General features: G+C 63.7%; 26 protein-coding genes and 1 pseudogene (2 of these 27 cut by a window edge). 13 read left to right on the plus strand and 14 right to left on the minus strand.

The features are described from left to right. Both AX676_RS17715 and AX676_RS18520 read right to left on the minus strand, forming a co-directional pair. Nucleotides 1-26,895: the 5' portion of an SDR family NAD(P)-dependent oxidoreductase gene (locus tag AX676_RS17715; RefSeq protein WP_156437665.1), read on the minus strand. The gene continues 6,360 nt to the left of window position 1, outside the view; 26,895 of the gene's 33,255 nt are visible here — the first part of the coding sequence; its start codon is at nucleotides 26,893-26,895; its stop codon lies beyond the left edge, outside the window. Between the two features lie 559 nt (nucleotides 26,896-27,454). Then, a pseudogene (locus tag AX676_RS18520) lies at nucleotides 27,455-27,571 on the minus strand (transposase); the annotation flags it as partial. Between AX676_RS18520 and AX676_RS18445 the strand changes: the two are divergent. Next, the gene (locus AX676_RS18445; protein WP_269450160.1) at nucleotides 27,527-27,658 is read left to right on the plus strand and encodes a hypothetical protein; all 132 of its coding nucleotides are present in this window, start codon (nucleotides 27,527-27,529) and stop codon (nucleotides 27,656-27,658) included. The pseudogene AX676_RS18520 and the gene AX676_RS18445 overlap by 45 nt on opposite strands. Here the strand turns inward: AX676_RS18445 and AX676_RS17205 are convergent. The 4 genes from AX676_RS17205 to AX676_RS07175 all read right to left on the minus strand — a co-directional run bounded on the left by AX676_RS17205 (nucleotide 27,628) and on the right by AX676_RS07175 (nucleotide 33,704). Beyond that, on the minus strand, nucleotides 27,628-28,326 hold the full coding sequence (locus AX676_RS17205; protein WP_082731101.1) for a class I SAM-dependent DNA methyltransferase: 699 nt from the start codon (nucleotides 28,324-28,326) through the stop codon (nucleotides 27,628-27,630). The genes AX676_RS18445 and AX676_RS17205 overlap by 31 nt on opposite strands. Nucleotides 28,327-28,871: 545 nt before the next feature. After that, a complete protein-coding gene (locus tag AX676_RS17210) occupies nucleotides 28,872-30,374 on the minus strand; it encodes a condensation domain-containing protein (RefSeq protein WP_082731102.1) in 1,503 nt (500 codons plus the stop codon). A 460-nt stretch (nucleotides 30,375-30,834) separates the two neighbouring features. After that, nucleotides 30,835-31,854 (minus strand): UDP-glucuronic acid decarboxylase family protein, encoded by a 1,020-nt coding sequence (locus tag AX676_RS07170; RefSeq protein ID WP_331709241.1) that lies wholly within the window; start codon nucleotides 31,852-31,854, stop codon nucleotides 30,835-30,837. Nucleotides 31,855-32,258: 404 nt separating this feature from the next. Further along, complete coding sequence (locus AX676_RS07175) at nucleotides 32,259-33,704, minus strand: glycogen synthase (protein ID WP_082731103.1); 1,446 nt, start codon at nucleotides 33,702-33,704, stop codon at nucleotides 32,259-32,261. Nucleotides 33,705-33,938: 234 nt separating this feature from the next. Here AX676_RS07175 and AX676_RS18525 point away from each other — a divergent pair, with 234 nt between their 5' ends. From AX676_RS18525 to AX676_RS07190, 3 genes are all read left to right on the plus strand, one after another. Next, entirely contained in the window at nucleotides 33,939-34,373 is a 435-nt protein-coding gene (locus AX676_RS18525; RefSeq protein ID WP_082731104.1) for a transposase, read from the plus strand. A gap of 566 nt (nucleotides 34,374-34,939) precedes the next feature. Beyond that, entirely contained in the window at nucleotides 34,940-36,106 is a 1,167-nt protein-coding gene (locus tag AX676_RS07185) for an NUDIX domain-containing protein (RefSeq protein WP_066477864.1), read from the plus strand. 13 nt (nucleotides 36,107-36,119) lie between these two features. Further along, nucleotides 36,120-36,800 (plus strand): hypothetical protein, encoded by a 681-nt coding sequence (locus AX676_RS07190; protein ID WP_156437666.1) that lies wholly within the window; start codon nucleotides 36,120-36,122, stop codon nucleotides 36,798-36,800. 320 nt (nucleotides 36,801-37,120) lie between these two features. Here the strand turns inward: AX676_RS07190 and AX676_RS07195 are convergent, their stop codons facing one another. From AX676_RS07195 to AX676_RS07220, 6 genes are all read right to left on the minus strand, one after another. Then, complete coding sequence (locus tag AX676_RS07195; RefSeq protein WP_156437667.1) at nucleotides 37,121-37,408, minus strand: hypothetical protein; 288 nt, start codon at nucleotides 37,406-37,408, stop codon at nucleotides 37,121-37,123. A gap of 9 nt (nucleotides 37,409-37,417) precedes the next feature. After that, nucleotides 37,418-37,807 carry a Fic family protein gene (locus tag AX676_RS07200; RefSeq protein WP_066477877.1) on the minus strand — a complete coding sequence of 130 codons (390 nt, stop codon included), beginning with the start codon at nucleotides 37,805-37,807 and terminating at the stop codon, nucleotides 37,418-37,420. Then, entirely contained in the window at nucleotides 37,807-38,088 is a 282-nt protein-coding gene (locus AX676_RS07205; protein ID WP_066477880.1) for a hypothetical protein, read from the minus strand. The genes AX676_RS07200 and AX676_RS07205 overlap by 1 nt, the downstream gene beginning before the upstream one ends. A 90-nt stretch (nucleotides 38,089-38,178) precedes the next feature. Beyond that, nucleotides 38,179-38,970, minus strand: a complete 792-nt coding sequence (locus AX676_RS07210) for a hypothetical protein (RefSeq protein ID WP_066477883.1) — start codon at nucleotides 38,968-38,970, stop codon at nucleotides 38,179-38,181. 10 nt (nucleotides 38,971-38,980) lie between these two features. Then, entirely contained in the window at nucleotides 38,981-39,832 is an 852-nt protein-coding gene (locus AX676_RS07215) for a GIY-YIG nuclease family protein (protein WP_231726021.1), read from the minus strand. Further along, entirely contained in the window at nucleotides 39,829-43,911 is a 4,083-nt protein-coding gene (locus AX676_RS07220; RefSeq protein ID WP_066477886.1) for an Eco57I restriction-modification methylase domain-containing protein, read from the minus strand. Before AX676_RS07220 ends, AX676_RS07215 begins: the two co-directional genes overlap by 4 nt. A gap of 286 nt (nucleotides 43,912-44,197) precedes the next feature. Between AX676_RS07220 and AX676_RS17725 the strand changes: the two genes are divergently transcribed. From AX676_RS17725 to AX676_RS07255, 8 genes are all read left to right on the plus strand, one after another. Continuing rightward, nucleotides 44,198-44,431 carry a hypothetical protein gene (locus AX676_RS17725; protein ID WP_156441219.1) on the plus strand — a complete coding sequence of 78 codons (234 nt, stop codon included), beginning with the start codon at nucleotides 44,198-44,200 and terminating at the stop codon, nucleotides 44,429-44,431. A 172-nt stretch (nucleotides 44,432-44,603) separates the two neighbouring features. Next, nucleotides 44,604-45,140: a DUF6653 family protein gene (locus AX676_RS07225; protein ID WP_066477888.1), complete on the plus strand. Its 537-nt coding sequence runs from the start codon at nucleotides 44,604-44,606 to the stop codon at nucleotides 45,138-45,140. A gap of 508 nt (nucleotides 45,141-45,648) precedes the next feature. After that, entirely contained in the window at nucleotides 45,649-46,227 is a 579-nt protein-coding gene (locus tag AX676_RS07230; RefSeq protein WP_066477890.1) for a TetR/AcrR family transcriptional regulator, read from the plus strand. 61 nt (nucleotides 46,228-46,288) lie between these two features. Continuing rightward, nucleotides 46,289-47,026, plus strand: coding sequence for an SDR family oxidoreductase (locus tag AX676_RS07235; protein ID WP_197417063.1), 738 nt, complete (start codon nucleotides 46,289-46,291; stop codon nucleotides 47,024-47,026). Nucleotides 47,027-47,059: 33 nt separating this feature from the next. Continuing rightward, a complete protein-coding gene (locus AX676_RS07240) occupies nucleotides 47,060-48,112 on the plus strand; it encodes an aldo/keto reductase (RefSeq protein ID WP_066478014.1) in 1,053 nt (350 codons plus the stop codon). An 88-nt stretch (nucleotides 48,113-48,200) separates the two neighbouring features. Continuing rightward, the gene (locus AX676_RS07245) at nucleotides 48,201-48,620 is read left to right on the plus strand and encodes an Ohr family peroxiredoxin (protein WP_066477895.1); all 420 of its coding nucleotides are present in this window, start codon (nucleotides 48,201-48,203) and stop codon (nucleotides 48,618-48,620) included. Nucleotides 48,621-48,724: 104 nt separating this feature from the next. Further along, nucleotides 48,725-50,128, plus strand: a complete 1,404-nt coding sequence (locus tag AX676_RS07250) for a DUF4932 domain-containing protein (protein ID WP_082731105.1) — start codon at nucleotides 48,725-48,727, stop codon at nucleotides 50,126-50,128. Nucleotides 50,129-50,492: 364 nt separating this feature from the next. Then, the gene (locus tag AX676_RS07255) at nucleotides 50,493-51,530 is read left to right on the plus strand and encodes a LacI family DNA-binding transcriptional regulator (protein ID WP_156437669.1); all 1,038 of its coding nucleotides are present in this window, start codon (nucleotides 50,493-50,495) and stop codon (nucleotides 51,528-51,530) included. On the opposite strand, the gene AX676_RS07260 is transcribed toward AX676_RS07255, so the two are convergent. Next, nucleotides 51,527-53,092, minus strand: a complete 1,566-nt coding sequence (locus tag AX676_RS07260) for a tryptophan halogenase family protein (RefSeq protein WP_082731107.1) — start codon at nucleotides 53,090-53,092, stop codon at nucleotides 51,527-51,529. The two genes, AX676_RS07255 and AX676_RS07260, sit on opposite strands and share 4 nt — an antisense overlap. Before the next feature lie 74 nt (nucleotides 53,093-53,166). After that, complete coding sequence (locus tag AX676_RS07265) at nucleotides 53,167-56,172, minus strand: TonB-dependent receptor (protein ID WP_066477901.1); 3,006 nt, start codon at nucleotides 56,170-56,172, stop codon at nucleotides 53,167-53,169. Nucleotides 56,173-56,316: 144 nt separating this feature from the next. Here AX676_RS07265 and AX676_RS07270 point away from each other — a divergent pair, with 144 nt between their 5' ends. Next, on the plus strand, nucleotides 56,317-57,671 hold the 5' portion of the coding sequence (locus tag AX676_RS07270; protein WP_066477902.1) for a glycoside hydrolase family 3 protein. Its footprint extends 1,135 nt past the window's final position; 1,355 of the gene's 2,490 nt are visible here — the first part of the coding sequence; the start codon lies at nucleotides 56,317-56,319; its stop codon lies off the right edge, out of view.

The raw sequence follows: 57,671 nt of genomic DNA on the forward strand, positions 1-57,671 counted from the left end.
GTCCTTCTCGCTAAGGCTCGCGGCGAAGCCGTCCGGCATCGGCGATCCGTCAAGCCAGACCTGCAGCGCCGCGCGCAGTTCGGCGGCCGTTTCGACGACGAAAGCGAGCCGATGGCCGAAATGATGCCGGCCGATGGCCAGCGTATAGCCGATATCCGCAATCTCCGACGAGGTGCCGGCGACATGGTCGCGCAAGCGGATTGCCGCCTCGCGCAGCTCACCGGCGCCCTTGGCCGATAACGCGATCAGCCAGGGCCGCGGCGATGTCGCACGGGGCGGCACCGGCGGCGCCTCGCCGATCAGCATGTGGCAATTGGTCCCGCTGAAGCCAAAGGAACTTACGGCGGCAAGCCTCACGCGGTCATGCAAGCGAGGCCAGGGTTGCGCATACCGGGGCACGAAGAACGGACTGTTCGCGATGTCGATTCGGTCGTTCTGCTGATCGAAATGCACGGACGGCGGAATTTGTTCGTTGCGGAGCGCCAGCAGCACCTTGATCGCGCCCGCGACTCCGGCGGCAGCCAGCGTATGTCCGAGGTTCGACTTGATCGAGCCGAGTGCGCAGAAGCCGGTCTCGCCGGTGCTCTCGCCGAACACCGATGCCAATGCCCCGAATTCGATGGGGTCGCCCAGCGTGGTGCCGGTGCCGTGCGCCTCGACCAGCTGAACGTCGCGCGGAGCAACCCCCGCTTCGCGAAACACCATGCGCTGCAGCCTCTCCTGCGAGAGGCCGCTAGGCGCCGTGATGCCGTTAGTTGCGCCGTCCTGGTTGGTGGCGCTCGCCCGTACGACGCCGTAGATCGTGTCGCGTGCGGCAATCGCGTCGGCGAGCCGCCTCAGCACCAGCACGCCGCACCCTTCGGCTGGAACGAAGCCGTCCGCGCGAGCGTCGAAGCTGTGGCATCGGCCGGTGGGAGACAACATGCCCGCCTTGGCCGCGGCGACCTGGAACGACGGCGTGCAATAGACCTGAGCGCCGCCCGCCAGGGCGATGTCGATTTCGCCCTGCCTCAAGGCCTGGCAGGCAAGGTGAATGGCCGTCAGCGAGCTTGAGCAGGCAGTGTCGATCGTGATCGCCGGCCCCTGCAGATCGAGGTGATAGGCGATCCTGGCCGACAGGATCGATGCCGCATTCCCCCACAGGGCCTGGGCCGGCAGATCGCCGCTGAAGAGTTGGTGATAGTCGGAGCCATTGTGCCCGACATAGACGCCGCACCGGGCGCCACGGATGGCCTTGCTCGCATAGCCGGCGTCCTCCAGCGCGTGCCAGGCCTCCTCAAGGAAGATGCGCTGCTGCGGATCCATATGCCGCGCCTCGGCCTTCCCGATGCCGAAAAAGCGCGGATCGAACATCTCGGCGTCGTCGAGGAAGCCGCAGGTCTGGCCTGGCGGCCAAGCCTCCCCCCGGCGGGGAATGACAGTGGCGGCGACAAGATCGGTGCCCTCGACAAGGTGTTGCCAGAGGGCGCGTACGTCCGTCGATCGCGCAAACCGCGCACCCATCCCGACGACCGCGATCGCGTCATCGAGTGCCGCCCCGGCCCGGGCAACGGCAGTTCGCGCCGCGGTCATCGGCGACGGCCGCGGTGCGGTCGTTCCGGCGGGCGACTCAGCCGCAGACGGCGCCGTGCATGGCGGTTGATCGTACGTCGCCAGAATATGTGCGGTGAGCGAAGCGATCGAGGGATGGTCATAAATCGTTTTGACGTCGAGATCGAGCCGCAGGGCCAAGTTGACCAGCCGGATGAACTGGACGCCGGTGATCGAGTCGACACCGTAAGTGGCGAGAGGCTCCTCGTTTGACACGGGTTGCGTCGTTAGACCGAGCGCCTCGCGAAGTTTGGCCACGAGGACGGTGCCCACCTCGCTTGCCTGGAAGGCGCTGCGTGCCGCCTGGACATCGGCACCAGGCGCGACGGCAGGCGGGACGGTAACCGGCAGCGCCACCGGCGGCGCTCCGGAATGGGCAGACTCCCTGGCGAGCGCCGCTCCGCTCGCGCGATAATAGCCGAACTGGTCGTGTGGCCCGGCCAACAACATATCGATGGCGAGCGCATCGTCGCCGGCGGTCAACAGCCCCAACCCGGCCCGCTCCATGTTGGCCGCGATCATCGACGAGATCGGCTTGCCGTCGATCACGTCCCAGCTTCCCCAATTGATGATCTTGACCGTTCCTCGCCAAAGCCGGCGAAGACGATGTGCGAAGGCGTCCGCGAACAGGCAGCCTGCAGCGTAGTTGCTTTGTCCGGCTAGCTTCCCGAAGCTCTGCATCGACGAAAAGAACAGGACGAAGTCGAGCTCGCCGGAGCCGAAGACCTGCGCCAGCCTGACCGCCGTCACCGACTTCGCTTCGAGCGCCGCCATGAACTGCGTTTCGCTCATGTTGGTAAGCGCAGCGTCACTGAGCACGATGGTCGCGTGCACAAGGCCGTTCACCTCGCCGAATGCGGCACGGATCTGCTGGTAGGCGCGTTCGAGCGCTTGCCTGTTCGTCGCGTCGGCCTGAATATAGATCGGCGCGGGCCCGAACGCGGCGAGCCGATCGATCGTATCCTGGATGGTGCGATCGATCGGTCTGCGGCCGATCCAGACGACCTGAGCTTGCTGGTCGCGCACCAATCGCTCGCTGAAGGCGGTGCCGATGTGTCCGGCGCCACCCACCACGACGTAAACGCCGCCGGAAGGTAACGGCGGCGCGCCAAAGGTCTCCGGCCGGCCGACCAGGGTCGCTTGACGAAGCCAGCGGCCCTGGCGCACGGCCATGCAGCCGCCTTCCGGATCGATGGGCGCATTCAGGATCTCGGCGAGCGACGGCCGGTCCCCGTCGCCCAGATCGACCACGCGGATCCGCCAGTGGGGCTGCTCTTTCGCGAGCGCGCCGAACAGACCGTGCAGCGCCGCATGCGCCGGGTCTGCCAGCTCAGCCGGCACAGCCGCGACGGCACCGCGCGTCACGACCGTGATCTCGAATGGCCGCTGACCATAACCCCGCTGCAACAGGGCTTTCACAGTGCGAAAACACGGGCGGATCAGCTCCTGCAGGTCCGCCAACAGCTCGTCGTCCAGGCTGTCATCCGTCCGCGCCGGCAGCCACAGCAGCAGGTGATCGAGCGGGCCGCACCCGGCTAGCGCGTCTGCAAGCGCGTCGACGGTCGCACCGGGTTGCGGCTGCAGCCAGTGTCGGACCAGACCGGCGTCCTCCGGCGCATCTAGGCCGAAGGCGATCGCGGCGGACGCATTCGCGATCATCGGCGATGCCGCGGCCGCCGGCCGGGGCTGCGCGCGCCAGACCGGGAACACGACCCGCACGCCGTCGACCGCCTCGCCGAGCGGGGCCGCCGCAGCCTTGGGCCAATAATATTCCTCGGCGAAGGGATACCCGGGAAGGGAGATGCGACGCGGCTTGGCTAAGGGATAGATCCGATCCCAGTCGACCGGCATCCCCCCCACCCACAGGTCGAGCAGTCCGACGGTATCACCGGCCCCAACCAGGCGGTCGACGAGCGCCTCAGGCGTGGTCCTGCCTGCCTGTGAGTCCGGCGTTGTGCCTATGGCGGAGCCGTCGCCCTGAAGCGCGCCCGCGACATCCCCGTCCCGCGCGAAGGCGGCGAGTTTGGTGGCGAGTTCGGCCACGGACATCACCAGCAGTCCCAGCCGATACCGCATCGCTTCGCGGCCGACCTGCAGCGTATAAGCGATGTCCAAAAGGTCGTCGTCGGCCGACGGCCTCGCATGCAGCCATGCTGCCAGGCGCCCGGCAAGCGCCCTCAGACGTTCGCTGCTGCGCGCCGACAAGACGATGGGGATCGGCGTACCGCGAGGTCCCGCGGCACGGGTACGTTCGTCCCCATGCGCTTCGATGATGACGTGCCCATTGGCCCCGCCCGCGCCGAAGGAAGAGACGCCTGCAAGCATTGCGGGACCGGCGTGATCCCCCCTCCTCTCGCCGTCGCCCCAGTCGGACAATTCGCGTTGCAGGCGGAACGGCGTACCGTCGAGACGGATGTCGCGGTTCGGCGTTGCGCAATGCAGGGATGGCGCGATCTTGCCGTGCTTCATCTGCAGCACGACCTTGCTGATCCCGGCGATCCCCGCCGCCGCTTCGAGGTGGCCGATATTCGACTTGACCGAGCCGATCGCGCAGATCGCCGGCTCAGCGTCGTCGCCGGCAAACGCCTGGGCGAGGCCCGCGATCTCGACCGGATCGCCGAGCGGCGTTCCGGTTCCATGCGCCTCGACATAACCGATGTCCTGCGCCCGCACGCCCGCCTTGTCGATCGCGGCACGGACCAACGCCCCCTGGGCGCGCGGGTTGGGAACGGTGTAGCCATGCACATGCCCGCCATGGTTTACGGCGGTTGCCCGAATGACGGCGTGGATGTTGTCACCATCGGCACGCGCGCGCGCCAACCGCTTGAGCAATATGGCGCCGACGCCCTCGCCCGGAATGAATCCATCGGCGTCCGCGCCGAAGCTCCGGCAGGCACCCGTTGGCGACAGCATGCCGGCCGCGCACAAGGTCGCATACGCGCTGGGGTGGAGATAGAGGTTGACCCCGCCGGCAAAGGCGAGCGCGCACTCGCTCCGGATCAGGCTTTCACAGGCATAATGGATGGCCGTCAGCGAGGACGAGCACATGGTGTCCAGCGCGAGGCTCGGACCGTGCAGGTCGAGCACATAGGACACGCGGTTCGCGATCGAACCGAACGACGTGCGCGGGTGAACCTGTTCACCCTGTCGCCACATGGCGGGCCCGTGCAGTTCGTAACCGGTCTTGCAGACGCCCACGAAGACGCCGACCCTGCCGCCGTGCCGCTTGCGAAGGGCGTCACGCGTATAGCCGGCATCTTCCATCGTGTGCCAACACGTTTGAAGGAACAGCCGCTCCTGCGGGTCCATGCTCAGCGCCTCCGTCGGCGAGATGCCGAAGAACAGCGGATCGAAGTGCGCGAACCCGTCGAGAAAGCCGCCGACACGGCAATAGCTCTTGCCGGTCTGACGCGCTGTCTCCGGGGTTGCGCACGTCTCTGCAGCAAGTGACCATCGATCCGGCGGCACCTCGCGCAGAGACTCGCGTCCGGCGGCGAGATTGGCCCAGAAACGGTCGAGATCGGGCGCGTCCGGATATGTGCCGGCCATGCCGATGATCGCGATCTCTTCGCCGGTGTCTTGCGTTGGCGCGGTGATGACGGCCGGCGCCGGCGACACGGTCAGTCCCTGCGCGCGCTTCGGCGCACACAGTTCCGGATAGGACGCCTTCAGGTGATCCCGAATGTTGCGGAGCGTCGGATGTTCGAAGAACAGCGTCTTCGGAAGGTCGGGGAAGCGGGCGACCAGACGGCGGTGGATGCGCGTGATCATCAGCGAGTCCAGGCCGAAGCTGTCGTAGGTGGCGCCGGGATCGATCAGGTGGGAGGGAAGCAGCGTCACATCCCTCACCACCGAGATCAGCCAGTCGAGCAACTCGGCCGGCTCACCCTCACCGCTGGCCAAGTCAACTTCGTACGGCGTCGCTTGACCCCGGTGTGCGCCTACCTCCTCCCCGGCCGGCGACGCAGCCGTCGGCGCGAGCGTCACGATCATGGTCGCGCATTCAGAGGCGGCGGCTCGGTAGAACGCCTCCAGCCCGAGCTGCGTCTGCAGCGGCTCCATGCCAAGCTCTGCGAGTTGGGCGCGCAGCCGGGGGTCGGCCCCCATTCCGCCTTCGGCCCAGAGCGGCCAGCCGATGGACAAAGTTCTGCCGCGTCGCGCTCCGCGGGCGACCAGACCCGCACGGAACTCCACGTAACGGTCCAGGAAGGCGTTGGCGGTCGCGTAGTCGCTCTGTCCCGCGTTGCCGAACGTGGCGGCCACCGAGGAAAATGCGACGAACAGATCGAGCGGCAGCCCTTGCGTGGCATGATCGAGATACTCGATCCCGAGCGTCTTGGGTGCCAGCACCTCCCTGATGACGTCAGGGGGCTTGCGCATAAGGAAATCGTCGCGGGAGATGCCGGCGGCGTGGATCACGCCGGTGAGCTTGCCGTGGTCGCTCGTGATCGAGCGCACGAGCGCATCGACGTCGCGCTTGCTGGTCACGTCGGCGATCCGGTATTCGACCCGGATCGACGGCGAGCGCAGTTGCGCCAACGCCGCCTCCAGCTCGGGTCGAACACTCGATCGGCCGGTCAAAACAATCGTGGCGTGCGCGCAGTGGCGGGCGATTTCGCGCGCGAAGATCAAGCCGAGCCCGCCGGCCCCGCCGGTGATCAGATACACGCCACCCGTTTTCCAAGGCGGCGTGACGGGAAGGTTTGCGGAAGGGTGCTCGCGCAACGTCGCGACGCTCCTCAGCCCGCCGCGATCATACGCGACTTCGTCGTCCGACGGGTTTCGGCGGCTTTCGAGCAGTCGCTCGGTCCAGAGTTCAGGGCTGGCCTCATCACCATCGACGGTGACGACCTGCCCGAAGAACTTCGGATCCTCTGCGGCCACGGATCGGAACGCTGCCGACAGAGCCTGTGTCCAGGCAAGACCGTCGCCCACGTCGCCGGCGAGCACTTGCACGAGCAGCTTGCCGCGGTCCTTGTTGCGCAGCGTCACGGCGATCCTGTCGACCAACCGCGCGAATGCCGCCGCGAGCAGCACCGCGCCGCTCGACCCGGCGTCGCCCGGCTCCGCCAGCACGTCGACATCCGCGTGCGGCAGCAGCGCCGCGAGCCGGGGCTGATGCTCGGCAAGCCGGGGATCCAGGAAGACCCAGTGCCGCTGGACCTCGAACTCGGGCGCGTCTGGCCTGGCGGGTTCGAGCCGCCGCTCTCGCACCAATAGCCGGAGCTCGCCGTCACCCGTCAACGGCAGTGCGGCGGCCGATGCGATCGCACGATCCGGAACGTTTTCGGGGCCAGCGTCGACCCAGTAGGACTGACGCTCGAACGGATAGCCAGGGAGCGGGACGCGACGATACTCGCTGTCGGTGAACAGGCGGACAACATCGACAATGCCGCCTTCGACGAAGTGCGCCGCGAGGACCGAAAGGTTGTCGGTGGCGTTCTTGCCGGCGCGGGGCGGCGGGACTTTTGCTCGCCCAATCCACAGCCCGGCGGTAACGCCTTCCAAGAGCCATGCCGTCAGCAGGTCGCGCAATTCTCCCACCTCGGCGACGATGACCGCAAGCCGGTGGTCGAAATGTCTCCGACCGACCAACAGCGTGTAGCTGACATCGCCGGGATGAGCGTCACCCTGCTCCTCGCACCACGCCGCCAGCTGAGCGGCCTGTCGGCGCAGCGCTTCCGGTGTGCGAGCCGAAAGCACGATGAGGTGACGGCCCCGGCTCGGTCGGACCCGCCGCGTCTCTGGGGCTTGCTCGATCACGGCGTGGGCATTGGTCCCGCTGAAACCATAAGAGCTGATGGCTGCGCGGCGCGGCTGTCCATGCGGCGCGGACCAGGAGGTCAGGCGCGTGTTGACGAAGAAGGGCGGGCGCTCGAGCTCGATCTCGCCGTTCAGACGCGAAAAGTGCAGCGACGGCGGAATCTGCCCATGCCGCAACGCGAGCAGGATCTTCAGGATGCCCGTCACCCCCGCCGCCATCACCGTATGCCCGAGATTGGTCTTCACCGAGCCGATGGCGCAGCTGCCTTGACGGGCGGAGCTGCCCCCGAACGCATCGGCGAGCGCGCGAAACTCGATGGGGTCGCCGAGCCTCGTGCCGGTGCCGTGCGCTTCGACATACTGGATCGACGCCGGGTCAATGGCGAAACGGTCATAAACGGCGCGCTGAAGGCGGGTCTGAGCACGACCGCTGGGCGCTGTGAGCCCTGACGTCCTGCCATCCTGATTGATGCCGATGCCGCGAATGATGCCGTGGATGTGGTCACGCGCCGCGACCGCGTCTGACAGACGCTTCAGGATCAGCACGCCCACGCCTTCGCCAGGCACGAAGCCATCGGCGCTGTCGTCGAAGGCACGGCATTGGCCGGTTGGCGAAATCATCTCGGCGGCGATGCTGGACGCGTAGAATGAGGGGCCGGGCTGCAGGAACACGCCACCGGCCAGAGCCATCTCCACCTCGCCGAGCCAAAGGCTCTGGCACGCAAGATGCACGGCGACCAGCGAGCTGGAGCAGGCGGTATCCACGGCGACCGCCGGCCCTTGCAAATTCAGGTGATAGGCAATCCGCGCCGGGATCACGGATCCGACGTTGCCCCAAAACGCTTGCGGCGGCGCGTCGTGACCAAAGCGTGCATCATAATCGACCGACGCCGCGCCAACGAAGACGCCACAGGGTCGTTCTTCAACCCCTGCCCCGGCATAGCCCGCATCTTCCAGCGCGTGCCATGCTTCCTCCAAAAAGACCCGCTGCTGGGGGTCCATGTACAGCGCTTCCAGGTCGGTGATCTGGAAAAAGCTCGCGTCGAACTGGTCGATTCCGTCGAGGAATGCGCCGCGCCAGCACGGCGCGTCGTTCCCGTCTCCGGCCGGCAGCTGCCAGCGCGATACCGGCTCGGTCAGATCGACGCCTGCCGCCAGATGCGCCCAAAGCGCATCGAGATTTTCGGAGCGGGGATAGCGGCCGCTCATGCCGATGATGGCGATCGGTTCGGGAGCCAGCGGTGCGATATCTCCGGACCGCGCTCGCGCGCCGGATGCTTCCGCCGGAAGCCCGGCCGCTTCGGCCGCAACCGGAACTTGGACGACGACCTTGCCGAAATTCCGGCGTTCCTCGATCGTCCGATAAGCGCGCGCCACCTCGTCGAAGCTGAATACCGCGCCAACTACTGGACGGATCACCCCTGCGTCGACGTGCGCTGAAAGCTCGGCGAAGAGCGCCGCCATCCTCTCGGGGGCGGCGCGCACCATCTTGCGCAGATCGAGGCTGTGGAAACTTTGATTGTCGCCCAATACCGAAAGGTCGACCGCGCGCGCCTGTTTGAGCGCTGTCATGGCGACTTCGATGTACCGGCCGCCAGGGGCAAGGCAGCCGAGCCCCTTCTGAAGCGCATCGCCGCCGAGTGTATTGACGATGACGTCGACGCCGCGTCCATGCGTAAGGCGGTCGACCTCGGCCGCGAAGTCAGACCGCACATAATCGATGCAGTGCGGCACGCCGGACCGGGCCAGATGGTTCAGCTTTTCGGCGGTACCGGCGGTGGCGAAAATTTCTGCGCCGACATGCTGCGCCAGTTGGACGCCGACCTGTCCGGCGCCGCCCGCTGCAGTCTGGATCAGAATGCGCTCTCCCGGCTGCAGCCGGGCACGGCGAAAGACCTCGATCATGGTGATGGCCGCGATCGGCAAAGAGCAGGCCTCTTCGAAGCTCAAGCGATCCGGCTTGCGCCACAGCTGATGCTCCCCGACCGTCACGACCGTGGCATGACCGCCGAACTCTGGGCCGGTCATCGCGACCACCGGGTCCCCGGGGCGGACCGATGTAACGTCCGCGCCGCAGTCCAGCACCGTTCCGGCCACTTCCATACCCGGAGTGAAGGGATAGGGCGGCATCGTCGGATAGAGGCCTTTGACACACAGCAAATCGCCGAAGTTCAGCGAAAAGGCGCGAACCGCGATGCGGACGTCGCGGCCCCCGAGCGCGGGGAGAGGCGTCTCTATGACGCGCATGTCGTCGATGGTTCCGGGCCGATCGATCACCAGCCGGCGAACCGTGTGCGACGAGCTCGCGGCCGCGCTCGACGACCGGGCATGCGCAGCAGGCGGCGGGGCGATCCGGTCCCCGTCGTCGCGCGCGACCGGCGACGCGTCGGGCGTCGGCCGCGCGGTTGCTGACGCCGGGATGCGCTCGATCAGGTGACGGGCGAGCTCCGCCACGCAGGTATGATCGAACATGACGGTCGCCGGTATCGCGACTGAGAAATGCCGGCCGATCCGATTGACGATGCGGCCCGCGCTGACCGATTCGACCCCGTAACGTTCGAAATTGAGCTCGTCGCGCAGGTCCTGCGGATCCAGATCCAAGACGGCAACCATGCTCTCGCGGACGACAGCGGTGATCCTCTCGAGCCGACGCTCCTCCTCGGCATGCGGCTCGTCGTCCAGCTGAAGAACATTGCCTTCCGCCACGCTGGAGTCGCGGCGCGGATCAGCTTCATCCTCGCTGACCAGGACCGTCCCGTGCAGGTTTGCCCGCAAAGCGGGCGCGTCCGATACCAGCCGCACGTCGGCCGCATCGTCTTGCGAACGCGTCGGCGAGAATGTCGTGGCGCCGGCGCGCGTGACGAGAAAGGCGAGCTGCGTCGCCTCGCCAGCGAGCAGCTGGTCGAGAGCCGCCATGCCGCGGGCCGGATCGATCGAGCCGACACCCTCACGCGCCATCCGGGCGCGCACGGATGCGGACGCTGCAGCACCCAGATGCCCCCAATAGCCCCAGTTCATCGTCCTGACCGGGAAAGAAACCCGTCCGGCAAGCTCGACCGCGAAGGCGTCGAGGAACGTCGAAGCGGCGGCATAGTTGCTTTGACCGGCAGGTCTGCCAAAGCTCTGCATCGACGACATGAACAGCAAAAAGTCGAGCGGCTCATCGGCAAAGACGTCCGCGAGCGCGGCGCCACCCTCGATCTTGGCACGCAACCCCCGCCGAAGTGTCTCCTCGTCCATGTTGGCGACAGCGCGGTCCGATAGCTGCACCGCAGCGTGGACGACGCCGTGGACGTAGGGGTGCAACTGAGCGATCTGCCGACGTGCCTGTATGAGCGACAACCGGTCCCCGATGTCCGCCCGGAAGTAGACTGGTCGCCGCCCGAGGCGCGCCAGCCTGTCGAGCTTTTTGTTCAATGCGGCATCGGGTTCACGACGACCGAGCCACACGACCTGCGCGTCGGCGGCGCGAAGAAGATGCGCGGTCAGAACCTCGCCGATTCCGCCTGCCCCTCCCGCAATCACGTAAACGCCGCCGCGTCGGTACGGAAAACGCGCTTGACCGAGCGGATCTTGGGGAAGCAGGCGCAGCCGGTAGGCACGCGCGCCCCGGATCGCTATCGTCTCGCCAGTCGCTTCGGTGGGCGTCGTCCAGATTGCCTCGGGCAGTCCCATCTCGTCGGCCGCGAGATCGAAGAGCTGAATCGTCCAAAGGTCCTGTTCCTTGGCGAGCGACCCGAAATAGCCGTGCAAGCCCGCATGCGCTGCATCGACGCGCTCGCCGGGCGAGATCCGCTGGGTTCCTCGTGTCACCACAGTCCAGGCCAGCGGCCGCGCGCCATAGCCCGCCTGGAGAAGCGCGCGCATCAAGTGATGGCCTGCGATCAGCCCGCTTTCCTGCGCGGCGACGTGGCCGCGGCCCGGCTCGTCTCGCGAGCCCGGCAGCACCCACACAATCCGAGTAAAGGGGTGGCGATCGCCGGCGATAGCGATAATCTGCGTCGCCGCGCTGGCATCGGCGACCGCGATCAGGTTCGAGAATCGACGAGACAGGCTGTCTGCGACATCATCGCCGGAACCTATGACGAGGGTTCTGCCGTCGGCGTCCGCCGAAACGGCGACATCCTCCCGATCGACGACCGTCCAGGCAGGCGAAAGAAGCAGCGCTTGCGAACGCTCCGGGGCGGCGGTGCGTGCCACCTCCCGAACCGCGATGCCTTCCAACCAGGCGCAGATCCGCCCGGCAGCATCGTGAATGCCCACGTCGATCCTCCCGTCCGCACGTGCAGTCGCGATCATGCAGCCGTCGGTGGGCAGCGGCCTTGCGACGACAAGCGCGTCGAGCGCGAACGGGATGTCCAGCACTGAAAGGGCGCCGTTCGCGTCAATCCCATGCCGCTGCAACGCGATGCCGAGACAGGATTGGAAGGCGAGGTCGAGTACGACCGGGTTGAGGCCGAAGCTGCCCAGGGTTCCCATCGGATCGGCATCGACGGAGAACCAGCCGAGCGCGACCTTGCGGCCGCCCGTTTCTCCGCAATGCAGGCTGTCGATGCCACGAAATGAGTCGCCATAATCGATGCCGCTGCGGCGGAATATCTCGTAGCATTCGGCCCCCGTCAGCACCTGGCGAACGCCAGCGAGCACTGTCTCGATCGAAGGCCCCGCCTCAGGCGGTAGAGCCGCCGTCGCATCGAGGCTTCCGGTCACGAAGATCAGCCTGTCGCCGACCTCCTGCTCCGCGGCCGCGCTGATACGGAAGGTCAGCCGGCCGTCCTCGCTCATCAGCTCCGTCGTGAGCAGCGTACGATCGGCCGCCGCGACGATCGGCCGGCGCCAGTTCAAGTCGCGCAATGCGAAGCAACCGCCGTCGCGAACCTTGAAGTCAAGCGTATCGACCGCCGCGGCGGCCCTCGCCATCTCGAGGCAGGCGGCGGCAGGAAGAACCTTGCGATCGTCGACGACATGGTCCGCGAACACAAATTCCTCGCCGGTCAACACGCTTGTAAAGCGGCGTCCGGCCGGATCATTTGCCCGGACGTGCAGCAACGGGTGCGCTGGCGTGTCGTCACCCGCAGGCTGGGCGGCTTCCAATTTACCCGGCAAAGATAGGTCGCCAAGCTCAAGCCAGTGGCGTTTACGCTCGAAGGGATAAGTTGGCAGTGGAATGCGACGCGGCGGCCGGCTGCCGTAAAGCTCGCGCCAGGGGATGACGGCGCCCCCCACCCAACACCGGGCCAGCTCGACAAGAGCGGCCGGCTGTCCGGCTTGACCGAGCGCACTCGCGATCCGGCCTTGATCGGCCGCCCCCCACTGTCCCGCCGCTGGATCGGCGGTCCCATGCTCGACGGCTAACGCCGACGATCGCCCGTTCACATGATCGTCGAGTGCGGCTTTCAGCTGCGCGATCGAGTCCACGACCAGCGCCAGCCGGAATTCCATCTCTTCGCGGCCGGTCTGCAACGTGTACGCGACCCGCACCAGCTCCGGATCGGACAGATGTTCGCAGGCATTGCGAAGTCGTATCGCGATTGATCTCAGCCCGTCGGCGGTGCGGGCGGACAGCGCAATCAGCACCGCCCCCGGCGACTCACTCCGAGGGACATGAGGCTCAACATGCTCGGCGACGATGATATGCGCATTGGCACCCCCCGCGCCGAACGAAGACACGCCCGCCAGGCGCGCCGGTGCATGCCCTTCCGCAGCTTGCACCGACGGGCGAGGCCAGTCCTGCAGCTGTTGCGGCACGAAGAAGCGCGTGTCGTTGAAATCGATGTTGGCGTTGATTTCGTGCGAATGCAGCGACGGCGCGATGCGCCCATGCTTTAGCTGTAGGACGACCTTGGTCAGCCCGGCGATGCCGGCTGCGCTCTCGCAATGACCAATGTTGCTCTTGACCGATCCGAGCGCGCACGGGTTGCCGCGATGCGCGCCGAGGGCCTGAGCGAGGCCCTCGACCTCGATCGGATCGCCGAGCGCGGTACCGGTGCCATGCGCTTCAACATAGCCTATTGCCGCAGGTTCGATCCCTGCGTCCGCAAGCAGCCCCTTCACAAGTTCGGCCTGCGCCCGCGCCAGCGGCACGGTATAGCCGGCGCCCTTGCCGCCGTGGTTGACGCCACTCGCCTTGATCACCGCGTGGACGTGATCACCGTCGGCCAGCGCGTGCGCGAGCGGCTTCAACAGCACGGCGCCGACCCCTTCGCCGGGGACATAGCCGTCGCCGTCCCGTCCGAAGCTCCGGCAGCGCCCGCTGCCGGAGACGAACTGCCCCTGCGACAAGGTCACATATTTGCTCGGGTGAATGGACACGTTGACACCGCCGGCAAGCGCCACCTCGCACTCGCCTGCGCGCAGGCTGTCGCAGGCCATGTGGATTGCCGTCATCGAACTCGAACACATCGTGTTGATGGCGATGCTCGGGCCTCGAAAGTCGCAGAAATACGAGACGCGGTTCGCCACGGACGCGGGATTCGAGGACGGCGAGTCCACGCCCGCCGCCGCCGCTTGCATGTTGAACAGCTGGTACTCGTCGTACATGACGCCGGCGAACACCCCGACGCTACGGGAGCGTCCGCGCACCTGCCGCGAACTCACGGTCGCGCGCGTGTAACCGGCATCCTCGATGGCTTCATACGCGCATTGCAGGAAGAGCCGCTCCTGCGGGCCCATGGTGCGCGCCTCCAGCGGCGATATGTTGAAGAACAGCGCGTCGAACTCATCCACGCCGTCAATGAAGCCACCCCATTTGCAGTAGAAGGTGCCGGGCGTTCCCTTTCGCTCGTCATACAGGGACAAGAAGTACCGGCGATCGACGGGGATCTCAGTGACGCTGTCACGGCCCGCGGCCAAGTTGCGCCAGAATGCGTCGAGATCGCGTGCGCCCGGATAGCGGCCGGCGATCCCGATGATCGCGATGTCCGACGGTGACTGAGCCGGCTCTGGAAGGCGCGCGGTGACCTCGGCAGGGCCGGGCCGGGCGAAGGCGGATGGTCCGCCGGTCGAATGAGGCGCGGTTGCTGCGTCGGCAAGCCGCGCAGCGGCCTCCGGCGCCACTTCCGCGATGAAACGGGACAGCTCGGCAATCGTGTTGTGCTGGAAGAACAGCGTTTTCGGCAACTTGCCCAATGATGCTTCCAACGCGTCGATCATCTCGAGCGCGAGCACGGAATCGATCCCGAAATTCTCGATCGGCTCGTGTGGACCTGCGCATGCGACCGGCAGCTTCAGGGTCTTGGCGACGATCGCGCCGACATGGTCCGCCACCGACTGTTCGACCGAGATGCCGCCGCTTCCGGTTAGCGGCTTGCCCAGCGTTTCAGAGGGACGGGATCGCCAATCTTCGAACCGCGCCAGGTCGCCGCTGAACACGGCGACGGCTGGCCGGTCGGAGGCGTACGCGGCGTAGAAGGCCTCCATCGCATCCGCCGTGTCGATCGGGGACAGACCGACCAACTCCCGCGTGCGGGCGATGACGGCGTCGCTGACCTGCATGCCGCCGTGTCGCCACAACGGCCACGCCAGCGCCAGCGTGCGGCCGAACCTGTCACCCTGCGCAACCGAAGCGGAGCGTCGTCGGCAAAAGCCGTCGAGGAACGCGTTTGCCGCCGCATAGTCGCACTGTCCGGCATTACCGATAACCCCGGCCAACGACGAGAGGACCAGAAACATATCGAGCCGAAGTGCGGCGGTGGCGCGATCAAGGTTGACGACGCCGCGCGCCTTGGGACCGAGCACCGCCCGAACGGCTTCGTCGGACTTGTTTCTGAACCACCCGTCCGACAGCAGGCCGGCGGCGTGAATCACCCCGTCCAGTCGACCGTGAGCTTCGATGATTTCATCGACCAGCCGCTGCACCGCCGCTCCGTCGGCGACATCGCAGACGCGATACTCCGGTGGCGATGCACCAGAGCCAAGGGCATCGCCAGCGGCGTCCGTCCCGGCGTGCCGGGATGCGAGGATGATCGTCGCGTCGGGCGAGTGACGGCGGATCTCGGTGGCGAACACGCGCCCGAGCGATCCCGCCCCGCCCGTGATCAGATACACCCCTCCCGCGCGCCACGGCGTCTGCGCAAACGATTCGGAGCGAACCAGTGCCCTCAGCGCGACGACTTCGCGGCGCTCGCCCTGATACCGCACCCGCCGATCACCGTAGCGCGCCGCTTCTTCCGTGATCAGCCGGCGGAAGCTGGCGTCGTCAATCTGGGGCTCGAGCGCGATCACTTGCGGCTGCAGCATCGGCTCTTCCTGTTCGGCCGAGTCGAGCAGCGCCGCAAGCGCGAGCGCCGGATGCCCATCATGTTGCGCGGGGACGACCAGTTGCAGTCGAAGCGGTGCTGTCAGTCCCGGGTCGGTCAGCGTCTTTAGCTCCGTCAGCAGCTGGACCACCAGCGCCTCGATCGCGTCGGCAGGCTGGCCCGCGACACTTCCGATCACACGGCAGAGGAGGGCTGCATCGGAGCCCGCGAGCCGCTCGATCTGCCGCGCGAACTCCGCGGTTCCGATCACGACCCGGCGCGCGGGTGCCGGCCCCGCCGCTATCACGCTCGCGCCGGCGCGCGGTTCCCAGACCTCCTCGAGCAAATGCACGGGGCTGGGGCGCGGCTCGACGGCCCCCACCTTGACGACGGGCTCGGATACCGGCTCGGGCGCGGGCACCGTCACCCAATGGCGATCGCGGCTGAACGGATAAAGCGGCAACGACACGATCCTGCGCTGCCCGCGCGGCTTCCCGTCGTGCAGTGCCGCCCATGGGACCGGCCAACCCTGAGTCCAGAGGCTGCACAGCTTCTCGAGCTTGCCCTTGCTCACCCACCGCGCCACCGTCTCGGCGAGGTCCTCATCTCCCTGAAGCAGAGCCAGACGTTCGTCGTACGGGGTGTTTTGCCCCGCGAAGACCCGGCCCTCTCCGCCGCCACCTTCCAGCCAGGCAGCCAGAAGCTGGCCGAGTTCTCCCGACGACGCGGCGAGGATCGCGAGCCGGTGTTCGAACGACTCGCGACCGACGTGCAGCGTGTAGGCGATGTCCGCGAGGTCGCTTTGCGTCAGATCCCCGTCAACAATCGCGTCGACATACGCCCGGGCCAGGCGCCTCAGCGAAGCCTCGCTTCGCGCCGAAAGCGGCACGGCCATGATGGCGGGCGGGTTGCCGTCAGCGGCCACTGATTGGATAGCGGCTGCCCGATATTCCTCCACGATTAGATGCGCATTGGCGCCACCCGCGCCGAACGACGACAGGCCGGCCATTCGCGATGCGCTTTGCCGAACGCCGTCGTTGTCCGGGGCGGGCCATGCGGCCAATGTCCGCTGCAGGCGAAACGGTGTCGCCTCGAAATCGATATGCTCGTTCGGCGGGTCGGCATGCAGGGACGGCACCAGGATTCCGTGCTTCAGCTGCAGCAGGACCTTCGTCAGGCCCGCAATTCCCGCCGCGCCTTCGCAATGACCGATATTCGACTTGACCGAACCGATCGCGCAGAATCCGGTATCTTCCGTATGTTGCCGGAATGCACGAGTGAGCCCGGCGATCTCGATCGGATCGCCGAGCGACGTTCCCGTGCCGTGCGCCTCGATGTAGCCGATCGATCGAGCCGAGATGCCCGCTCGCGCCAGCGCCTTGTCGATCACGGCGGATTGGGCGGACGGGTTGGGAACGGCGAAGCCGCTTGTCCGGCCGCCATGGTTGACGGCCGTCGCGCGGATCACGCCATGGATGCGGTCGCCGTCGCGTTCCGCATGTGCGCGTCGCTTCAGCAACACGGCACCGACGCCCTCCGAGGGCACATAGCCGTCGCCGCCGCTGCCAAAGCTGGCGCAACGCCCGACACTGGATGCAAACAGCCCACGCGCGAGCCCGAGATATTTGTTTGGGTGGATTGACAGGTTGACGCCGCCGGCGATCGCGACCGCGCAGTCGCCCGACAGGATACTCTGGCAGGCGAGATGGATCGCAGTGAAGGACGAGGAACACATCGTGTCCACCGCCAGGCTGGGACCGTTCAAGTCGAAATGGTGCGAGACGCGATTGGCGATCGATGACGGGTGATTGAGGAAGGCGACCGGTTCACCGCGGGCCTGCGCCTCCGCGGCGAACAGCGGATAGTCGGTGTACATGACGCCGACGAACACGCCCGTGTTGCGAGCCAGCCGGGCACGGCTGTAGCCGGCATCCTCAATCGTGTGCCAGGCACATTGCAGGAACAGGCGCTCCTGCGGGTCCATCGTCTCCGCCTCACGCGGCGAGATGTTGAAGAACGCTGCATCGAAGGCGGCGACGTCGTCGAGAAAGCCGCCCCATTTGCTGTAGGTCTTGCCCGGCCGGCGCTTTTCAGCATCGAAGTAGATGTCGTGACGCCAGCGTTCCGCTGGCACTTCCGTCACGCAATCCGCGCCCGCTTTCAAATTGTCCCAGAACTGTTCCAGGTCCCTCGCGCCGGGATACCGTCCGGCCAGCCCGACGATAGCGATCTCATCCGTCGCAGGCGCACCCACATCGCTGGCGACGTGTGGCATCGGGGCGGCCGAGAGGGCCCGCGCCGCAACCGGCTTCGGTGCCTCTTTCTGGATCGACGCAGGCGGCTCGGGAGGTTCGGGGCGGGAAAAGCGATCCGGATAATGCTCGCCGAGAAAGTTGGCGAGCTCGGCGACCGAGCGGCATTCGAAGAGCAGCGTCTTCGGCAAGGCGCCCAAGCTGCGCTCGAACTCGGTTACGGTCTGCAAGGCCAGGATCGAGTCTACGCCAAGCTCCTCGAACGGCATGTCCGGAAGGATCCGGTCAAACGGGACCTTGAGCGTGGCGGAAAGCGTCTGCCGGACGAATCGCAGCAATTCGGGGTCCGACTTATCACTCCGCGCGGCAGCAACGGCGAGGTCGCCGTTCACATCGCCGATCACCCGGGCGGCATGGTGCCGGTCGCCGGCGAACACGGCGACCTGACCCTCGAACGCCATTGCCGCGTAGAACGCGTCGAGGCCCGCGCGCGATGAGACCGGATTCAGCCCACGTGCTGCCATCGCGTCGTGAAGCCCGGGTGCGACCTGCATGCCGCCATCGGCCCACCACGGCCAGTTGATCGACAGGCTTCGTCCCTGGCGCTCGAAACGCGCAACACGGGCTGCGCGATGCTCCGCGAACCCGTCAAGAAAGGCGTTCGCAGCCGCGTAGTCCACCTGCCCGACGCTGCCAGCGACTGCCGCGATCGAGGAGAAAGCGACAAAGAAGTCCAGCGGCAGATCGGACGTCGCGGCATCGAGATTGACGGTTCCGATCGTCTTGGGCGCGAGCGTGGCGGAGAAGGACGCGGCGGCCTTTCGGAACAGCAGCGCGTCACCGAGAATACCGGCGGCGTGCAGGACCCCGTCCAGCCTGCCGAACGCTGCGATGATCTCGGCAACGCAGGCGTTGACCGCGCCCATGTCGCAGATATCGAGCTGCCGGTACACGATGTTCCCGCTCGCGCCGCCACTGCCGTCGAGCGCGGAATGCGGCCGCCGCCCCACGAGAACGACGGTCGCGTCGCGCGCGCAGGCGAGGATTTCCCGAGCGAAGATCCGCCCAAGCCCACCGGCTCCTCCGGTGACCAGGTACACGCCGCCGTTGCGCCAGACTTGCGGCGTGAGCGCGGGGGGGCTCACCTCGACGATCCGAGCGGCTTGGCGAATGCCGTTGCGCCAAGTGTTCTCGGCGTCGCGGGAGCGCGCTGCGGTCTCCATCAGCAGCCCGCGAAGGCGCTTAGCGTCGATCTGCTCGTCGACACCGATGATCTGCGGCTGAATGTTCGGGTGTTCGAGCCCGGCGGTGCGGGCGAGACCCGACAAGGCGCGATACGCGGGGTAGTGCGGGTCCGCGGCATCAAGATCGGGAACGACGATCTGGACGAGCGAGGTCCCGTGCCTCGTCCGGCCGATCGCGTCCTGAATCAGGGCAAGGGCCGCGTGGCCGAGTGCCTCCGCACGCGTTGCAGGCGACGCGGCGCCATCACTGGCGACGACGCGCACGTCGGCGTCCGGCAAGCCGCAGCGCAGTTCATCGGCGAGCACCGCGAACCGGCTGTCGAGCAGAACCAGGCTCGGGGAACGCTGGCCGACGTCCTCATTTACGTTGACCGTGTCCGCTTCGGCGACGATCCAGCGCCGCAACGCGAGGGTGCAGCTTCCCTCGCTCGCCAGCACGGGCCGCGGCATGCTCGCGCGAAACGCGACACCGCTGAGCGCCATGCACACCGTTCCGCTCCGGTCGCAGATGTCGATCTCCCAATGGTCGCCGGCGGCGTTGGCGCAGCGGCCATAAACCACGGCGCCGCGCGGAATGGGCGCCCAGCGCTGGACACGATCAATCGAAAACAGGAGCCGGGGTCGGTCCAGCCGTCCGCGCAAATCAGCGATCAGCGGGGCAAAGGTCGCTTGCAGCGCGCTGTCCAGCAGCCCGGTCTGATCATCGGTCGAGGCCTCGTCCGCAGCACCGGGGGGTGGCCCGAGTTCCGCCAAGACCCACGTCCGGGCGTCAGGGGCGTTGCCAATTGCGGCGTGGATCAAGCGCTGAAACGTCGGCCCATAGTCGACGCCCATGTCGGCGAAGCCCTCATAAAGCGTGGCAGCCACGAGCGTTCGGCTTGCCGCGCGGCGCAGAGCGGCGAGGTCGCGCCATGATGGTGGGGACGGATCCGCGCGGACCAGGCGGCCGCTCGCGTAAGCCGGCCCTGCGCCGCCCTCACCTCCGTCGCAGACGCTGAACGTCAGCACACCGGCACCGTCGTCTTCGAAGCGGACGATCAGCGTGGTCGGCTCATCGACCACGGCCGATCGAGGCCAGGCAATACCTTCCAGCAGAATGCCTTCGCCCACGCCCGGCATATTGGCCGCGATGGCGGCGGTCCGAACCAGCTCGAGGTAATAGACACCTGGAAGAACCTTGCGGCCGTCGATCCGGTGGTCTGCCAGGAACGACTCTTCGCCGGACAGCCGGTACTGAAGGCTACCGCTCGCCTGAACCGGGGTCTTCTCGGGCGCGGAGATCTCGTCCGCGATCCAGTATCGGTCGCGCGCGAAGGGATAGGTGGGTAGCCCGACCCGACGGTACGCGCCGGCCGCGAACAGGGCGGCATAATCGAGCGCATCGCCGCGAACGAACATGTCCGCAATCGCCCAGAGGTCAGCTATGCTCGCCGTGCCCGTCGCGTCGGCGCAGCTGCGGATCAGGCGATCGCCCTGCTGGCGGTCTGCGGCCTGCTCCTCGGCCAGCCTGGACTTCGCCGTTCCCGTCCGTAGCGCCGAGGCGCCGCTGCCCGAGGTCCAATGCGCCAGCAGCTCGACGATATCGGTTCGGTCGCGGACAACGCCGGCGAGCCGGTGCGCAAAGTGGCGGCGACCGACCAGCAGGGTATAGCAAATGTCCGCGCAGATCTCCGGCTCGGCTTTGCGACAATGCGCTAGCAGCCGCTTGGCCTGTTGCTGCAGTTCGGAACGTGAACGCGCCGACAGCACGAACAGGTAAGCCGGGCGGTCGGGCAGGACGCGCGAGCGCGGCGGCGCTTCTTCGATCACCACATGGGCGTTCGTGCCGCTCAGCCCGAAAGAGCTGACCGACGCTATGCGGGGCCGACCGTCGCCCGGCTCCCAGTCCGTCAGGGCGGTCGGAATATGGAAGGGGCTCTCGGCGAGTGCAATCGCGGTATTGCCTGTGCGGTAATTGGCAAGCGGCGGGATCTGTCGGTGCTTAATCGCCAGCAGCACCTTGATCACGCCGATGATGCCGGCCGCGGCGGCAGTGTGGCCGATATTGGCCTTCGCCGCCCCAAGCGCGCAAAAGCCGGTCTCCGCGGTCGACGCCCGAAAGGCGTTCGTCAGCGCCTGGAATTCGATGGGATCGCCGAGCTTGGTCCCGGTCCCATGCGCCTCGACCAACGAGATATCGCGAGCGTCGATGGCGAACGTATCGTGAATACGCCGCTGCAGCTCCTCCTGAGCTGATGCGCTTGGCGCCGTGATGCCGTTGCTCGCCCCGTCCTGATTGATGCCGCTGCCGCGGATTACGCCATATACGCGGTCGCCGGCAGCCAGCGCGTCGCCAAGCCGCTTGAGGACCACCACCCCGGCGCCTTCGCCCGGCACGAAGCCGTTCGCGCGATCGTCGAATGCGTAGCAGAGGCCGTCCGGCGAAAGCATGCTGGCGCGGTTGGCCGAAACGAAAAAGTCTGGCGTGCTCTGGACGAACACGCCGCCGGCGAGCGCGGTGTCGACCTCCCCGTGGCGCAGCGCTTCGCAGGCGAGATGGAGCGCCACCAGCGAGCTGGAACAAGCGGTATCGATTGTGATCGCCGGACCGCGCAGGTTCAGCAGATACGAAATTCGCGCGGCCAGCATCGATCCGGCATTGCCCCACATGGTCTGCGGCGGCGCGAGTTTCGGAAATAGATGTTCGTAATCGCCACCGATATAGCCAACGTAGACGCCGCATCGATCGCCTTCGATATCGCTTCCCGCGTGACCTGCGTCCTCCAGCGCCTGCCACGCTTCTTCGAGGAAAATGCGTTGCTGCGGATCCATGCAGACCGCCTCGGCACCGGCGATGCCAAAAAACGTCGGGTCGAAATCCGCAATCCGGTCCAGGAAGCCGCCGGTCCGGCAATAGCTGCCGTGCGGCGGCAGCTCTGCTGCAAAGCGGTCTTCGAGCGGCCAGCGCGCGGCGCCTTGTGTCATTACCGCCCCGCGCGCGAGCAGGTCCCACAATTCGCTCACATCGGCAGCGCCCGGGCAGCGCGCGCTGATGCCGATGATGGCGATCGGGTCGAGGCCTGTTGCCCCCACGACGCTTGCCGCCGACGTCGGCTCCCCCTTTCCACGCAACGCCGCGTCGGATAGCGCCTCCGCCGGCGCCGCATCGGGTATCGGCTCAGCCGATGTCATAACCGTCACGAGACGGTCGCGATAATGGCCGACGACGTGCGAGATGAGCGCGCGCATCGTCGCGTAATCGAACAAGGAAATGACGGGCAGATCGATGCCGAGCCGCTCGTTGAGCGTTTTTACGACCCTCACGCCGACGATGGAGTCGAGGCCGTAATCGGCGAATGGCTTTTCCAGTTCGAGGCTGTCGACATCGAGCTTCAGCGCCGCGGCGATCGCGTCGAAGAGCACGTCGCGCACATGCTGGGCCAGTTTTGCATCGGTTGCGCGCTCGTCAAGCGGCGCCAGCGGCGCGGATTGCGCCACCGACGGCACAAACTCGGGCTCGGGCTCCGCGCGGTCGGCTGTCGTCCCGCGTACGACACCGTCGCTGACGGCGACGATGATGTCTTGGCCGAGATCAGAGGCCGCCGCGGTGGCGAACCGTACGGGCGCGAACCCTTCCTCCCCCAGGATCCGCGCCCAGCTCGCGCCGGTCAGCGCTGGCGTTCCGGGAATGCGCGGTGCCGGGTCACGGAACCGCCACCAGCCCTCGAACAGGCCGAAGGCGATGTGCAGGAACAAGTCGAAGCGATTGACTTCGTTCAACAGCAACAGGCCCTGACGGCGCAGTGTCGCCTTGGCGTGCCGCAGTGTCTCGCGCAGATCACGCGTGGCGTGCAGGACGTTGTTGGCGATCACGACATCGTAAGCGCCGGGTTCAATTCCCTGGCTGGCCGGCTGCTTCTCGACATTGAACATGGCGAACTGCATGAACGGCGCCGAACCGTATTGCTCGCGCCCGTGCAGCAGGAAAGATTGCGAGATGTCGGTATAGCAGTACGTTTCGACCGCGTGACCGACCGGCATCAGCTTGGGCAGGACATGCCCCGTCGTCCCGCCGGTTCCGGCGCCGATCTCCAGAACGCGTAGCCGCGCCGCCGGATCGCGCTCCAGACGCTCGAAAAAGTAACGCTCAAGGACAGCGGCGAGCTGCCGATTGTAGTAATCGGCGATCTCGTTGTTTTTATAGTAATTCTCCATGAGACCCATGGTCGAGTCGGAGAAGAGCACTTCGGTCAGCTGTTTGCGGCCGACAATCAGGTCACCCAGGTGAGGCAGGACCGCGTCGAGCACCGCGATCTGGGGTGCGAAGAGCCCTTCCGACCGCCAGTACGCCCGAGTGGCGGGCCAGTCCTGCCGCCCTGTGGCGCCTTCCTTCGTCGGCACGCCGTCCGCGGCGAGTACGTCCAGACTGTGCCGTAACCAGTGGGCGTTCGCCGGCGCCAGTCGGTTGCGCGCGATCCAGGCCTCACGCCCGCGCTCGCCCTCGCTGGCGACCGCCTCGAGCACACCGAGTTGACCCAGCGCGCGCGCCAAAAGGGCGGCGAGGTCTTGATCAAAGCGGGACCGCTCACGCGCTTCCCGCATCAGCATCGCACTGGGCGGCGAGCTGTCTGTGATCGTCAGGCGGGGCGTCGGCAGGGTTGGCGCATAGACGAGGCGTTCGTCTTCTTCGTCCGCCATGCTCTCGCGTTGGCCGACCAGAAGCTGGTTCAAGGGCCCGTCGAGCAACGCGGCGACCACGTCGATGAGCTCGCTCGGGGCGCGCACCTCGTCTACTTGCGCAACCGGGCTTCGGCCGCCCCCGGCAGGCGCCCAGTGAACGACTTTGGTGGGACAATCCCAGGCTTGGGCTACCTCGCTTCGCAGCGCGGCGAGCGCAAGCGCGTCCGCCTCGACAGCCTCGCCCACGAGCCCGTCCTGCACCGCGACAATCACCAGGAAATCCAGCCCGTCTTCGGCAAACAGGTCATGCAGCCCGCGACATGCCTCCATCGTGCCGGGCGCGGCCGGCACCCAAGTGTCGGCATCGCCCAGCTCACCTTGCTCCGACGACGACGTCACCACGAAGGCACCATGGATTGCCGGGACCGCTTCCCGAGCTGCCGCGAGGGCCTGCAGGCCCTCCCCATTCGCCCCTTCGACGACCAGCACGTTGGCCGCGTAGCGCGTAACCAGCGCTTCGCTGAGCTGCGCTGCCGCCGCATCGGCACGATTCGTCGCCTTGACGATCAGATAGGCACCGCTCTGACGAAAGGGGGCAACTGGATCGGCTTCAAAGCGGCAAGGCACGAGCACCTGCCGATACCATTCGTCATGACGCCGAGCCCAGAATCCGTGGCGACCGACCATCGGCAAGGCCAGCATCTCGCGCCAATTCAACGGTTGGCCGTCCGCGATGTCGAAGGCGCGCACACGCCACGGTGAGAATTGCCGGATTGCTGCCCCGATCAGCTCGGACAGGTCCGCATGAGCCGATGTCGTCCAGCCAGGACCGTCCGCCATCGCCGCGCTTCGGTTGATGAGGACGACCTCGAACGGGCGATCACCCGCATACCGTTTGCGAAGCGCGCTCAACACCGTCCGCAACTGCTCGGTCGGACGCTGCCCGGTCGCGCCGCCTCCGGCTTCGCCGCCTGAGCTCGCCCCTGCATCGCCGATCCAAACCAGCCCCGAGATGTCGCCGGATGCCGCGATCGCCTGCGCCAGGCCCACGGTGTCGAGCTGGGCACCGTCGATCGTCTTCGCCTCGGGCCCCTCGCGCAGCAGCGCAAGTCCGCCCGGACCATTGTGGACAATCAGATAGTGCGCCGCCTCTTTCGATCGGGCAACCGTGCCCTCACCCGGGACGGCGACATCCCAGGCAGGCACCCGCAATTCGAGCTCGCGCGCAAGCTCGTTTGTCTTGCCCTCCGCTTCGCCGTCGCTGGGCGTGCTCCTGCCGACAACCCAGTGGCGGTCGCGCGCGAAGGCATAGGGCGGCAGGTCGATGCGCGGCGGCCGTCCGCCATGATACAATGTCGACCAGTCCGGCACCTCAGCAGCTTCCCACGTCGCCGCCTCCGGCTCGCGGGAGGCTCGCGACATCCAGGTGCCGACGGCTCTGCAAAGTTCGGGATCGGATGTGAAGGCGTTCGTCAGTCCCAGCCGCGCCGTTGCGCGACCGAGATGCACACGACCGGCGGGCAACTGGCCGGCCTCGCCGGCAGCAACGATCGACAGAATGCGGATCGCCTCGTCGCGCCGTTCGGCCGGAAAGGCGAGGCGATGCTCCATCGCTTCGCGGCCAAATTGCAGTTCATGCGCGAGCGCGGCAAGCTCGACGTCGTCTTCACGCTCAAGATAACGAGCCAGCACGCCGGCTTGACGCCGCAAGCCGGCCTCGTCCTTTGCGCTGACAAATACGATTGCGGGTGATTGCGACTGATGGTCGGTACGCGTTTCGACCGGCCCCTCCTCGATCACGACGTGCGCGTAAGCGCCGCCGAAGCCGAACGAACTGACGCCCGCGCGCCGCGGCGCAACCCCGTTTGCGCTTGCCTTTCGCTCCCATTTTTCAGGGTGGGTCGGGATCCTGAAAGGCGTTCCGTCCAGCTTGACCAACGGGTTGAGCGAACGGAGGTGCGGCGATGCCGGGATCAGCCTGTGGCGCAATGCCAGCGCTACTTTGGTCAGGCCTGCCACACCGGCGGCCGCTTCGAGATGGCCGATACGCGCTTTCACCGATCCGAGTGCGCAAGCGGCTGCCGCATCGCCCGCGATTGGGTCGCGAGCCGCCTCGTCCTGAAATGCGAGCTTCAGCCCGAGAAATTCGATGGGGTCGCCGAGCGCAGTGCCGGTGCCGTGAAGCTCCACATAGTCGAGCGAGCTCGGATACACGCCCGCATCGCGGCAGGCATCGGCGATCAGCCTCGCCTGTTGTCGAGGATCCGTGACCGTGAGGCCTCGCGTTCGACCGCCATGCCCGACCGCGCTGCCGCGGATCACGCCGTAAATCCGGCTTCCGTCGGCGGTCGCCTGATCGAGCCGCTTCAGGACGAGCGTGATCACCCCTTCCCCGCGAACATAGCCATTCGCTCCGGCGTCGAACGTCTTGCACCGGCCGTCAGGCGACAGCATCCCGCCGGCGCGGAAAGACTCGAACCGCTTGGGCGTGAGGCACAGGTTCACGCCGGCGACCAGGGCGGTCTCGCACTCCCCCCGACGCAACGCCTGAACTGCGGCGTGAACCGCCACGAGCGAACTGGAACACGACGTATCGACGCAGACACTGGGGCCGGTCAGGTCGAGAAAAAAGGAGAGCCGATTTGCCAGCATCGATGCGAACGAGCCGGTCGTGACGTACAGATCGGCGGGCGGCGCGACCGCATCGAGCACCTCGGCATAATCGGTGTTGCAAACGCCGACATACACCCCGGTCTTTGTGCCCGCGAGGCGTGATGGCGGAATGCGCGCATCCTCCAGCGCGTGCCAGCTCGTCTCGAGCAGCAGCCGCTGCTGCGGGTCCATCAACTCGGCTTCTGCCGGCGAGATCCCAAAGAAACCGCAATCGAATTTGTCGACTTCGTCGAGATAGGCGCCGGGACAGGCCGCCAGGTCCGGAACGCCGGGCGCACACCAAAGCTGGCGCATCCAGTCAGCGCGTTCGGCCGGAAACGAGCGTATGACGTCTTCGCCGGTCAGCAATAGTCGCCAAAACCCGTTAGTTGTATCTGCGCCCGGCAAACGGCAACCGATCCCGACGATGGCCGCATCGCCGACTAGCGCCTCATCTTGTCGGCATGACGTCACACCTTCTTGTCTCGAAGAGGTCATTTTCGAGCGATTCCGTCCCTCGAGGCTGTCGGCGACTATGAGACAATGATCCAGACTGGCCGTCAATGCGGCCGGTCGTGGTTTTTATTATTTTATCGCGTAATTATTATACTCTGACGCACGCCAACTCCATTTGGAGTAGTATCATTCGGAGCGACTCGGAAGATGAGCTACGCCTCAATCTCGGACCGTTTGTCGGGCCGCCATCCAGCTCTTGCCGGCAGCGGCGGGCCATGCGCCGATGACCGAGCCACCCGCGATATCGGCGGGTTGTTGCCGATCGCGCGATGTGGCCACACCATGTGATCGTCGCTACGCTATGCCCCGCATTTTCAGACCGCGTCGTCGAGGGTCATGAACCTGTGCTGGTTCAGTCACTCCGCTCGAAACGTGCCGGCTCGATGAACGCGTCGCTCGTCGGCTTGCGCGGTCGGCTGAAGCCAGCGTGACGCGTGGGTGAGCATCACGCCGCGATCGTACGGCCCGGCGGGACTGACAGTTCAGGGCTTCGATCGCATTGGTCGTACGGACGACCCGGCGCATGTCATCGGGGACCGTCAAGAAGATGCACGATACAGGTCTGTACCGTAGCCTCGGGGAAGGCGGCTGCGATCGCGTCCAAGAAGCCCTCATGACCATCGACGACGGCGAGCATGATATCCACGATACCGCGATCGCCGCTACATACGCAGACATCGCCGAGCTCTCAGCCAAACGCCCGCACGAGGCACTTCAAGCAGGGTTTTCCCACCATCGCTCCTGAAAAATCTGGGGTTTCCGCAACATGACATCGCTCATGCTGTCGAAATAGCTCGGCATCAGATCCGGATGTATGACTCGACGGAGCCTTGGCTCAGAGCCCGCACCATACGCATTACGACGGGCGATCATGATGTTCTGGCGATACCAAGGTTCGATATCACCGTCGTCCCAAATTTTCCAACGAGGCTCTTCAGAACAGCTAAAGCCGTGTGCATTGAATATGGCTTGCCAGTATTCGGGCCATTGACAATTGACGTGACCCTCGCCGCCTTGGCCTGGCGCGGCCGCAGAAAACAGAATACAGTCACCGTGGGCAACAAGCGTTTCAATAAGCACTTCAGATAAGGGTTGTGATAAATGCTCGATTGTTTCCAAACAGATCACGAGATCGAATCTTCTGTGTAGTTCAATCGTCTTTGATAGATCAGTCGGAATGATTTTATCCCGTGATATTAGTAACAGCTTTTCATCAATATCAGATGCATCTACGCCAACAATGTCAGAAGCCCCCAAATCAACGCATGCCCGAAGCCAGGTACCCGTGCCACAACCAAAATCTACTACACTTGCAGGAAACGGTCCGGGAAAAAGGGTCCGCAGCGCTTGCTTGGCCCCCTTTACAGTATGATAAATTTGGTTCGCTGTGTGGTCATAATAAACATCAGACATCGGCTCACCCTAGCAATTTCCTGCTGCAAGGACAGGGATACCATCGCTCGGCGAACGGCACTAGCTGTTGACCATGCGGCTGTCGCCGGCGTTAGCAGGCGACGTGGACCAATTCTACGGAGGTCATCTGACGGTTAGTCGAGGACCGATTCCAGCGATGAAGCATCGAGGGTGTCATGCCCCATGTCGCGGATGCAGGCGCCTCACAGACCTTGCTTATGCTTGCGCCACGGCCGGCTCGGCATTCGGGTCCAGACCGCCCGCAATAAATAGCCAGCCGACAAACCGATTTGCGGTGACGGGCGGCGAGGCGACAGCAGTTCCCCGACATGAGCCAACTCGCTGGCGCCAGATACTCGCTCAAATCTGTCCACGCCGCCCAGAGAGGACGCGTCGGATGATGCTGTTCAGACGGACATGCCCGACGACTGGTGGCACGGCCAACCGGCGCAAACCGGTAGCGCATCCATGATCCGCTTCGACCAGAGTTGGTAGCGCAGCTAAGACGTCGGGAGTGAACCGCTCACTCGAGCGGCATTTGTTATTCAGTAACCACCCAGAGCGCTCTTAAACTCTTCAATAAAAATGGATACCGTCCGTTGAGTATGATCCGCGGGCGACCACCTAAACTCGCACTCAGCATGGTCTGGCATCACATGAATCGCGATATAGTGAGACTCCAGCGGCCGGCCTCTGATTGGAATGGTTTTTTGCACCGTCAATGGAAAATCGCTTATCACGCCTGAAAGCGAAGCCGGGTTATTTTTTTGTTCGGACTGCTCGGGAAAGTCCATAAAATTGAAAAGTGGGAATTGTTTGTTATATGAAACACCCATATCGTCGGACATTAAATCGAACGGATAGTTTATATATGGTTGCGCCGCAACTGTCATCTCGAATACTTTGAGTGCGACTTTGTGCAATTGCACGTTTTCATGGAATTCGATATTTACCGGGAAGATGTTATTAAAGGGGCCAAATGAAAGCTCAAACCCAATCCAGTTTCGTACACTTGTCAACACTAAAGTCGTGATTTGCGAGCTTCCCGAAATCCGGGTCATTGCCAAGGCATACGCCGCCAGTGTCACCGCGAATGGTGTAACATTCCAAAGAGCTGCTAGCCTTTTCACCGTAGACCAGAGATCGGGATCCAGTAAAAATTTACGTGATCGAAGGTACGAATTGCAACGATCGTGACGCCGGGTGCGCTGGGGCAATGCCGTCTTGCGGGATGAAGTTAACTGGCTCCTCCAATAGCGTCGGGCCTCGCGCCCTTGTGGGCCAGCGCACCAGCGCTGTTGCATACGCAGATAGTCCAGGTAATTTGGCGCATGTGCCTGCGTGACAGTTGGCGCTTGCGGATCAATTAACAGCTGTTGAACAAAACCACTGATCAGCAAGCTCAGCGACTGTCCATCCGCGATACAGTGATGCACGACCATCGCAACGACGTACTCGTGAGGACCGGTTTTGATTATGCCACACCGCATAAGCGGGCCGGAATTAACGGAAAGTGGCCGCCACACCATCTCCTTCACTAAGGTCTCTAGTGACTCGGAGTCTATATCCGATGATTTGTCCGAATACTCGACTATTGGCTGTAATTCAGAAACCCGGAATGAAGGCGCGCCCTCAATACGATCGATTCTATACCCGATTATTGGATAAAGATGCGTTATATGGTCTAGCGACTCCTGGAATCTCTCGAGACTAAACGATCCGCATAATTTAAAGACAAAGTTGGTCCGGTTCGAGTAAAACTCGGTCAAGTCACCATTGTCGATCAGCTCATGCCACATTTTCCATTGATACATCGGTAGGCGGAATTTATCGTGGATCTGCAAAGTCGTACCATAAGGCGCTTCACTCACCTCGTCTAGCAGAGCCGACTTGGCTTCCGACACCGCATCACGCAAGTCCGGTGTGAAACTGCCGATTGCCGCTTGATAATGAAGCTCTCCATCGCGCCCTGTAATCGAGATGTCATTTCTTCGAAGTTTTTGAAGGAGTAATTGGATGTTTTTCCAGCCTTCCGAGTCCGTGGTCATATTGGTCCCGAAGTTAGTTTCCTGCGTACGACGTTACAGAGCCCAAGTGCGCGGACCAATCGAAATCTGAAGTACGACCGATTGTTCGCCCTAAGCGCCAATGGCTGTGGCCGATTGCTCGTTTCCTGGAGCGCGTTGAACTGGACGGACAAACTTGCGATCGGTGTCGGACGCCGTTGCACGCCCCCCCGTCCCGCATCGTTTAACCCGGCCGAACGGTTTACAAGCGGTCTCAGGGCAGACCGTGATCGGCGTTGATCGCTACCGCGTTTGGGTTGAGCTGCGTCGCCCGTACTTCCCTGGATTTGTTGAACGATCATGCTTTCCGGTCGCTTTCGCATCCGCGCTCGACACATCGCCATATATCGGTCTGCAGTCCTTTCGGCAGTTCCGCGGGTCGCTGCGTCCATGGCCTGCGCTCTAAGATCCGCAGTTACTTCGGCATGCGGCCTTCGAGCTCTTATTGAACCACTTGTTCAACCGCGAGCACGCTCCTGAAATATTCAATCGAGCGCCGTAATCCCTCGCGTAATTCAATCGATGGAGACCAGCACAGTTTCGATTGCGCGAGCGAAATGTCCGGCTTGCGCCGCGATGGATCATCGCAAGGCAGCGGCCGATACATCAGCTCGGATCTAGATCCAGTGAGTTCAATGATCGCTTTCGCCAACTGGATTATCGTGAGTTCGTTCGGATTTCCAATATTGACCGGCCCGGTGAAGCCTCGCTCGGTTTCCATCAGGCGCATCATGCCGGCAACGAGATCATCGACGAAGCAGAAGCTTCGTGTCTGCGTGCCATCTCCGTAGATACTAATTGCCCGGTTCTGAAGCGCCTGAATGATGAAATTGGAGACGACACGTCCGTCGGCCAGGTGCATTCGTGGGCCGTAAGCGTTAAAAACCCGAACAACCTTGATATCCAGCGCGAACTGACGATGATAATCGAAAAAGAGTGTCTCAGCACAACGCTTACCCTCATCATAGCACGAACGTACACCAACCGGATTGACATTGCCCCAATAGCTCTCCGACTGCGGATGGACCGACGGGTCTCCATAGACTTCGCTTGTGGATGCCTGAAGTATTCGACAATTCAAGCGTCTGGCCAATTCGAGCATATTGATCGCGCCAAGAACGCATGTCTTTGTGGTCTGCACCGGATCACGCTGATAATGAATCGGCGACGCCGGGCATGCAAGATTATATATCTGATCGACTTCAACATCGAGAGGAAGGCAGATGTCATGATGCATGAACATGAACCGCGGGTGGCCGTGGATATGTTCAAGGTTGCGCATGCTTCCTGTAACCAGATTGTCTACGCATAGCACTTCGTGCCCTTGATCAATAAGGCAATCAATCAGGTGTGATCCAACAAATCCCGCACCCCCCGTCACAAGGATACGCTGAGGGGAAACGCTCTTTCTAAACATCACTAATGGTTTCCGTTGACGGCTGACCCGCAATCTGTCGGCCATCCCGGTTCGCACCCGCGATCATCAACAAAACCGATCGTTGCCTGGCACCGCTCAGGCGTCGCAGCTGCAACGTCCCGGCCAACCACGCGCCTGGCCTGGGCGCTATCCAGACGTCGTCCGCATGGCCACTTAGGAGCGCTTCAGAGGGCGAGCGTCTGTTCATAGCCAGGCAGCTTCCTTATAAGTCACAACCGCGTACCAACGACCTACTGTCGCCATAAAGCAACGACTCGTGCCAATCGGTCAACACCATTCAAGTGAAATCGATTTAAAGAACGTTTTTAACAATAGGCGATCATCCGGTATAGCTAAGACGCCAATAAGATTGTTCGGCGCATAGGCTTTTACTGTAATGGTCACATAGCAGCAGCCGGAGGGTAGTGGACTTGGGAAAGGAGATCCCATCACGAAGACACTGCCAGCGATACTGCTTCGCGGGATGCATAGTTGTCGATACAGGTAAAAAACAGCTGCGCATATTTATCCCCATCGCTGTTCGCAGCATGTAATCGCATGGCGTTTTTCTGAATATCAAGCCAACCAGGACCTCGCATTGCGTCGCATGCAGCATCGACCGCTGCGAGGAAGGAAGTTTGATCGGAGGGCTCGAACAAAAAACCGGTTTGTCCATGCGTAACCGTGTCACGAAGGCCCCCAACGTTCGAAACGATGGGCACGCAACCGTAAATCTGGGCGTGTTGCTGGCTCAGGCCACAAGGTTCAGTCAGCGACGGCATCAGTAGAATATCACCGCCGCCGAGCACTAGTCGAGCGTCACGCTCTTCATACGGGGTCATGACTGCCACGCGACCATGGTGCTTTTGGGCGAGGCTCTTGGCCGCATTTACGAGCCTGCTTTCGCCCTCGCCGACGATGATTACACGACATCCGCGAGCTACCAGGCGATCAATCTGCCTAAACAAGAATCTGAAACCCTTTGCTCGTGTAATCCTGCTGAGTGTGAACAAGATGGGATCGCTGCTTTCAGGCCAGCCTACGCGCCGCTCGAGCGCGGCTCGATTTATCGAGCGTTTGCCGAGATCGTCAGCATTGTATCTGGCCTCAAGCGCTTGATCATTCGCAGGATCCCAGACGGCTGTCTCGACCCAGTTCTTGATCGGCACCAGCCGGTCCAAATCCGGCTCGCGCAAATAGTACCAACTATACCGATCGCGTCTCTTGATATCGTCGATATAACCGGCGCTGGCCGTTGTTATCATATCGGAGAGCCGCAAGCCGACTTGAAGAAATCCAAACCCCGAGAAAATCCCGGCCAATTGATGAATGTCAGGTCTCCGTTCCATTTCAAGGTCGGAAACGACACTCATCGGGAACCTGCCTTGAAACATGAAATTCTGAACGGTCAGAACGAAGGGCACGTTGGTGCCCGGGTCGACATAGGCAGGGGTAAGTGCCGCGTGCCAATCGAGCAGGTGAACGATATGCGGTACCGGAATGGTGGTCGTCCCATTGACGATCGCTGCGGCGGCATAGCACAGGGCGCCAAAGCGCTTGGCATTATCAGCCCATCCCCTGCCGGACTCATCATTATACAAACCGCCAGGCCGATCGAATAGCGAGGCACAACAGGCTAACACGACCTCGATCCCACTATATCTGTGGGCCACTAGTTCGACATCATATCCAAGCGCAGATATCGTGCCCTTATGCTCACCAGCGCCTGCTGTTGTCGACAGCGCCGATCTATAGCCGGGCATGAGAACGCGCACCTCAAAGCCATTGTTACGGAGCGATGTCGCAATAGCGTACACCATGTCTCCCAATCCGCCAGTTTTTGCCAATGGCCAAAACTCGGAGGAGACAATCATGACAGTCGGCTGTCGGTTCATCACACGCCTCCCCGCTCACAATGCTGCCATTTTGAGCGAGCACGTGAATCATCTCTTGCCTTATACGTTCTGTAGCTGCCGAGTAGCTGACATGCTAGGCGGCGTGGACAGATTTCAAGGGCGTCATCTGACAGTTTGAACGGCTGCTCGTTTTCTGGTCCGCTTTGGACTGGTGACGCGCTTTTCTGAAACGCCCCCGGTTTGAGGTAGATTCCTCGATTGAGGAGGACGGAAATGAAGCGCGGCAGATTTGCGGAGGAGCAGAGCATCGTGATCGTGCGCGAGCAGGCGGCTGGCTCGTCGACGGCAGAGGTGTGCCGGAAGTACGGTGTGAGCAGCGCGACGTTCTACAAGCATAGGGCGACGTACGGCGGCATGGATGCGAGCCAGCGTCTCGCATCTCTTTGGTTCGAATCCATCCATCCGTTCGAGGACGGCAATGGGCACCTCGGTCGCCCGATCACCGGGAAGTTCCTCGCGCTAGGCCTCGACGCGCCGGCGATCACCACGCTTGCAGAAACCATCCAACACCATCGCACGGACGATTACGCGCAACTGCAGCGCGCGAGCCTCTCCAACCAGATCAATGAAGGTGCCATCGTGGCGAGCACACCGTGTTCAGATCCGGTGAGCGTGGAAGGACTGATGCCCAGCCGGGCCCTGCCGTAACACCTGCCGCGCGAGAAGCAGCGGATCGAGCCCGAACAGGGCAGTTGCACCTGTCGCAATTGCTTCGCTGCGGCGCGTCTGGCCAAAGTCCGAAGTCGGCAAGGCCATCGCCCATGACCGCAAGCGCTGGATCGCGCTCTCGCGGTTCATCAACGACGTCCGCCTTTAGATCGACAACAACATCGCCGACCGGGCCGCTGCGAGCTGCTTTTTAATGCTGGATGCACCCCGCCCCAATTGAAAAAGGTCGCAGCTGATGAGCGGTCGGGATTATCTCATGTCCCCCCGTTTATTATGTGTAATTTATTGCCGTTGTGTTGACTGAACTCCGGATTTGCGCTCTTATTCTGACGACAGCGCGTTGAGTCGCCTGGTGAAAGAATATGTGCGATGCATCACGTAGGTTGAACATCGACCGTTCAGTCTCGAGAAAGATAAGGTCTTGGCATAAGGCACTCAGGGATGAATTCGCTCGAGGAACGGATCATTGCGTGTGGGCAACACATGGCAAGTGAGCGCAGTTTCGAAGGTTCTTTAATGATAATGAATCTGGGTTTGCTTGGCATTTGGGAGGTGCCTACCAGCAAAGGCTCGCGATCGACGTGCTGACCCGATACGTGATCTGTGGCCTTGACGAACTTGAAAGGCAGGCTGCCGACACGTTCACACACCTTGTGTCGATCCGAGACCCAGGTACAGACCCGCCATCGATCTGCGCGTCGTTCAGCGACGATCGCCTTCTATCCCTTGAGTTCGATGATGTGATCGAACCCGCCGCCGGAAAGGTGCTACCGCAGCCCGAGCACATGGCGGAAATTCTGCGGTTCGGCCGCCGGGTGATCGAACATCCGAACGCCAGGACGCTGGTTCATTGCCATGGGGGTATTTCGCGTTCGACCGCAGCAGCCATCGCACTCATGGCCCAGGCGGAGCCCGGGGCGGACGAACTCGCGATCATGGAGATGGTTGCCGAGGCACGGACGCTCGCTTGGCCCAATTCGCGGTTGATTGGGTTTGCTGATGGGCAACTCGGTCGCGGTGGCGGCTTGTCATCGGCGCTGACGGCTTTCCAGGTCCGGCGCATTGTCGCGGCGCCCCACATCATCCCCATCCTGCAAAAGAACGGGCGTGGGGTGGATGTCGCGTCTGCTCAAGCACATTTGGGGCTTCGGTCCGCCGCCTGCGTCGACCAAATCTCGCGACGGCATGACGACGGGCTATTTGCGGCAGCCGTTGACGAAAATGGCGATGGCGAGGCACGGCATCTGGAAGCCCGGCGCAATACGGGCTTTTTCGGCGCCCAGGCGTCTGGCTGCATCTTCATGGCAAGGTCTACCGGCCGCTTTCTGATGGTGCGTCGCTCCGCGATGGTGGACCAGCCAAATAGCTGGGGCACTGTCGGGGGAGCGCATCACGCTGACGAAGACCCAATTAGCAGTGCTCTTCGTGAGGCCCGCGAAGAAATCGGCTATGCGGGCTGCGCAGAGATGGTCGATCTGTACGATTTCACGCAGGACACTTTCACATATCGCAACTTCCTCGCTGTGGTGGAACGGGAGTTCCAACCCGCGCTCAACTGGGAATGCGCGAGCGCGATATGGGTCGATTACGGATGCTGGCCGCACCCGCTCCATTTCGGACTGGCGACGCTGTTGGCCGATGCGCAGGCGTTGCAAACCATGAAACATTACTCTGAAACTCGGGATTCGGCACCTTCCATCACAGAGATTTGAGGAGAGGGCGAACATGTCACCAAATGTGGCTTATCCTGAACATCTCTATCATCTCACTTCGCTAGAGGCATGGGAGAAAATTCGGCAGTGCGGCGGATTGGTGCCGCAAGTGAATCCGCTGGGTAACTATGCCTTTGAACTCAATAGCTTTGTTCACCATTGGACGCGGACGACTCGATTCTTTGGAAGTGCGACTCAGGCTATAGCCCTAGGCCTCTTCGGTAGGGGGCATGATCGGCTGATCCTGCTGAAACTCAGGGTCAATCCGGAAGAGGACGAAATAGCAGTCCAGGACCTGAGCAGCATGTTCGATCGTCTGGATACGAGATCGTATATGAGCACCGTCTACACTTGCGCGTCTTTCCCTTGGGGCGGCAAATCCATACCGGAGCTCATGATTAGAACAAGGACGGGGGCCCCCTTCCCGCTGGACCGCATCGAGGTGCTCCATGAGATCCGTCTGTCCACGTTCGGAAACGTGAAGACCTTGGGCAGCCGAAGGTACGATCCTGAACGGTTGTGCGCTCGGATCCTCGGCAGAGAGCAGCAGCCTCTAACATGGCAAAAATACAAGAAAATTCGGTTCATGAAGTGGCACTATCGTCTCCTCGTGATCCGTGCTTTCTTGGGGCGGTGGCGTATCGCTAAAGTGGCCGCGGCTTCGAAGAAATGCCCTGAGGATATTACTCAATAGAAGTCGCCGATCCGTAACGTGAAACTTCCCATCAACTGAATGTCGACCGGCGCGGGACTTCGGCTCTGACGCCGTCTTGATCATCTCCGTCATCTCGTTCCGGTCAGCCGGGCCTCGAGAAGGTCGAGTTTTTTTCGCGGCTGTCATCCGACGTCTGACCGTAAGCGTGTTATGAGGGCCGCGGCTTACGCTACTGCTGCGACGGGTTGCTCGTTTGCCCGGCGCCAATTCCAGGGCATCAGCTCGTCCCGACGCGATGGGGGTCAGCCGAGGTCTGCCCGCCCCGTTACGATAGCCCGGACCGGATATAGCCGCGGAAACTAACGCTCCACAACGTCGATCGGGAAGCCCAGCCGCACCGCCGATTTGTGGCTTGGCGTCGTCGCCACCAGCAAACCCATCGCCAACAGCGAAGCGACGACCTCACGGCCCTTGCGCCCCTGATAGCCGGTCAGCCGACCCGCTTCGCCACGCGACAATTCGCCGGTCATCAAAGCCTCGCGCAGGATTGGAAATGCGCCCCGCGGAAACGGACCGGCCCGCGCTTCGTCATCGGCATAGGCTTCGATCCGGCGCAGCAGCTCTTGCGGTTCAAGAATCGAGGCCATGTAGCGCATCTAATCGACGCAGGTCCGCAGGAAGAAATCGCAAAACTCGACCAGCCCCGCCTGTGTGAGCGCGCCCCGCCCATCGCGGTCCCTACGACGCGGGCCATCGGCCACCGCCAGCAGCGCATTGTATCGCTGCGCATCACGGGCAAGCCCGCGCGACATGGACCAGAGGCTCGTCCCGATCCCCAGGCGCTTGAAGAGCGCATGGCTCATCAGCCGGGTCACCCGGCCGTTGCCGTCGAGAAACAGGTGAATCCAGAGCAGGCGGTGATGAACCGCGCCGACTGACTCGATCCGCCGCATCTGGTTGAGGCGCGCCGGATTATAGGCCTCCTCGAACCGCGCCAGGAATCGCGGCAGGTCGTCAGCGTCGGGCGGAAGATGCCGACCGACCATCACTTCCCGCTGGTGGAGTCCCGCGCCTGTGGATGACGCGGCAGCTTTGCCTTGGATGCGGCGGCGGGACTAGCCATCGTATCGCTCTTTACGCCCTTGCCGGCAGATCGCGTGCAATCGCTGATCCACGTCTCAACGCGCCCGCGCAATTTGCCAGCCGCATGGGTGTTGCGGTGGCGAAGTTCAGACAGGATCAGGTCGAGTTCACTGGCCTTGTCCCAGTTGCGCTCCGCCATGGCGCTCAACTGATCGAGGGACAGGTTAGCGAGAAGGCGGGCCATGTAGCAACTCGTATCTGAAGTGATGCACGCACGGAAGGATGTGCCTATACAAGGCGCCAATAAGGTCGATGATTGGGAATTTACCTCTCCCTAGAAAAGCTTGTTCAGCAGCTTGGGCTCGCTCGACTTCAACCGTTCCAGCATCGTGTTGACGTAGAACATATCCGGGCTGGCCAGTGCCGGCAGGATGACGACGAGATAATCGGGCGCTTCCTTGTCGAGCAGGAAGGTTACCAGCCCCACGCCATGAATGCTGCACAGCGACTTGAGGCGGCTCATGTCGTCGCTGCTCGTCGTCCGGGGCACGACGATATAGCTTTTGTGCGAGAACAGCCGGTACGCGACCGCCTGGCCAAAGGCGACGACCGGCTGGGAGGGCGTCGCCTTGATTTCTGCGGCGATGATCTGCGGCTCGAAGCGGAAAATGTCCTGCGCACGCGGCTTCATCACGCCGAGCACATCGGGGGTGCCCCATTTGCCGCCCAGGCTGCTCCCGCCCAGCGGTTCGGCGACCGTCGCCTCGTCATTTTCGACGAGCCATTCGGCGAAGCTGGCGTAAAAATCCTGTTCGGTGAGCGTGCCAATGGCACCGGCCGCTTCATTGCCGATCGGCACGATGGCCATCGCTTCGTCGGCCGCGACCGCATCGGCGGCGTCGGCATCGACATATTTGGCGAGCTGGTAGGTGCCCCGTGCGACCTTCACGATGTCGTCGGAGCTTGAAAAAAGCCCATGGGTTGCACCCCTGATCGAATTAAATGGCGTGTCGGGATCGACGCGCTGAATCTCCCCCAGGATTTCGTTCCAACGCAAACCGCCGGGCGAATTCTCCAGAATTTCGATGGTGCGATCCTGAATCTGCTTGCGATTGAGCTTTGCCATTCATCCCCCCTCAATTCCGGTTCAGCCCCATTTCGCGGCTCTGCAGCTTGGCCTTCCAAAGTTGTTCGGTCACCAGAATATCTTCGACCGACGCGGAAGACGCACAGACTTCGAGGATGCTGACCTGATAGTCGCTGGGATCGCGGCTCTTGAGCGCGACGTTGCCGCCGTGCCCGGTCGCGACATACCCCAGCCACCGCGACAGGAAGCCGCCCTCGCCGCTCGCCGACCCGACATATTGTTCGCGCGTGCGCGGGCACGTCAGCAGATAGATGCCGCGCGAAGCACGCAGCACCGCAGCCCAAGCGGGCGGCATCGCCTCCAGGTCGGAAAGCTGCCGCAGGAAGCGCGCGTGGCCGGGATAATCGGGCTCGCGATAAGCGCGGAGAAGTTCCTCGATCGGCTTGCGCTGGCGGTCGGCGCGCTGAATCCAGCTGCGCATCCCCGGTCCCCAATCGACCGTGAGACGACCGATATAGCCCGAGAGCGCTTCGAGCGGGCGCAGATCGTAGAGATCCGGGTCAATGCAGCCCAACGCTGCCTCGGTCTGGCCCGACAAGGGATCGATCCGATCGAACGGCGCGGTGCCGGTGCGCGTCGCATCGTACAGCCCAACGAAAAGCGTCGTTGCCGCCGGCGTCACGACAAAGCTCGCCCAGACCGGCGCGTGCAGCTTGGCGCGGCTCGCCTGGGCCTGGACCGACTGGTAGTCATCGAACTGGCCATCGCCCTCGCGCCACAGCGTAAACGGCGTCCGGCCAGCGGGGCCGCGCGCCTGATGGCGCAACAGACGGACATCGGCGGGCGCGATCGACGCCTTGCCGAGCAGATCGGCGAAATCCAGCGGCGCCGCTGCACTCACCCCGCAACCTCGGCATCGGGCTGGCCCGCGATCAGTGCGTTGATCCAGGCGAGGCAAAGGTCGCGGCTGCGATAGCTGCCCCATTTTGCCGCCTCTTCGCGTTCCACGATGGGGAAGGTCGAATAGATGTAGCGGATGTCGTCGCGGCTTTGCGCGGGGTCGGCTGGATCGAACACGCCGTAGAGGATGAAATAGAGCGCATCGAGCTTGGCGCGCAGCCGCAGCCGCCGATCCTCATCCCAGATGAAGGGCGGCAGCACGTCGCCGTTCGCATCGACATGCCCCATGTCGCGCGCGAAGGCAGCGAGGTCGTGCGCGGTGTAGCTCAGTTCCAGCACCGCCGCGCGGACGATGTCGGCGGCGGTCTTGGAGCCGAAGGTTCGGGCATAAGCGGCGGGCGGGATGACCGGGAGTTGCTCGACCAGATACCAGGCGAGATGATTGCCGTGGACCTTCTGGCGCGCGAGATAATCGAGCACGACGCTATTCAGGTTGGCAAGCACCAACGGCGCAGCCTCGGCGTAGCTTTTGGCGCTCGCGCCCTTCGTCGGAAACAGGACAGGCAGCGTATGCCCAGCGCCGAAGCGCGGGATGATCGCCGTGATCGTCGTTCGGGCGTTGGTGACGGACGTTACGTCCTTGAGCGACAGGCACCAATCGGTCGGGGTATCCCAGCCGGTATCGCTGGCCTTTACCCAATAGCGTGGCGTCGGCTGACGGGCCGGATCGCGGTGATCATCTTCCGTCAGGTCAGCGCCCTGTCCCGACCGGAATACATTGGCCTCAGCCAGCACAATATCCGATGCGCGATGATCGAAGGCCTGAACCATCTTGCCTTCATAGAGCGGCACCCATTTCCCATCGGCTGACTCGAACCGATTGCCGCCCACCGGCCAGGCGCTTTCATCGCCTTCCAGTTCAGCGCGCGTACGAAACTTCCCGCTGTCGTTAGCCATGTCGAGCATTCGGACATAGCGCAGCGGCCATAGCGGGTGACTATCGCCATCGGAACGATCCGCCCACACCGGCAGGCGCGCGTAGATGCCCGACGTAATTTCCTTGTCCCGGCGCGATCGGAAGATCGGGGCTGTGCCGCTGTTTGGATTTATGCGCGCGATTTCTTCAGCGGTGATCGGAAAGACGCGATCGGGGTCGGCGATTTCGGCGAGGTCGCGGATGAAGAAGCCGTAGGATGCGCCGTCGAAATGGCGATCGACGCCGCCCGCGATGTAGGCGCAGAATTTGAATCGATAATAGACATCGGGGAAAAACAGGCTGCCGTCATATCGCTTGTTGAAGAAGTCGATGACCCGATGGACCTGCTTGTCGCCGGTCACCTTGCGGAAGAATGGAGCCGAGCTTTGATCGGAGGCGATGCCCGACGGGATCAGCAGGCCGACCATGCCGCCGGGCTTCACCAGCGCATGGCCGCGTTCGACGAACAGCGAATTCAAATTGGTGTCGCCACCCGACAGCAGCGGATAATGCCCGGACTTGCGGGCCATCCGCGCTGTGTCGATTGCGCGCTGTTCGGCGTGGCTGAAATCATCCCAGAGCGGATCGCCATCGGTCTTCAGCCTGGCGATCATCCGCGCCCGGTCCGATGCGCGCTGCGCCAGCGCGATCTCAGGCCGCCGCGCCGCAAACCATTCGACCTGTTGCAGCTTGATCCGGTCCCAGGGCGGATTGCCGACGACAGCATCGAACCCGCCTTCACGGCCCTTGCTCGCCCAATTGTCCCACACGCCGGGAAACGCGATCTGCCAGTTGAGGAAGCGCTCTTCGCCGATCAGCGCGCGGGCACGTTCCCAGATCGCGGTGAAGGCGGCGACTTCCTCCGGCTTCGCGCTGCCCTCTGCCGGGGCCTTGCGTCCGCGCGCGATCGGCATCGGGTCGCCGAAGCGCCCGTCGAGCCACAGCCGCACCAGCGGCCGCTGATCACGCGGCAAGTTGAGCCAGTCGAGCGCGTGGATGAAGCTGACGAACCCGTCGAGCTCGCCGGTCATCAGCTCGACATCATCATACATCGCCGCCGAACGATGCGCCTCGGCGATCTCGACATCGGTCAGCGCCTCGATCGTCTTCATGGCTTCCGCCGATCGCTGGGCATTGCGCAGCGCGTCGATGTAGAACAGCTCGCCGCCCTCACCCGCCTTGTCGATCGCGTCGCGCACCCACAGCCCGAACAGGCTGTCGCCGCTGCGCAGGTGATGATCGATGAACGACAGCGGCGCGCCAACCGTGAAGGTGTGCAGCCACAGCGCGACCTTGGCGAGCTCGACCGCCATCGGGTTCTTGTCGACGCCGTAAACGCAGCGCTTCAGCACCATGCGGCGGACGATGTGGCGATCGTCGAGCTGTTCGGGATCGATCGTCCAATTCGCCGCGCGCGCATTGCGCTGAATCGTGGCGCGAATGTCCTCGATCTTGTCGGCAAGCGGAGAGGTGTAGTGCAGATCGGTGCCAAGCACCGCGACTTCGGCCATCGCGTCGAGCACATGATCCGCCAGCGTATCGACCAGGCTGACGAGGAAATGGCCCGAGCCCATCGCAGGGTCGCACACCCGCAGCGACAGGATGGCATTGGCCGGGTCGGCATCGCGCAAGGTACGCCGCTGATAGTCTTCGGCATCCTTGGGATCGAGCTTGCCTAGCGCTGTACGGAACGCATCCAGACGTTCGGTGATGAGCGGTTCGAGCGTTTCGTCGAGGATCAGGCCGACGAGTTCGTCGGGCGTGTAATAGCTGCCGCTGTTCTTGCGTGCGAACAGGTTCGGCCGGACGGTGAGCACGCCATTCTCGTCGCGGATCAGCTCGAACTCGAGCAGCCGTTCGTAGATTGACCCGAGCTGTTGAACCGACAGATCGCGGTAGTTGATATAGCGCCGCTCGCCCGACGAGCGCTCGTAGGACAGCGCATCGAGTGCCGGGGCCATGACGCTGTCGGGCACGCGCGCGGCGCTGAGCAACGGCGTACCGGCAGTCGCAAACAGCCCGCCATTGTAGGGCGGGATGCCGACCGATCCGTCGCCCTGGTCGATGATCCGCGACAGATCGGCGACGTGGCTCCAGATGCGCGCGGCGGACGACGAAAACGCATCACCACTGGTGATCCGCCGACCGACATCCAGCCGCAGCGGGCGGAGCGCATAATCGTCGTAGCGCGGGTCATTGACCGGCAGCAGGTCGCGATCCTCGGCATAAAGCAGGAACAGCAGCCGATAGAGCAGCACCAGCGCGGCATCGCGCACGTCGCCCAGTGGCGCATCCGGCGCGCTGTCCGCGATCGCGGTGGCAAGGCTGGGGAAAACGATATCGAACACCAGCTTGGACAGGCTGGCGGCGACGCGCTCTTCGTAAAAGGCTGCTTCGGCACGAGCGCGGTCGTGGAACGAGCGTTGGTCTGCGCCGTCGCGCAGGAACGCCTCGCGCCCGAACATGACCGCGAAAACACGCAGCCAATGGTCGCGCGTCGCTGCATCGGCGAACAGATCGTCGCCGCCCAGCCCAAGCACGCGACCCAGATCGATTTCCAGAAATTCTTCCGAAATCGACCGCGCGCCCGCCCAGTAAAGCCGCCAGCGCGTGCCGTTGGTGAGGATGCCCCAGCGCAGCGCGCCGCCCGTCAGGTCGTCAATCCGGCGCAGATAGCGCAGCATCTGGGTTGATGGCGCGGTGGTTTCATCGCGGCCGGATGCACGGTCGAGCGGGCGCGCCCAACGCTTGCTTTCGACGACCGCGAGGCCGTGCGCATAGCGCCGCCATTGGTCGCTGAGCGCGTTGGCCGCCGCCTTTGCCGCGGCGTCGGCGAACAGCAAACCATCGGGCACGTCATCGCGCCCCGTGACAGTCAGATTCTGCTGACGAAGTGATTCCGACCAGCCCAGCGCTGCCAGCACCGGCCAGATGAAATCGTCCTCGGTCTGGCTTTCGTTCGTGCGCTGGTTCTGCGGAAACGCCGCGGCGATCTCATTGAACCGCGCGCGCAATCCGGCCACGTCGACGGCGCGATACGCAGCGGTAGCCGTGATCGCTTCGACGAGATAATCGGTGGTGAACAGCGCACCGGAAATGAACAACCCAGAATCAGTCAGATGCGCCCCCTCCGTGTCGTGGAGAGTAGCGAGGCGCACCGCTTCTGGCAAAGTCCAGTGCCACGAAAACCATTCTCGTAGGATATCGCTTTCCCTGCCGTCCAAGCGCGCCATCGGAAAGGAAACGAGGAGTTGGCCGGGAAGGGAAAGGGGAGAGATTTATGAGGGCAAGATAAATGCCAGGGCACTTCCGCCTCCCAAGCTCTTGATACAGCTTGGTTTTCGCCGTGCTACCCCGTCGGCCAGCGTGCCGCGTGAAGCATATTTCTGAGTGATTTCAATGCTCTTTGTGGCACCATGCCGCCTTGCTGAGCGGCATTTGCTCTATGTATGTGCTGTTGCGACTTACATGTTCGCCATGGTGGAGATCGCGATCATCAACAAAACATCGGCCTCTGAACCGCACTCGCTGGCGGCAATCGCGAAGCGTGTGCGTCCTGACGACCTTCAGCAAAAGGCAGCATGGATGGAACGCCGCTCGCTACTTTCTTTGCAGAGCGTATAAATAGCCGAGAGATTTGCCCGCATTCTATTGAAACCTTGATCGATGTGGTTCGGTCGGTTTCGCTGCTGGCAGTGCATCGCGACCGGTTTGACTCGCCGCAGCGGTTTCAAGCCGCCGCAGCGACGCTGATCGACGCGGTATCTCAAGGCCTGACTAGACGTGAGGCACATTCATGACCGCCGAAAGCCGTGTTGCTCGCGCCTTCGGGTTAGATGAAGTGGGCTGGGCTCGCCACGCCAATCCGTGGAGCGGGTGGACCCGGTTCACGACCTGCCTACCGCTGCTCGTGCTCGCCATCTGGAGTCGCGTCTGGTTGGGCTGGTGGTCGCTTGCGCCCACTCTTCTGGCGCTGCTTTGGATATGGCTGAACCCACGCGCATTCGGTCCCGTTCGTGACGATCGCTATTGGATCGCCAAGGGCGTTTTCGGCGAACGGTTATGGTCAAACAGGCATCGTGTCGCGGTACCGAACCGCCACAAGGTCATGCCAAATGGGCTCAATATCGCATCTCTGATGGGGTTTCCCTTCGTGGTTTGGGGTCTCGTCACGCTCGATCTCTGGCCAACGGTTTTCGGCATAGCCGTGATTACGGTCGGAAAGCTCTGGTACATTGATCGCATGGCCATCCTCTACGAAGACATGATCAGCAGTCATCCGGAGCTCCGCTATCGGCCACCCCAATCATGTGCGGTATCGACCGGGCGGTGACAGCTTCTGGAAGCGAGCAAGATCGTTGCGAACCGCATTTTAGGGTCAAGAGCCGCCGTTTGTGTCGATCCAAGGCTGAGAGGCGGCAATGCGCCCTCATCTCGGTCATTGCGGCTCGCCCGCTCACTGCCTGGAAGCGGATATAGTTGCCTTTCACCAAGGGGACGGGGTTTGGGACATTCTGGCTGTCCAATAGCAACTTCGACGACGGCGGGTTGCGCCAAGAGCCGACAATTCTTGATTATCGACAGGGATCGCCAGAAAGCTTCGGATGATTTTTCGATGACTCCAGGGTCGTGAAAAGCTGTCTGCGTACGGCGGACATTATTGTGTTTGAAGCGCGCCGCTCTTGAACTGGCGTGCTGTTGAGCCTCCTAGGCAATGCGATTGACTCGACCGTCTAGACGCATTCAGCTCTCGTAGGTCGCGCCGCACGAGCAGCCTTGGGGCGGATCTGCCTCGAGCGCCAGGCCTTGATTCTTGATCGAAACATAAACATAATCCCTAGATGGCAAGAACCCGCGAATTTGATCTCACCGCTGCGCTCGATCAGGCGATGCGCGTTTTCTGGCGCAAGGGATATGCGGCAACCTCGATGTCCGACATCTACGCCGCTACGGGCCTCAAGCCGGGCAGCATTTACGCCGCGTTTCGTGACAAGGAAGGCCTGTTCCAGCAGGTGTTCGAACATTACGCGAGCTTCTTCCGGACCACCCTTCCGACGGACACCGAGGGTCTGGCGGCGATTCGCGCCTGGATCACGCTCCAGGCCAAGCTCGCCTCGGACGATTCCGACCGCGCGGGCTGCCTGATCATCAACACCGTGGCCGAACGCGAGGTCCATTCCGCAGCCACACAGGCGCTAGCTCGAGGGCGGATGCGCGAGATCCGCGACTTTTTCGTCCGTAATCTGATGATCGCCGCGACGGCGGATGATCTGCCGCCGGAAACCGACCTCGATCTGCGCGCTGATGCTCTGGTCGGCGCGGTCGTGAGCATCATGACCCTGGGGCGCGCCGGGGCGGATGCGTCCACCATCAAGCATGTTGCAAAGGCAGCGCTGGAGCCCTTCGCATTCGAAAAATGATCGATCGTTCATTTTATATATTGATCGATCGATCCTGAATACCTAGATGGGCGAGGCGGCGATGGGCCGCCTCGCTTGCGAAGGAAATCATCATGCACGGGCAGAACGTCGTCGTGATCGGCGGCAGCAAGGGCATCGGGCTGGAAGTCGCCCGTCAGGCACTGGCGCGCGGTGCGCGCGTCACCATTGCGGCCCGCGGGGGGAAGCGGCGCTTGCGGCCGCCGCCGCAGCCATACCCGGACTCGAAACCGCCGTTGTCGACGCCGCGGACGCCGCCTCGGTCCGCGCCCTGTTCGCGCGCTTCGACACGGTCGATCACGTCTATCATTCGGCCGGCACCTTTGTCGGCGGCCCTGCAAGCGGTGACGTCGCCGCCTATCGAGCCGCGATCGAGCCGCGCATCTTTGGCATCGCGCATCTCGTCGCGGCGACCGAGGGCAAGATTCCGGCTGGTGGCTCGATCACCCTGACGGGCGGCGTGTCTACCGACCGTCCGGCCAAGGGCGCGTGGATCACCAATGTCGGTACAGCCGCTGCCGAGCAGAGCGCCCGCGCATTGGCCCTTGATCTAGCCCCTGTGCGGGTAAATGCGGTCGCCCCCGGCTGGACCGACACGCCGATGTGGGAAGGCCTGTTGGGCGAGGATCGCCACGCCGCCTTTGCCGATGTCGCCGCCACGCTGCCGGTGGGCCATATCGCCGCCGCGGCCGATGTCGCCGGTGCGGTGCTGTTCCTGATGAACAACTGCTCGGTCACCGGCGAGATCGTCCATGTCGATGGCGGCCACCGGCTGATCTGACGCTGAATCGCATCAACGCTGAGGATGATGAACATGCGTTACCGTTTGCTTGGTCGCACCGGCCTTTATGTCTCCGAGCTTGCGCTTGGGACGATGACCTTTGGTGGCGGGGATTTCTGGCGCTCCATGGGGGAGCTCAATGTCGCGGCCGCCATGCCCATTCTGCGCGATGCGTTCGATGCGGGGATCAATCTGATCGATACCGCCGATGTCTATGCCCATGGCCGCTCGGAGGAAATTCTGGGCCAGGCGATCCGTCAGCTTGGCCTGCCGCGCGACGAGCTGATCCTTGCGACCAAGGCCTATGAGCGGGTCGGCCCCGGCCCCAATGCCGGGGGCTCCACCCGCCGCCATCTGATGTGGAGCGTGGATCAGAGCCTCAGGCGGTTGCAGGTCGATCACATCGATCTGTTCCAGCTGCACGGGGTCGATCCGGTCACCCCGCCCGAGGAAATTGTCGACGGGCTGGCGGCGCTGGTCCGGTCGGGCAAGGTGCGCCATATCGGCCTGTGCAATCATCCCGGCTGGCAGGCCGAGCGCCTGATCGGCATTGCCGCGCGCACCCATGCACCGGCGCTTGCCGCCAATCAGGTCTATTATTCGCTGGCCGGCCGCGATGCCGAGCGCGAGGTGCTGCCACAGGCCGAGGCTGCCGGGCTCGGCATCCTGGTATGGAGTCCGCTCGCGGGCGGGCTGCTGTCAGGCAAGTTCGATCCGCTCGCGCCCGAAACAGGCCCGGCGGATGCGCGGCGCACGGCTTTCGACTTTCCGCCGGTCGATCGCACCCGCGCTGCCGCGGTGATCGCTGCCGCCCGCCCGATCGCGGCGGCGCACGGAGCCAGCATCGCGCAGGCTGCGCTCGCGTGGTTGCTCACGCGCCCTGCCGTCACCAGCGTCATCATCGGTGCCAAGCAGCTCCCACAGCTGGGTGACAATCTGGGCGCGGTCGAACTCGCGCGCGCTTTGACCGCAGAAGATATCGCGGCGCTCGATCAGGCATCGCAGCTGCCGGGCGAATACCCCGGCTGGATGGTCTCCTATCAGGCCGCAGGCCGCGCTCCGGGCGGCAAACGACCGCCAGCCTGAGGTCCGCTCGCCCTTTTTCCATTTCGGTGCGCGTCCGCTCCCGCACGTGCCGACTGTCCCCGAGGGAGCGCCCCCAAGGAGAACCCCCGTGAAAGATCTCTACGTCGCCCAAGTCAGCATCACCCACGGCCGCGACGGCGCGGCACGCTCCGCCGACGGCAATCTCGACGTCAAGCTGGCGTTCCCCAAGGAATTGGGCGGCAATGGCGCGGGCACCAATCCCGAACAGCTTTTTGCCGCGGGCTTTTCGGCCTGCTTCGCCAGCGCCATCCGCTTCGCCGCCGGGCAGATGAAGCTCGATGCCGGCGAGGTGAGCATCGACACCGCCGTCACGCTGTTCGTGCGCGAGGATGGCCGCTATGGCCTGCGCGCCGACTTTGATGTCAGTGTTCCAGGCCTTTCCGGCACGGATCGCGACGCGGTAATCGCCGAAGCCAAGCGAATCTGCGCTTACACCAACGCCACATCGGGCAATGTCGAGACGCGCTTCACCATCAAGGATGCGTGACGCGATCCTGTCATTGATCTTCAAATATCGCTAGTTACTGCCAGTCGGCGCGCGCAGGGCGTCCCGCACCGCCGGCTGGCAGCGCCTTACAGACGAGGTTTCCGATGCCAATCACTGCCCCCTTGCGCCGCGCCATGCTGCTTGCAGCGATGCTTCCCTCGCCGGCCATGGCGCAGGAACCCCAGGTTATGCGTCTCGAGGCGACAACCGCCGAGGTCGGTATCGAGATCGACGGCAATCTGCTCGGCAATTGGCAGCTCGATCCGAACAGTTATCCGCGCGATATCGCGCTGCCGGTCGAGAAGGCGGAGCCTTCGACCATTTGTTTCCTCAACGAAACACAGCGCGCCTGTGCCGATTTCATCCCCAACCAGTCCCGACCGCTCGAGATTGCGTTCAAGGGCGCGCGGATCGCTACCGTCATCCGCGCTCAGCGCAACACGCCGCCGGCCGTATTCGATGCCGCCTACCAGGCGGCGTATCGCGGAAAGACCGTCGTCGAAGTGCCCGAAGTCTATGAACTGGTGAACATCGCCATCGCAATCTCGCCCTTTGGGCAGGGGGATCGCGACATGGTCTATCACGACAGCTCCTATTATGCGGCGGTCCAGACTCATTTCGCCCCCTTCGTCGATCATCCGCTCATCAAGCGGGTGGACGCCATGCTGCGTCAGGACCGGATGGACTATTTCTCCTTCAAGATGAACGGCTATGCCTTCGTCTTCGACGCCGAGGGGCGCATCGTGCGCAGTCCGGTGTATGACCGCACCGGCTTTGCCGGATCGCTCGACAACGCGGTACTGCCCTATCTCGAAGACCTTCAGGACTTCGCAAATGTCAGCAGCTTCCGCGCCTTCTATCGCGAGCATCAGGATCTCTACAAAAAGCAGATCCGGTTCTTCGATGATGAGGCGCAGGTCGCGCGGATCAGCAGCTGGCTGGGCGAGCGCTTTCCCTCGGTGAAGCCCTATGACGGGGTGAAGATCGTGTTCTCGCCGCTGGTCGCCTATAACCAGTCGCTCACCACGCTGGAGGCGAATGGCTATCGCGAGCTGCAGCCGCATGTGAACTATCCCTACGGTGCCAATCGTGGCCTTACGCCCCAGGGCGCCGCGATCGAGCGTTCGGCGATCCTGTTCACCGAAATGAACCACGGCTTCATCAATCCGGTGGCCGAGAAATATCGGGATCAGATCGCCAAGGCTCTCACCGATCGGCCCGCCTGGGCTGACGATACCAAGGCTCCGGGCAATTATCCGGGGGCTGAGGCGCTGTTCGATGAATACATGAACTGGGCGCTGGTCAGTCTCTACTACCGCGATCTGATGACAGACCAGGATTTCGCCATCTCGCACGCCGCTGTCGTCGACAACATGCAGAATGGTCGCGGTTTCCTCCGCTTCGCGGCATTCGATGCCGAGCTTCTGCGACTGTACGCGGCGCGCAAGCCCGGCCAGACAATCGAAGACCTCTATCCGGCGATGCTAGATTGGGTTGCCGCACAATAGGCGAAGGTGCTGTCAGTCTAATGCGCACTCGTCTCCACCGGAAGGAGCTGTGGCTTTGGGCGCGGCGGCTTAGCTTGCGATGATCTGCCACTCAGCCAGGGCGGCTGAGCGGCGCTCCTCCACGCGATTATTCGCGTGACGGCCAATGTGCTGCTTATCGATTACCGAGCTCGTCCATCGCTGCCCCGTAGGAGCGCAGGCCGTCGGTGGTGATTGCGGGCTAGGCGGCAGGGCTCGAGATTTGCGGCTCATCCCTCCGTGCTATCACCGCGCCCCAGGCCCTGCCTCATTCGTCTGACAGAGCTGCCAGCAGAGTTGCGGTTCTCCGTTGACGATCAAGCCGCAGCGTTGAATGACCTTAAACATGGCTGACCGACAACGAAGGACAACGATCGTCGACGTAGCGCGCGCCGTGGGGGTATCGGCGAAGTCCGTGTCCCGCGTCCTCAATGGCGAACCCAACGTCAGCCCCGACTTGCGCGACCGCGTGCGCGAAGCGGCGCGAAGCCTGAACTACCATCCCAATGCCCTTGCGCAGGCGCTGGTGCGCCGTCGGTCGTATCTGCTCGGCCTGGTTTATGAAAATCCCAGTCCGAGCTATTCGGTCGAGCTTCAACTGGGTGCGCTCGATCGGCTGAAGGATGAGCGGTATCATCTGGTGTCTCTGCCGATTCGGTCGGTGCGCGAGCATGCGGACGAAGTCGTTCCCCTGCTGCGCGCAGCTGCACTCGACGGCGTGATCCTGGCGCCGCCCGCTTCCGACCACCCGACCGTCCTGGACGCGCTGGATGCAGTCCAGCTGCCCTATGCCCGCATCGCGTCCACCACAATGCTGGAGCGGGGGCCGAGCATCGTGCTGGACGATGTCGAGGCGGCGCGGACCATCGCCGAGCATGTGATCGGGCACGGCCATCGGCGGATCGGCATCATCAAGGGCAATCCCGCCCACCCGTCCAGCATGGCACGCACGCTGGGCTATACGCAGGCAATGGCGGGGGCGGGGATCGAGCTTCGGACCGACTGGGTCGAACAGGGCTTCTACACCTTCGAATCCGGATATGAGGCGGCGCAGCGCTTGCTCGCCCGCGCCGACCGGCCAACCGCGATCCTGGTGCAGAATGACGAGATGGCAGTCGGCGCGCTGATGGCGGCGCGCGAACTCGGCCTGGCGCTGCCCGAACAGCTGTCCATTGTCGGCTTCGACGATTCGGAGGTTTCGCGCGTCGCCTGGCCGCGGCTCACCACGATCCGCCAGCCGGTCTATGACATGGCGGTCAGCGCAGTCGACGTGCTCATCCGGCAGTTGAGCGGTGAACCGTCCCAGACTTTGACCGCGCACCGCTTCGAGCTTCTCGTCCGCGATTCCGTGGGGCCGCCACCGCCAGCGAACGGGCAGGCTTAACGCGCGCCCATTGCCTGGCGCTGGACGAAATTGGGCCGGCGCGTCTCCGCCGGGTTGAGCAGGCGATCGAGCAGCGCGTCATGTGTCGGCGCTGCGTTTGCATAGGTTCGCATCGCCGTGCCGAGCTGGCGCATCAATGCGCGGATCTCGGCGTTGTCGGGGATGTCGACAAAAGGATCGTGCGCGTCCGGCCGCAATCCCATGCCGACCGCGACGAACCACCAGCTGATGTCGGCGAACAGCTCGCGACGACGCGACACGATCCGGCCGCTCGCCGTGAACAGATCGATTTTCTCGGCAAGGCTGTCCGGCAGGGTCAGCGTGCGCATCCGGTCCCAGAACGGCTCGCCGAACCGCCGATTGGGCACGTAATGCAGCAGCAGAAAGTCGCGGATATGCGCATATTCCACGTCGACCTCACGGTTATAGGCGCGGGCGAGCGGTGGTGCCATCGTCCGGTCGGGCCAGTAATCCAGCAGGCGGTACAGGCCGGTATGGATCAGGTGGATGCTGGTGGACTCGAGCGGCTCAAGAAACCCGGCGGACAGCCCGATGGCGACGCAGTTACCCACCCACGCGCGCCGCCGGTGACCTGCGACGAACCGCAGGAAACGCGGATCAGCCTCGGCCGGTCCCTCGATCCGGGCAAGCAGGGCCGCTGCAGCATCCTCGTCGGACAGGTGCTCGCTTGCATAGACATAGCCGTTGCCGACGCGGTGTTGCAGCGGAATGCGCCACTGCCACCCGGCCGTGCACGCAGTGGCCGTGGTATAAGGCGGGCGCCCGACGCGGTGGCGGCTGGGTGCGGCGACGGCGCGATCGCACGGCAGCCAGTGACGCCAGTCATGATAGCCCGCCGCCAGCGTTTCTTCGATCAACATGCCGCGAAAGCCCGAGCAGTCGATGAAGAGGTCGGCTTCCAGCCGCTCGCCGCCCTCCAGCACTAGCGCCGCGATCCCCTCGCCGCCGTGGCGGGCGCCGTCGCGCTCGCCGCCCATCACGCGCCGGTCAAGCCGCACGACGCCGCCACGCTCCGCCACTTCACGCAGATAGGCCGCCACCAGTCCCGCGTCGAAATGCAGCGCATAGGCGAGCCCGCCGCCCGGGAAGGCGCCATCCGGCGGCGGGAACGCGAACTTGCCCGCTTCCGCCAGTGCGATGGCGGGACAAACATCAGCCAGTTCCTCCGTGCCGCCGTCGGCGACGTTGCGCCACCACAGATGGTGGAACGGCCGCTCGTTGACCGTCAGCCCGAAGGTGCCGAACGGATGCCAATAGGCGTGACCCAGCTCAACCCAGTCGCAGAAGCGGATGCCCAGCTTCATCGTCGCGCCGGTGCGGCGGATGAACTCCACCTCGTCGATGCCGCAGAAGCGAAGGAACTCGAAGATCGGCGGGATCGTCGCCTCCCCGACGCCGACCGTCGGGATGCTCGACGATTCGACGAGGGTGATCGTCGTCCCGCTGCCTTCCAGGCGCTTGGCGAGCAATGCGGCGGCGGACCAGCCAGCGGTCCCGCCCCCCAGGATGACGACCGATCGCAGCGCCTGCCCGTCCCTCATGTCCCAGCCCTTCCGCTATCTTCGCCACGCATCGGGCGAGCCGCCGGCGTGCGACTCGCCGTCCGCGCGGACGGTCAGAAGTTGAAGCGTACACCTGCGTAGATGCGCCTGGAGCCGGATTCGAAGCGAAGCGGCAATTCCCGGAACTGGAGAAACGCGGACTGATCAGACTTGGTGAGGTTGATGCCTTCCATGAACACGTTGAACATCGGGGTCACCTGATAGCTGATTTGCCCGTCGAGCTGACCGTAAGGGCGCTGATAGATTCCTAGCGTCCGCGTCGTTCCGCCGTCGGAGAAGCCGAAATTGCCCAAATAGGCTTCGGATCGCCAGGAATAGGACGCGCGCGCCGCAAAGCCGTAATTCTCGTAATAAATCTGGCCGTTGGCGGAGTGGCGCGACACGCCAGGCAGGGGCAACCCTTCATCAAAGTCGTTGAACCCGTCGGTCGAGGTGTCGGAGAAGGTGTAGTTGGCGGTGAAGCCGAGCCCGAACGGGAAGGCATATTGCGCCGCGACCTCGAACCCGCGCACCTGCCCGCCCGTGCCGTTCACCGGTTGCGCAACCGGGCCCAGTCGGCCGCCGGCCTGATCGCTGACGAATGTGGGGACCGTCTGAGTGACAATGAAGGAATCGACTTCCTTCCAGAACCCGGCAATGGACAACAGGCCCTGGCGGCCGAAATAATACTCATAGGCGGCGTCGAACTGATAGGCCCGATATGGCTCCAGCTCAGGATTGCCGCGGCTCCCGCTGGTGAAGGTGAACAGATTGGTCTGCGGATCGCGCGTGAAGTCGGTCGCGAAGCCGCGGCCAAGGCTGAACAGGTCCTGGCGCGCGACGACCCGGGCCGCCGAGAAGCGCACCTTCTGCCGGTCGTCGATACTCGCCACGACGTTCAGGCTGGGGAGGAAATCGGTGTAGCTGCGGTCGAAGGTGGTTGTCTCGAAATCGCGGACCACGCCGTTCCAGCTATCCGTCCCGAAATAGACCGGGTCGGCGACGCCCTGGTTCTGATCAACCCTGAGCTTGGTGTCGACGATGCGGACGCCGACATTGACATGGTAGGGATCGTCTTCGCTGCCGATATCAGCCATTACATAGCCGGACCGCGTTTCCTCACGCACGAAGAAGCTCTGGATCGGATCCTCAAAGAACGCGAACGGCTTGTCAGGGAAAAGCCCCTGGATCCAGGCGAGCGCGTCCGTCATCTGGGCGCGGTTCTGGACGAGCACCTGATCGCCCTGGACCACGCCGCCGCCGGCGAAATTCTTGATGAGCTCCACCCGATCGGGCGCGTCGGTGAACGTCTGGAACGGCGTCATGACTGGCGGCGAGTTGCCGAACCGGTTGTCGCAGCCGCGCTGCTGCGGGTTCTGCTGCGCAACCGGGATTTCGCAAGCCTTGAAGCCGATCGCACCGTCGAGGAAGTAGGTATAGGGCGTCCAGTTGTACCCGAGCTGCGAACCGTCGGGCTCACCCATGCCGCTGATGTCGGCGAGATAGCGACCCGAGGTGAAATCGATGTTGCGCCGCCCATACCGGAACCCGGCGCTGACGGTGATGGCATTGGTGTCGCTGTCATCGATGTCCCAGGCCATATCGGCGCGGAATGACTGCCCGTCGATCTCCGACCGATCGCCAAAGGCCCAGTGCGACTTGAAGTACCCATAGGCGGGGTTGGTGAACAGGTCCTGCGGACTGCCCGATGCGATCCCGAACGATGGAAACTTCCCATCGCGGTTGTCATAGGTGAAATCGAAGGTGGCGGGCGCTGCGGGGTTTGCGGGCTGGTGTGAAAAGCCGGTCGGGCTGGATGGGTTCGCGGTCGGCACGGCATAGGCGGTGTAGCGCACGTCATTGTTCGCGACGTTGCGTGTCAGGTCACCCTGTGAGTAAGTCGCGGCGACGTTCAGCCGGAAATTGCGCTTGTTGTCGAACTTGACGGTGAACTGTGCATTGTCCGACGTGGTGTTCGAAACATCGACGAACGAGATCGCTTCGGCCGACTGGGCGCGCATCGTGCCCTGTTGGAGGACGCCGTCGTCGTCGATCGAGAACCCGCCCTGGAGGCCGCGCGCCTCGCCCTGCGCGAACGGGAATTTGAGCGACGCTTCTCGCGTGTCGACCTTGTAGTCCGAGTGGAAGAACTGGCCGGCGAGTTCCAGCTCGTCGGTCGGCCGCCAGGTGACGCCGAGCGATCCGCCCCACCGCTCCCGGCGAATGTCGCGGTCGGTGACATAGCGATATTCGGGGGCGTAATAGTTCGGCACGGTGGCCGAATCGACTCGATTGGCGAACGCCCAGTTGCCGCGATTTTCGCCGCCGAGCACATTATTGTGCTGGTTGACCCGGTCATAGCTCAGCGACGCGATGATGCCGAAACGATCGTCAAAGTTGTAGCCCACCACCAATGCGCCGGTGGGCTTCCAGCCGCTGATCTCGCTGCCCTTGTTGACGCGCGCGTTGCCGCCCAGCGTCAGGCCCGGCTTCAGGTCGAGCGCGCCGCGAGTTTTGAGGTCGATGATGCCGCCGAGGCCGCCCTCAAGCAGCGACGCGTTGGGCGATTTATAGACGTCCACCCCGCCGATCAGCTCGGACGGCACGCCTTCGAGGCTGTCGTTCCGGGTAAAGTTACCCTCGCCGACCTTGAAGGCTTCGAGGCCGGTGACGAACAATTCGCCGTTCAACACGGTGACGTTCTGGTCCAGGCCGCGAATCCGTACCCGGGTACCCTGTCCGTTTTCCCGGTCGATCTGAATGCCGGGCAGCCGCTGGAGCGACTCGGTAATGTTCTGGTCGGGAAACTTGCCGATGTCCTCCGCCGTGACCGATTCGATGATCAGGTTGGAGTTGCGCTTGGCGTTCAACGCACTTGCAAGCGACTCGCGGAATCCGGTGACGATGATGTCCTGCGTCGCGGCATCGTCCTGCGACGCGGGCTCTTCCTGCGCTGGTGCCGTATCCTGCGGCACCGCCGCATTCGTATCCTGCGCATGTGCGGGCACGCTGCACGCGACCGCGAGGATCCATGTAGCCGATACGATGTTCAGCCGCGCTTTGAATGAAAAGCCCCTCATATATCCTCCTCCCAAGCCAGCCCCGGTCGTGCGCTGCCGGGGTCCACGCCAAATCAACGCGCCTTTTGTCCTACGTTGACATCGCATTGTCAACGCTGTCATTACAGCTCGCAAGCTTAGAGCAGAAAAAGCTGGGAGAATGGAATGCGCCGATCGGCACTGTCATTTTGCGCGATGGGGCTGGCTGTTCTGGCGAGTTTGCCGGCCGTACCGGTCGCCGCGCAGCAGGAGCCAGCCGTGCAGCCCGAAAAATGGCCGGCGCCGACCTGGCCCCGTCCGCGCGACCCTGCCGTGGAGCAACGGATCGCCGACCTGATCGATCGCATGACGCTGGAGGAGAAGGTCGGGCAAGTCATCCAGGCCGACATCGCCAGCGTCACGCCCGAAGAGGTGCGGCGCTATCATCTCGGCTCGATCCTGAACGGCGGCAACAGCGGGCCCGGCGGCGACGATCTGGCACCGCCGGCGAAGTGGCTCGAACTCGCCGACGAGATGTGGACGGCATCGGTCGATCGGACGGGCGGGCGGACGGGCGTTCCCGTGCTGTGGGGTACCGACGCGGTTCACGGGCACAGCAACATCGTTGGTGCCACGCTGTTCCCGCACAATATCGGGCTTGGCGCCGCGAATGATCCCGATCTGATCGAGCGGATCGGTCGCGCCACCGCGATCGAGATCCGCACCACCGGACAGGAATGGACCTTCGCACCGACACTGACCGTGCCACAGGATTACCGCTGGGGCCGCGCCTATGAGGGCTATTCGTCCGACCCCGCGCTGGTCAGCCTCTATGCCGACCGGATGGTCCGGGGGCTTCAGGGCGAACCGGGCGACACCCCGCTGCTCGACGGGCCGCACGTCCTGGCCAGCACCAAGCATTTCATCGCCGATGGCGGCACCACCGAGGGCCGCGACCAGGGCGACGCGGCGATTTCCGAAGACGATCTGCGCCGCGTCCACGGTGCGCCGTATCAGCAGGCGATCTCCGCCGGCGTCGGCACGATCATGACGAGCTTCTCCAGCTGGCAGGGTACCAAGATCGCCGGCCACAAGGGGCTTGTGACCGACGTGCTGAAGAAGCGCATGAATTTCGACGGCTTCGTCGTGACCGACTGGAATGCGCACGGTCAGATCGCCGGCTGCACTAATGCAAGCTGCCCACGCGCGATCAACGCCGGGGTCGACATGTACATGGCGCCCGATACCTGGCGCGCGCTGTACGACTCGCTGCTTGCCCAGGCGAAAGACGGCACCGTGCCGATCGCGCAGCTGGACGAAGCGGTGCGCCGCGTCCTGCGGGTCAAGGCCTGGATCGGGCTGCTTGACGCGCCCAAGCCATCCGAACGGGCGTTCTCCGGGCGCTTCGAGCTGCTGGGCGCGCCCGATCACCGTGCCCTGGCGCGCGAGGCCGTCGCCAAATCGCTCGTCCTGCTCAAACGCCGGGACGCCGTGCTGCCGCTTCGCCCCGGTGGCCGCATCCTGGTGGTTGGCGAGGCTGC

The sequence above is a fragment of the Sphingomonas sp. CCH21-G11 genome (assembly GCF_001555965.1).
Classification (GTDB): domain Bacteria; phylum Pseudomonadota; class Alphaproteobacteria; order Sphingomonadales; family Sphingomonadaceae; genus Sphingomonas.

Bases quoted from the DNA above. Each gene is read 5' to 3' on its own strand.
- AX676_RS18445 (WP_269450160.1), top strand. From the start codon at position 27,527: ATGACCATCGACGACGGCGAGCATGATATCCACGATACCGCGATCGCC.
- AX676_RS17205 (WP_082731101.1), bottom strand. From the start codon at position 28,326: ATGTCTGATGTTTATTATGACCACACAGCGAACCAAATTTATCATACT.
- AX676_RS17210 (WP_082731102.1), bottom strand. From the start codon at position 30,374: ATGACCACGGACTCGGAAGGCTGGAAAAACATCCAATTACTCCTTCAA.
- AX676_RS07170 (WP_331709241.1), bottom strand. From the start codon at position 31,854: ATGGCCGACAGATTGCGGGTCAGCCGTCAACGGAAACCATTAGTGATG.
- AX676_RS07175 (WP_082731103.1), bottom strand. From the start codon at position 33,704: ATGAACCGACAGCCGACTGTCATGATTGTCTCCTCCGAGTTTTGGCCA.
- AX676_RS18525 (WP_082731104.1), top strand. From the start codon at position 33,939: ATGAAGCGCGGCAGATTTGCGGAGGAGCAGAGCATCGTGATCGTGCGC.
- AX676_RS07190 (WP_156437666.1), top strand. From the start codon at position 36,120: ATGTCACCAAATGTGGCTTATCCTGAACATCTCTATCATCTCACTTCG.
- AX676_RS07195 (WP_156437667.1), bottom strand. From the start codon at position 37,408: ATGGCCTCGATTCTTGAACCGCAAGAGCTGCTGCGCCGGATCGAAGCC.
- AX676_RS07200 (WP_066477877.1), bottom strand. From the start codon at position 37,807: ATGGTCGGTCGGCATCTTCCGCCCGACGCTGACGACCTGCCGCGATTC.
- AX676_RS07205 (WP_066477880.1), bottom strand. From the start codon at position 38,088: ATGGCCCGCCTTCTCGCTAACCTGTCCCTCGATCAGTTGAGCGCCATG.
- AX676_RS07210 (WP_066477883.1), bottom strand. From the start codon at position 38,970: ATGGCAAAGCTCAATCGCAAGCAGATTCAGGATCGCACCATCGAAATT.
- AX676_RS07225 (WP_066477888.1), top strand. From the start codon at position 44,604: ATGACCGCCGAAAGCCGTGTTGCTCGCGCCTTCGGGTTAGATGAAGTG.
- AX676_RS07230 (WP_066477890.1), top strand. From the start codon at position 45,649: ATGGCAAGAACCCGCGAATTTGATCTCACCGCTGCGCTCGATCAGGCG.
- AX676_RS07235 (WP_197417063.1), top strand. From the start codon at position 46,289: ATGGGCCGCCTCGCTTGCGAAGGAAATCATCATGCACGGGCAGAACGT.
- AX676_RS07240 (WP_066478014.1), top strand. From the start codon at position 47,060: ATGCGTTACCGTTTGCTTGGTCGCACCGGCCTTTATGTCTCCGAGCTT.
- AX676_RS07250 (WP_082731105.1), top strand. From the start codon at position 48,725: ATGCCAATCACTGCCCCCTTGCGCCGCGCCATGCTGCTTGCAGCGATG.
- AX676_RS07255 (WP_156437669.1), top strand. From the start codon at position 50,493: ATGGCTGACCGACAACGAAGGACAACGATCGTCGACGTAGCGCGCGCC.
- AX676_RS07260 (WP_082731107.1), bottom strand. From the start codon at position 53,092: ATGAGGGACGGGCAGGCGCTGCGATCGGTCGTCATCCTGGGGGGCGGG.
- AX676_RS07265 (WP_066477901.1), bottom strand. From the start codon at position 56,172: ATGAGGGGCTTTTCATTCAAAGCGCGGCTGAACATCGTATCGGCTACA.